General features: G+C 39.1%; 62 protein-coding genes and 1 pseudogene. 4 read left to right on the forward strand and 59 right to left on the reverse strand.

Annotated features, from left to right (window positions below):
• The 6 genes from ACFQ0V_RS03685 to ACFQ0V_RS03710 form a co-directional block, all read right to left on the reverse strand.
• The coding region (locus tag ACFQ0V_RS03685) for a transposase (protein ID WP_381009827.1) at window positions 1-185 on the reverse strand (185 nt) is incomplete at its 3' end.
• A 349-nt stretch (window positions 186-534) separates the two neighbouring features.
• Entirely contained in the window at window positions 535-1,140 is a 606-nt protein-coding gene (locus ACFQ0V_RS03690) for a hypothetical protein (protein WP_381009830.1), read from the reverse strand.
• Window positions 1,141-1,291: 151 nt separating this feature from the next.
• Window positions 1,292-2,035 (reverse strand): hypothetical protein, encoded by a 744-nt coding sequence (locus tag ACFQ0V_RS03695; RefSeq protein ID WP_381009833.1) that lies wholly within the window; start codon window positions 2,033-2,035, stop codon window positions 1,292-1,294.
• A 99-nt stretch (window positions 2,036-2,134) separates the two neighbouring features.
• Window positions 2,135-4,156, reverse strand: coding sequence for a hypothetical protein (locus ACFQ0V_RS03700; RefSeq protein ID WP_381009836.1), 2,022 nt, complete (start codon window positions 4,154-4,156; stop codon window positions 2,135-2,137).
• Window positions 4,157-4,699: 543 nt separating this feature from the next.
• On the reverse strand, window positions 4,700-5,278 hold the full coding sequence (locus ACFQ0V_RS03705) for a Fic/DOC family protein (RefSeq protein ID WP_381009839.1): 579 nt from the start codon (window positions 5,276-5,278) through the stop codon (window positions 4,700-4,702).
• Window positions 5,265-5,591, reverse strand: coding sequence for a hypothetical protein (locus tag ACFQ0V_RS03710; protein ID WP_381009841.1), 327 nt, complete (start codon window positions 5,589-5,591; stop codon window positions 5,265-5,267). Before ACFQ0V_RS03710 ends, ACFQ0V_RS03705 begins: the two co-directional genes overlap by 14 nt.
• A 159-nt stretch (window positions 5,592-5,750) precedes the next feature.
• Between ACFQ0V_RS03710 and ACFQ0V_RS03715 the strand changes: the two genes are divergently transcribed.
• Window positions 5,751-6,629: an Abi family protein gene (locus ACFQ0V_RS03715; RefSeq protein ID WP_381009844.1), complete on the forward strand. Its 879-nt coding sequence runs from the start codon at window positions 5,751-5,753 to the stop codon at window positions 6,627-6,629.
• Window positions 6,630-6,754: 125 nt separating this feature from the next.
• On the opposite strand, the gene ACFQ0V_RS03720 is transcribed toward ACFQ0V_RS03715, so the two are convergent.
• The 48 genes and pseudogenes from ACFQ0V_RS03720 to ACFQ0V_RS03955 form a co-directional block, all read right to left on the reverse strand.
• Window positions 6,755-7,519 (reverse strand): hypothetical protein, encoded by a 765-nt coding sequence (locus ACFQ0V_RS03720; RefSeq protein ID WP_381009847.1) that lies wholly within the window; start codon window positions 7,517-7,519, stop codon window positions 6,755-6,757.
• Window positions 7,520-7,537: 18 nt separating this feature from the next.
• Window positions 7,538-8,404, reverse strand: coding sequence for a tyrosine-type recombinase/integrase (locus ACFQ0V_RS03725; protein ID WP_381009850.1), 867 nt, complete (start codon window positions 8,402-8,404; stop codon window positions 7,538-7,540).
• A gap of 174 nt (window positions 8,405-8,578) precedes the next feature.
• Window positions 8,579-9,274: an N-acetylmuramoyl-L-alanine amidase gene (locus ACFQ0V_RS03730; protein WP_381009853.1), complete on the reverse strand. Its 696-nt coding sequence runs from the start codon at window positions 9,272-9,274 to the stop codon at window positions 8,579-8,581.
• Entirely contained in the window at window positions 9,271-9,678 is a 408-nt protein-coding gene (locus tag ACFQ0V_RS03735) for a phage holin family protein (RefSeq protein WP_381009856.1), read from the reverse strand. The genes ACFQ0V_RS03730 and ACFQ0V_RS03735 overlap by 4 nt, the downstream gene beginning before the upstream one ends.
• Before the next feature lie 79 nt (window positions 9,679-9,757).
• Window positions 9,758-10,585 carry a Cthe_2314 family HEPN domain-containing protein gene (locus ACFQ0V_RS03740; protein ID WP_381009858.1) on the reverse strand — a complete coding sequence of 276 codons (828 nt, stop codon included), beginning with the start codon at window positions 10,583-10,585 and terminating at the stop codon, window positions 9,758-9,760.
• Window positions 10,586-10,645: 60 nt separating this feature from the next.
• Window positions 10,646-11,740, reverse strand: coding sequence for a siphovirus ReqiPepy6 Gp37-like family protein (locus ACFQ0V_RS03745; protein ID WP_381009861.1), 1,095 nt, complete (start codon window positions 11,738-11,740; stop codon window positions 10,646-10,648).
• Window positions 11,727-11,873: a CD1375 family protein gene (locus ACFQ0V_RS03750; protein ID WP_381009863.1), complete on the reverse strand. Its 147-nt coding sequence runs from the start codon at window positions 11,871-11,873 to the stop codon at window positions 11,727-11,729. Before ACFQ0V_RS03750 ends, ACFQ0V_RS03745 begins: the two co-directional genes overlap by 14 nt.
• Before the next feature lie 3 nt (window positions 11,874-11,876).
• Window positions 11,877-12,155, reverse strand: a complete 279-nt coding sequence (locus ACFQ0V_RS03755; RefSeq protein ID WP_381009866.1) for a hypothetical protein — start codon at window positions 12,153-12,155, stop codon at window positions 11,877-11,879.
• A 10-nt stretch (window positions 12,156-12,165) separates the two neighbouring features.
• On the reverse strand, window positions 12,166-14,079 hold the full coding sequence (locus ACFQ0V_RS03760; RefSeq protein WP_381009869.1) for a hypothetical protein: 1,914 nt from the start codon (window positions 14,077-14,079) through the stop codon (window positions 12,166-12,168).
• A 13-nt stretch (window positions 14,080-14,092) separates the two neighbouring features.
• The gene (locus ACFQ0V_RS03765; RefSeq protein ID WP_381009871.1) at window positions 14,093-14,947 is read right to left on the reverse strand and encodes a phage tail family protein; all 855 of its coding nucleotides are present in this window, start codon (window positions 14,945-14,947) and stop codon (window positions 14,093-14,095) included.
• A 10-nt stretch (window positions 14,948-14,957) separates the two neighbouring features.
• Window positions 14,958-18,185, reverse strand: coding sequence for a phage tail tape measure protein (locus ACFQ0V_RS03770; protein ID WP_381009874.1), 3,228 nt, complete (start codon window positions 18,183-18,185; stop codon window positions 14,958-14,960).
• 255 nt (window positions 18,186-18,440) lie between these two features.
• The gene (locus tag ACFQ0V_RS03775) at window positions 18,441-19,859 is read right to left on the reverse strand and encodes an RNA-binding domain-containing protein (RefSeq protein ID WP_381009877.1); all 1,419 of its coding nucleotides are present in this window, start codon (window positions 19,857-19,859) and stop codon (window positions 18,441-18,443) included.
• A gap of 168 nt (window positions 19,860-20,027) precedes the next feature.
• Window positions 20,028-20,183 (reverse strand): hypothetical protein, encoded by a 156-nt coding sequence (locus tag ACFQ0V_RS03780; RefSeq protein WP_381009879.1) that lies wholly within the window; start codon window positions 20,181-20,183, stop codon window positions 20,028-20,030.
• Window positions 20,184-20,194: 11 nt separating this feature from the next.
• Window positions 20,195-20,482: a phage tail assembly chaperone G gene (gpG, locus tag ACFQ0V_RS03785; RefSeq protein ID WP_381009882.1), complete on the reverse strand. Its 288-nt coding sequence runs from the start codon at window positions 20,480-20,482 to the stop codon at window positions 20,195-20,197.
• Window positions 20,472-21,056, reverse strand: a complete 585-nt coding sequence (locus ACFQ0V_RS03790; protein WP_381009884.1) for a major tail protein — start codon at window positions 21,054-21,056, stop codon at window positions 20,472-20,474. Before ACFQ0V_RS03790 ends, gpG begins: the two co-directional genes overlap by 11 nt.
• Window positions 21,038-21,382 (reverse strand): hypothetical protein, encoded by a 345-nt coding sequence (locus ACFQ0V_RS03795; RefSeq protein WP_381009886.1) that lies wholly within the window; start codon window positions 21,380-21,382, stop codon window positions 21,038-21,040. Before ACFQ0V_RS03795 ends, ACFQ0V_RS03790 begins: the two co-directional genes overlap by 19 nt.
• A complete protein-coding gene (locus ACFQ0V_RS03800; protein WP_381009996.1) occupies window positions 21,379-21,741 on the reverse strand; it encodes an HK97-gp10 family putative phage morphogenesis protein in 363 nt (120 codons plus the stop codon). Before ACFQ0V_RS03800 ends, ACFQ0V_RS03795 begins: the two co-directional genes overlap by 4 nt.
• 1 nt (window position 21,742) lies before the next feature.
• Entirely contained in the window at window positions 21,743-22,069 is a 327-nt protein-coding gene (locus ACFQ0V_RS03805) for a phage head closure protein (RefSeq protein WP_381009888.1), read from the reverse strand.
• Window positions 22,070-22,074: 5 nt separating this feature from the next.
• The gene (locus ACFQ0V_RS03810) at window positions 22,075-22,377 is read right to left on the reverse strand and encodes a head-tail connector protein (protein WP_381009890.1); all 303 of its coding nucleotides are present in this window, start codon (window positions 22,375-22,377) and stop codon (window positions 22,075-22,077) included.
• 15 nt (window positions 22,378-22,392) lie between these two features.
• On the reverse strand, window positions 22,393-23,589 hold the full coding sequence (locus ACFQ0V_RS03815) for a phage major capsid protein (protein ID WP_381009893.1): 1,197 nt from the start codon (window positions 23,587-23,589) through the stop codon (window positions 22,393-22,395).
• Window positions 23,590-23,605: 16 nt separating this feature from the next.
• Window positions 23,606-24,295 carry a head maturation protease, ClpP-related gene (locus tag ACFQ0V_RS03820; RefSeq protein WP_381009895.1) on the reverse strand — a complete coding sequence of 230 codons (690 nt, stop codon included), beginning with the start codon at window positions 24,293-24,295 and terminating at the stop codon, window positions 23,606-23,608.
• A complete protein-coding gene (locus ACFQ0V_RS03825; protein ID WP_381009999.1) occupies window positions 24,249-25,505 on the reverse strand; it encodes a phage portal protein in 1,257 nt (418 codons plus the stop codon). The genes ACFQ0V_RS03820 and ACFQ0V_RS03825 overlap by 47 nt, the downstream gene beginning before the upstream one ends.
• A 176-nt stretch (window positions 25,506-25,681) precedes the next feature.
• Complete coding sequence (locus ACFQ0V_RS03830) at window positions 25,682-26,527, reverse strand: nucleotidyl transferase AbiEii/AbiGii toxin family protein (RefSeq protein ID WP_449329113.1); 846 nt, start codon at window positions 26,525-26,527, stop codon at window positions 25,682-25,684.
• On the reverse strand, window positions 26,524-27,117 hold the full coding sequence (locus tag ACFQ0V_RS03835; RefSeq protein WP_381009896.1) for a type IV toxin-antitoxin system AbiEi family antitoxin domain-containing protein: 594 nt from the start codon (window positions 27,115-27,117) through the stop codon (window positions 26,524-26,526). The genes ACFQ0V_RS03830 and ACFQ0V_RS03835 overlap by 4 nt, the downstream gene beginning before the upstream one ends.
• Window positions 27,118-27,211: 94 nt before the next feature.
• Window positions 27,212-28,810, reverse strand: coding sequence for a terminase large subunit (locus ACFQ0V_RS03840; RefSeq protein WP_381010003.1), 1,599 nt, complete (start codon window positions 28,808-28,810; stop codon window positions 27,212-27,214).
• A 137-nt stretch (window positions 28,811-28,947) separates the two neighbouring features.
• Window positions 28,948-29,583, reverse strand: a complete 636-nt coding sequence (locus ACFQ0V_RS03845) for a PBECR4 domain-containing protein (protein ID WP_381009899.1) — start codon at window positions 29,581-29,583, stop codon at window positions 28,948-28,950.
• A gap of 630 nt (window positions 29,584-30,213) precedes the next feature.
• Window positions 30,214-30,678 carry a gamma-glutamylcyclotransferase family protein gene (locus tag ACFQ0V_RS03850; RefSeq protein ID WP_381009902.1) on the reverse strand — a complete coding sequence of 155 codons (465 nt, stop codon included), beginning with the start codon at window positions 30,676-30,678 and terminating at the stop codon, window positions 30,214-30,216.
• Window positions 30,679-30,717: 39 nt separating this feature from the next.
• Window positions 30,718-31,617, reverse strand: coding sequence for an amidoligase family protein (locus tag ACFQ0V_RS03855; RefSeq protein WP_381009905.1), 900 nt, complete (start codon window positions 31,615-31,617; stop codon window positions 30,718-30,720).
• Window positions 31,618-31,716: 99 nt separating this feature from the next.
• The gene (locus ACFQ0V_RS03860; protein WP_381009908.1) at window positions 31,717-31,941 is read right to left on the reverse strand and encodes a DUF4314 domain-containing protein; all 225 of its coding nucleotides are present in this window, start codon (window positions 31,939-31,941) and stop codon (window positions 31,717-31,719) included.
• A gap of 78 nt (window positions 31,942-32,019) precedes the next feature.
• Window positions 32,020-33,495: a DNA cytosine methyltransferase gene (locus ACFQ0V_RS03865; RefSeq protein WP_381009911.1), complete on the reverse strand. Its 1,476-nt coding sequence runs from the start codon at window positions 33,493-33,495 to the stop codon at window positions 32,020-32,022.
• Window positions 33,488-34,741 carry a site-specific DNA-methyltransferase gene (locus ACFQ0V_RS03870; RefSeq protein ID WP_381009913.1) on the reverse strand — a complete coding sequence of 418 codons (1,254 nt, stop codon included), beginning with the start codon at window positions 34,739-34,741 and terminating at the stop codon, window positions 33,488-33,490. The genes ACFQ0V_RS03865 and ACFQ0V_RS03870 overlap by 8 nt, the downstream gene beginning before the upstream one ends.
• Window positions 34,742-34,753: 12 nt before the next feature.
• Window positions 34,754-34,894, reverse strand: coding sequence for a hypothetical protein (locus tag ACFQ0V_RS03875; RefSeq protein WP_381009916.1), 141 nt, complete (start codon window positions 34,892-34,894; stop codon window positions 34,754-34,756).
• Between the two features lie 3 nt (window positions 34,895-34,897).
• The gene (locus ACFQ0V_RS03880; RefSeq protein WP_381009919.1) at window positions 34,898-35,476 is read right to left on the reverse strand and encodes a P27 family phage terminase small subunit; all 579 of its coding nucleotides are present in this window, start codon (window positions 35,474-35,476) and stop codon (window positions 34,898-34,900) included.
• A 113-nt stretch (window positions 35,477-35,589) separates the two neighbouring features.
• Window positions 35,590-35,943 (reverse strand): HNH endonuclease, encoded by a 354-nt coding sequence (locus tag ACFQ0V_RS03885; RefSeq protein ID WP_381009922.1) that lies wholly within the window; start codon window positions 35,941-35,943, stop codon window positions 35,590-35,592.
• A gap of 431 nt (window positions 35,944-36,374) precedes the next feature.
• Window positions 36,375-36,524 carry a hypothetical protein gene (locus ACFQ0V_RS03890; RefSeq protein WP_381009924.1) on the reverse strand — a complete coding sequence of 50 codons (150 nt, stop codon included), beginning with the start codon at window positions 36,522-36,524 and terminating at the stop codon, window positions 36,375-36,377.
• A 239-nt stretch (window positions 36,525-36,763) separates the two neighbouring features.
• Window positions 36,764-37,192, reverse strand: a complete 429-nt coding sequence (locus ACFQ0V_RS03895) for a DUF1492 domain-containing protein (RefSeq protein ID WP_381009927.1) — start codon at window positions 37,190-37,192, stop codon at window positions 36,764-36,766.
• Window positions 37,189-38,546 (reverse strand): annotated as a pseudogene (locus tag ACFQ0V_RS03900) (SNF2-related protein). Before ACFQ0V_RS03900 ends, ACFQ0V_RS03895 begins: the two are co-directional and overlap by 4 nt.
• Window positions 38,543-38,830: a VRR-NUC domain-containing protein gene (locus tag ACFQ0V_RS03905; protein WP_381009930.1), complete on the reverse strand. Its 288-nt coding sequence runs from the start codon at window positions 38,828-38,830 to the stop codon at window positions 38,543-38,545. The pseudogene ACFQ0V_RS03900 and the gene ACFQ0V_RS03905 overlap by 4 nt, the downstream one beginning before the upstream one ends.
• Window positions 38,824-39,024 carry a sterile alpha motif-like domain-containing protein gene (locus ACFQ0V_RS03910; RefSeq protein WP_381009931.1) on the reverse strand — a complete coding sequence of 67 codons (201 nt, stop codon included), beginning with the start codon at window positions 39,022-39,024 and terminating at the stop codon, window positions 38,824-38,826. Before ACFQ0V_RS03910 ends, ACFQ0V_RS03905 begins: the two co-directional genes overlap by 7 nt.
• Window positions 39,025-39,145: 121 nt before the next feature.
• Window positions 39,146-41,383 (reverse strand): phage/plasmid primase, P4 family, encoded by a 2,238-nt coding sequence (locus ACFQ0V_RS03915; RefSeq protein WP_381009933.1) that lies wholly within the window; start codon window positions 41,381-41,383, stop codon window positions 39,146-39,148.
• A complete protein-coding gene (locus tag ACFQ0V_RS03920; protein WP_381009936.1) occupies window positions 41,380-41,781 on the reverse strand; it encodes a DUF7768 domain-containing protein in 402 nt (133 codons plus the stop codon). The genes ACFQ0V_RS03915 and ACFQ0V_RS03920 overlap by 4 nt, the downstream gene beginning before the upstream one ends.
• An 11-nt stretch (window positions 41,782-41,792) precedes the next feature.
• Window positions 41,793-43,745: a DNA polymerase gene (locus tag ACFQ0V_RS03925; RefSeq protein ID WP_381009939.1), complete on the reverse strand. Its 1,953-nt coding sequence runs from the start codon at window positions 43,743-43,745 to the stop codon at window positions 41,793-41,795.
• The gene (locus ACFQ0V_RS03930) at window positions 43,726-44,265 is read right to left on the reverse strand and encodes a DUF2815 family protein (protein WP_381009941.1); all 540 of its coding nucleotides are present in this window, start codon (window positions 44,263-44,265) and stop codon (window positions 43,726-43,728) included. The genes ACFQ0V_RS03925 and ACFQ0V_RS03930 overlap by 20 nt, the downstream gene beginning before the upstream one ends.
• Window positions 44,262-45,380 (reverse strand): DUF2800 domain-containing protein, encoded by a 1,119-nt coding sequence (locus ACFQ0V_RS03935; RefSeq protein WP_381009944.1) that lies wholly within the window; start codon window positions 45,378-45,380, stop codon window positions 44,262-44,264. The genes ACFQ0V_RS03930 and ACFQ0V_RS03935 overlap by 4 nt, the downstream gene beginning before the upstream one ends.
• Entirely contained in the window at window positions 45,377-45,733 is a 357-nt protein-coding gene (locus tag ACFQ0V_RS03940) for an rRNA biogenesis protein rrp5 (RefSeq protein WP_381009947.1), read from the reverse strand. The genes ACFQ0V_RS03935 and ACFQ0V_RS03940 overlap by 4 nt, the downstream gene beginning before the upstream one ends.
• Before the next feature lie 17 nt (window positions 45,734-45,750).
• The gene (locus ACFQ0V_RS03945; protein WP_381009949.1) at window positions 45,751-45,915 is read right to left on the reverse strand and encodes a hypothetical protein; all 165 of its coding nucleotides are present in this window, start codon (window positions 45,913-45,915) and stop codon (window positions 45,751-45,753) included.
• A gap of 85 nt (window positions 45,916-46,000) precedes the next feature.
• On the reverse strand, window positions 46,001-46,696 hold the full coding sequence (locus tag ACFQ0V_RS03950) for an antA/AntB antirepressor family protein (RefSeq protein WP_381009952.1): 696 nt from the start codon (window positions 46,694-46,696) through the stop codon (window positions 46,001-46,003).
• Window positions 46,697-46,772: 76 nt separating this feature from the next.
• Window positions 46,773-47,219 (reverse strand): sigma factor-like helix-turn-helix DNA-binding protein, encoded by a 447-nt coding sequence (locus tag ACFQ0V_RS03955; RefSeq protein WP_381009954.1) that lies wholly within the window; start codon window positions 47,217-47,219, stop codon window positions 46,773-46,775.
• Window positions 47,220-47,510: 291 nt separating this feature from the next.
• On the opposite strand from ACFQ0V_RS03955, the gene ACFQ0V_RS03960 reads away from it, so the two are divergent.
• Window positions 47,511-50,852, forward strand: a complete 3,342-nt coding sequence (locus ACFQ0V_RS03960; protein ID WP_381009957.1) for an NACHT domain-containing protein — start codon at window positions 47,511-47,513, stop codon at window positions 50,850-50,852.
• Between the two features lie 330 nt (window positions 50,853-51,182).
• Here the strand turns inward: ACFQ0V_RS03960 and ACFQ0V_RS03965 are convergent, their stop codons facing one another.
• From ACFQ0V_RS03965 to ACFQ0V_RS03985, 5 genes are all read right to left on the reverse strand, one after another.
• The gene (locus tag ACFQ0V_RS03965; protein WP_381009960.1) at window positions 51,183-51,356 is read right to left on the reverse strand and encodes a hypothetical protein; all 174 of its coding nucleotides are present in this window, start codon (window positions 51,354-51,356) and stop codon (window positions 51,183-51,185) included.
• A 201-nt stretch (window positions 51,357-51,557) separates the two neighbouring features.
• Window positions 51,558-51,884 (reverse strand): hypothetical protein, encoded by a 327-nt coding sequence (locus ACFQ0V_RS03970; RefSeq protein ID WP_381009962.1) that lies wholly within the window; start codon window positions 51,882-51,884, stop codon window positions 51,558-51,560.
• Window positions 51,885-52,144: 260 nt separating this feature from the next.
• Entirely contained in the window at window positions 52,145-53,032 is an 888-nt protein-coding gene (locus ACFQ0V_RS03975) for a hypothetical protein (RefSeq protein ID WP_381009965.1), read from the reverse strand.
• A 176-nt stretch (window positions 53,033-53,208) separates the two neighbouring features.
• A complete protein-coding gene (locus tag ACFQ0V_RS03980) occupies window positions 53,209-53,694 on the reverse strand; it encodes a hypothetical protein (RefSeq protein ID WP_381009967.1) in 486 nt (161 codons plus the stop codon).
• Window positions 53,695-53,839: 145 nt separating this feature from the next.
• Window positions 53,840-55,852: a hypothetical protein gene (locus tag ACFQ0V_RS03985; protein ID WP_381009970.1), complete on the reverse strand. Its 2,013-nt coding sequence runs from the start codon at window positions 55,850-55,852 to the stop codon at window positions 53,840-53,842.
• A gap of 206 nt (window positions 55,853-56,058) precedes the next feature.
• Here ACFQ0V_RS03985 and ACFQ0V_RS03990 point away from each other — a divergent pair, with 206 nt between their 5' ends.
• Both ACFQ0V_RS03990 and ACFQ0V_RS03995 read left to right on the forward strand, forming a co-directional pair.
• On the forward strand, window positions 56,059-56,952 hold the full coding sequence (locus ACFQ0V_RS03990; RefSeq protein WP_381009971.1) for a tyrosine-type recombinase/integrase: 894 nt from the start codon (window positions 56,059-56,061) through the stop codon (window positions 56,950-56,952).
• On the forward strand, window positions 56,949-57,398 hold the full coding sequence (locus tag ACFQ0V_RS03995; RefSeq protein WP_381009974.1) for a hypothetical protein: 450 nt from the start codon (window positions 56,949-56,951) through the stop codon (window positions 57,396-57,398). The genes ACFQ0V_RS03990 and ACFQ0V_RS03995 overlap by 4 nt, the downstream gene beginning before the upstream one ends.
• Window positions 57,399-57,671 lie beyond the last annotated feature (273 nt).

Below are 57,671 nucleotides of genomic sequence, written 5' to 3' on the forward strand. Positions count from 1 at the left end.
TAAGACCCATTGCGAGAATTGCCTGAGTTGAACCCGATACGATCGTATTTTTCATAATCCAAAAATTCCATTAGTTCTGTCGCCAGTAGCGAGTTGATCGCCATTTCCAAGTGCGAACGAAAAACCTCGGTAATATCTTGTTTTTTCACTAGTGCATCGACAATTTCTGTTGTAAACTGATTCATAGGGAGACCTCTTTTCTAGGATTGGTTATGGTGACTTAATTCTACCAAGAAAGGGGCTTCCTTTTTCTATGGAATTTTCTATTTACACAAAATATTTTATACTCTCGGTAGAGGACGGCAGCAATTACTTATGCGACTTGGCAGACTAGCGGTATACGATAAGCCAATTACAAAGTATTCTATTGCAGTAAGTCACACGGTTATCGCTGAACAATTTATTCAGCAGCTTAAACCAGTAAACTTAAATGTTCAAGTGAGTATTTTGGTATTGACCGATGATGGTTACAAAGAATTTTTCTTTAATGAATAATACAACAAAAGCACTCGAGCATTAGCTAATTTTCGTAATCTAGCTTGCTGGGGTGCTTTTGTCTCTACTAAATAAAGGTTTATTAAATACTTCATCAAATGCTTTTTCTGCAATTTCCCTAATAACTCTATTACTCTTGGGAAAACCGTGATAGGCCACATACCATTTTGCTTTCGACATCTCCAAAGGCTCGTCTAAATTCACATGTTCTCCGTCTATCTTTAAACAAACAGTATATCGATCACTTCGATTTGAAGCACTTTTAAGTTTTTTATGATAAGTATTATGGAACAGATGACTTTCAAGTCTTGTGCGGACATTATAAGATTCACCACGATAAATTGCTTTAGCATCAGGATGACCAGAAATAACGGCTTTACATTTGTTTCTTTCGCCGAAACCCAATTTATAATCTGTAAAAATTAAATAAAAACCCCTTTGATTGGGTATCTTTTCTAAGTCTTCTATTTTTGAAATTCGTTGAACTCTTAACGCTGGCTTGGCTCTACTGTACAATCCATCAGAATAACAGTCTTTCATACTCTCAAAGAAAGGAACAAAATTTTCAGTTTCTATTTGTTTTAAAACGTTATCCAACTTTGCTTTAATAGCACCAATGGATACATGAGGAAATTCATTTGACAATCGACTATGCCCCCTCTCCCTACAATTCTATCAAAAAAAGAACCAACCACGCAGGCTAGTTCTATCATTCATCAAATTTGAACCGCCAAGCCTTCCAACCGATCGAAGGCGAATTGTGTGAGTGCCTGGCATCCGATGTTGGGAGGCTATATTACAAACGTAAAAATTCATCATAAGACATTACCTTTGTAGTGACACCAGCATATTCATATACAGCCCGGCATTTCGCTGCAAATCGCACATCATTTGTTACAAAAATATCGGCTTTGGTCGCATATATCGCATGGGACACATCATGTAACCTTGATACTGATTTTTTGATTTTCTCTCCCTTGTAGCCGATACTTTCCAACACATTAAACAATGTGCTAATTAATTGTTCCGTTTTCCTATGGTTTGATAAATAAAAATATGCATTTTCCATTGGTAATCTAAAAATAATAAAGTTATTTGCATGTATATTGATGAAATCCAAAAAACTTTGAACTTTATCATCATAAAATATTTGATCAGTTGCTATATTGCTTATCACTTTACTGTCAAATAAAAATTCATTTTGCATCATTTTAAAGGCTTTCATCTGTTTATATTCCAGGTCTTCTGCAGTTTTTGTCATGTGTAGATATTTAATCACTCTTTCAAAAGTTTCTCTTGCTCTCTCTTTGTAAGCGATAATATCACCATTTTCGACAGGTAAAAATATATTTCTTTCGAATAATCTATCTATGTATAAAATATATTTATCAATTCTCTCTTTTCTATTTACATGTTTAATGTTTGCTACTTCCTCTAGGTAAGGAGGGCTATAGAAAAAGGTGTAATTATTTTTTAAACTCTCTAGTTCATTTTGTGTTTTACTTTCATCTACATAATTTACGAAGATATTATAATCCAAATAAACTTTTTCGATTACAAAAAGCACCCCTTATACAAAGAAAGAACCAACCCGAAGGCCAGTCCTTTCTTATGATTTACTCAAATGGTTGAGTGGATATTATTTTACAGCGTTAGTGATTGCTGTACGAATCTCAGCAATTGAGCGGAACTGTGGTTTAATAACTCCGTCTTCATCAAATCCTAATGAAGTGATGAATGCATCTGCAATGTTTGTGTCGTTAGCTGTTGGAGAACCTCCAGTGATACTTTCACCGTCTTCTGTAGTTCCAGCAGTTCCTGTTAATGCCTCATGTCCAACTAGTAATAGACCATCAGCAATCTCCGTTAAAGTGTCATCAATTTTTAAACTGTTAACATATTTAATTGCATTTGTACGAGCAGTTGTAGCAGCTGTTACTGCTTCTCCTACTGCTGTTTCATCAGCAAATTCTTTAGCTTTAGCATCACCAGCAGCTTCGATCTCATCACGCGCATCTAATACTTGTTCAGCGATAAAGATACGGTCAGCAGAAGTTACGTTTAGGTAACCTTCAACTTTACCTTCGTTCGCTAATGTATCAAGAGCAGTTTTAACTTCTGTAGCTGTTTTAGCTTCGTTGATCGCTTTCACTGCTGCTTCGATATTTACAGCTTTGTTTACATTGTCAACAAAATTTTGTGCAGTTGTAGCATTAGTAACAAATGATTTAGCTTCAGCTGTTGCATAAGCCTGGGCATTTGCCGCTACTACATTCTTAAGCTCAAGAACGTTAAGTGCTGCGATGATGCCATCTTTGTCAGCTGCTTTGATAACTTCGATGTTAGCTTCGTCGATTTCACCTTGGATAGTTACTTTAGCTGTCTTAGCCTTTTCAGGGTTAGGTTTTGATTCACCACCAGAACTATCTGCTGTTACAGTTTGTGATGCTGTAGTGATTGCTGATACAACACCTTCGCTAACATATGCTTCAACGTTTGCTTTGTTTGAAGATACTTGTTTTAAGCCTAATGCTTTTAACGCGTCTACAACTTTAGCTTTATCAGCTGCTGTAGTTGTATTTTTTAATGCAGCTTCTAAGTCAGTGAATTCTTTCACTGCTGCCGCATCAGCAATTTCTTTGTTTACTGCTTCAATTACAGTTTGAACTTCAGCCGCAGTGTTAACTTTACCTTCAACACCGTCAACTTCTACTTCTGAACCATCTGCATTTAACTTTTTAATTTTTTCGATATAAGCTTTACCATTCGCATCGACATATTCTTTTAAGTCGATTGTACCTGCAGTTTTAGCGTTAGCAAGTGGAGCTAATGCTTCTACTGTTGACTTGAATTTAGATGCCGTTGTAGCTGCTAAAACGTCAGCTACTGCTGATTGAATTTCGATGTCTTCTAAAGCTGTTTTATTATCATCTGTTACATACTCACCGTCTTCATCAACTGGCGCATATGTTTCAATTAATGTTTTTAGTTTAGCAAGCTTTGCTTTGTCAACTGATTCAGTTGGTTTAACAGCTTCAATTTCAGCTGCAATAACTGCTTCGTTTACTTTGTTAATAATAGTTTGAACGTCTTCGATTGTAGAAGTTTTAGCATCTAGGCTTCCCTCTGCTAATTCCTTTGCATATCCATCAATTACTGGAGTTCCAGCAACATTTTCAATCCAGTCGTTGTTCACTTTAGTGAATGCTTTGTTCGCTAATGCTGCTTTCAGCTTCACGTTGTTACCTTCAGCATCAATAACAGCTTTAACGATTGCTGCTTCTTCTTCCGCAGAGATTGAGTCAGCGTTTACTTTGTCAACGAATGCTTGGACTGCTTCTTTTGTTAACGCTTTGTCTTCTTTCGCTAACTTCTCTAGGAATGCTTCTTTATCTGCAAAATAAGCTGCTGCATTATCTGCATCTAAGTTTTCGATTCCAAGATCTGTTAGTGCTTTATACGTGTCAAGTTGTGTTGCTGCTTCTTCAAATGCTTCTAAGTTGTTTGCTAATGTAAGGTCATAAGTGATGCCATCTACAGTCCAAACACCTGTAAGTTCTTCAGCTTTTACAGGTTTAACAAATGTAAATTCAACTGTTTTCTCGCCTGCTGAAAGGTCAACAGCTTCAACTTCAACAGTAGCACCTTTACTATTTTTCACTTCAACAGTAGCACCCTCGATGTCTGCTACTAATTCAGCAATTGTTACTGTAACACCATTTTCGTTAATCGCACCTAATCACCTAAAGATTGACCACTGGAAAAACCGCTTAACCGCGCCGTTTCGGGGGTTGTGGCATCTCTTAATCACACATTGAGAAAACTAATGATAGCATAAGCATGATGGTGCATACTGTTAGCTACTATATGCTTGTTATACATATAGATTCCCATTATGATTCTACTAAAATAAGGGTTTTATATGGATTTTATTCAGCAGTATTTCTTTTTAAATTTGTCTTATTTGTGTTATTTTCGGCTTTAATTCTGAATGAAATTGTGTCTAAATAAGAACTATAAGAGTTGACCCGTACTACTATTTTACGCTATTCTATAATCACGTTAGTGTTCAGACCCATGTTCCTTCCGAGGAGTGGGTCATTTTGTTTGGATTAAGTTTTAGCATAAATTATACTATAACCAACAGAACTCACCACGCCTCTTAACAATGCGGACCAAGGTGGGTCGTTATGATTCTGGATACTTACTCAATAAATTGAATTGTCTCTAATAACATTTTTCGTAATGCTCCTAAATCGACGACCGATTGTATCATTGCCTGCATATACTTCTCCCGATCTATTGTTTCATATGCCCATTCGATACCCCGTGCCAATGCGTATGCATGGATAAAAATACGAATCGTTCGCCCATTTCCTTCACGGAAAGAATGCAGCATATTGAGTTCCGATTTAAAATAAGCTAAACGATCAGCTGCCTCTTCTAATGAATTCCAGAAGGGCTCTTCGTTTAGCTCACGGAATAAATCAATTGCGATGTTATTCAAAAATTGAACTTGGCAAAAGCGGGTGTTTCCTTTCATCAACTGGACATCCCTGAACTTTCCCGCAAAAGGATAAATATCCTGAAACAGATAGCGATGAAGGTCTTGAAACCCTTTCAAGGTAAAAGAATCTATTGTATAGTCCCCTTGTTCCAATGCCGTTGCACGAAGTGAAAACGACAATGTCTCTGCTTTCTCCAGCTCTTCGTGGGAATCAATCCCGAAAAGATTATGCTTTAAAAGGTAATCGTCATTGTCTTTTTCGTTATACTTTCCCATGCCCGAGTATATCCTTTATTAGAGTAGGGGTAATAGAAACTTTGGCATTCACAAGATCAAGCACTTTCTTCTGCATATCGAGAGAAAGGCTCAGATTTTCCAAGTGAAGGTTGTGAAGGACTCTCTTGAATTCCTTTGAATCCAATTTCAATTCTTTCATATAAACAGCCCCTTTTCTTATCATATCCTTATCTTTATTATACAATTCAAACGCAAGGATTGCCACTAAACAAAAAGGCAAAATGGGAAGAAACAGCCCCTCAGGTGAAGAGACTGTTCCTTTGGCATACTCACTTTTTAGCAGTGATTCCACTTCCTGCTTCAACCCATGCTTAATAAAAATTCGCGTTTTGGTATTTGCCTCTTTACAGTATAGCCACTTCTTGATATAATAATGGCAACAGAACCCACCACGCCTCTTAATAATGCGGACCAAGGTGGGTCATTTTTTATATTTTGGGGGAGATTTTAATTGGACCCTTCAGAGATAAACATTAAAGAACCTACGACTTACGAGCAGCAAGTTAAGATTCTAAAAGAACGGAATCTAATTATTCATAATGATGAAGAGGCGTTATCCTTTTTAAAGCGGGTGAATTATTATAGATTTTCTGCTTATGGACTCACACTCAGACAAACCAGTAATAAGGATTTGTTTCGGGACGAAATCACTTTTACTCACATGAAGATGTTATACAATTTTGATCAAAAGCTACGGGATCTTTTGATGAAGTACTTAGAACTTATAGAGATTGAATTCCGCTCTAAGATTGCCTATCACCATGCTCATGAGTTTGGGGCTTTAGGTTACAGGAATTCTGGAAATTTCAGTTCCAAAAGACCACACGATAGTTTTTTAGAAGAGCTTGATAAACAGATTGACAGAGCTGGACGGGAACTTTTTGTTATGCATCATCGACACAAATATGGTGGGGAGTTTCCTTTTTGGGTTGCAATCGAAGTGACTTCTTTCGGAGAACTGTCCAAACTATTTAGGAATCTAAAAGATGATACCAAGAATAAAGTCGTTAAAGATTTCAACGTCCCATATTATTACGTAGAAAGTTGGCTTCATTCACTTGCTTACGTAAGAAATGTATGTGCGCATTACGGAAGATTGTACGGTAAGAAACTCACCATTAAACCAACTCTATTTAAATCAAAACGGAGTTCAATAAGAAATAGTGGTGTATTTGCAGCAGTATATGTTCTGAGTAAACTCTTGCATCAAGATAATCGTACAAATTTTATCACTTTTTTGCATGCCCTTATAGAGGAATATGCAGAGTATGTCGACCTGGAAGAGCTTGGTTTTCCGGAAGAGTGGGAAAAGAGATTACGAGAAAAATAAGGATAGATGAATAGCATTTTTAAAATTAAGACAAGCCCATTTGCTATCGCAGACTGGGCTTTTTTAAATAAGATTTAAGCATGCGGCCCCTTCTTATATATAGAAAAATCCGCTCTTTTTTTCACTCACTTCTTGAGTAGTGAATCCACCTCCTGCTTGAATCCGTATTTCTGTAAATATTCAATAAGTGCGCCTTCAACTATTTCCCGTTGGGTGATGTTTTTCTCCTCACTGAATTCAGCGGTTAATTTGGCGATGAGGTCGCTCATGTAAATGGCCTTCGTTCGAACAAGTCCTGGTACGGCGTATCTTGGAAGCTTTCCGTCTTCTCGGATTCCTGAAAGAAGGGTATACACTTCGTCTCGTTTTTCATAGAGGAAGCGGAGGAAGGGGATGTACTCTTCAATCCCCTCAGCAGTCGCTCCTTTCAAATTAGGCTGCGCTGATTCAGTTCTTGATTCCTCTTCCGTTTCTTCGTGCAGTGGCTCTATATAGCCGACACTCTCTACGTAGTTATTTTTGTGAATGCTCCATTCAAATCCCTTCGACTTCATGTAATCCGCCATATCCTTGTGTGATTCAAAGCCTGCGTTTTGGGCAATCGTGCGTGGGTCTGCGTTTTCGTCCTCAAAGGCAGTCATAATCGCTTCTGCCCGTTTCGGTGCGTAGGTAACCGACACACTGCGCTCTGGTCGCTTGTTCACAAGGTTTGCTGGGATGTACTGCTGTTGCTTTGGATCGAAGTGAAAATTTCTCCGTCTCATGAACATATCGAGTGATTTGTAAGTTTTGTAATTCATCTCCTTCGCTACCTCATGACGGGTTTTAAATTTTAGCAAGTCGATAATCTTACGTACCTTGGTATTGTATTTCGGTTCGTTGTTTTCCATTCTATCAATCTCCTTTATTTATAATAAATTGACTACTTCTGCTAGCTTACTTTTATCTTGATGCAAGTAGCGTGAAGTGACGGTCAAGTTTGCATGACCAAGTAGTTTTTGAATGCTGACAAGTGATGCGCCTTTTTCAAGTAAGTTTGTTCCAAATGAATGCCTGAGTACGTGTGCAGTAATGTGCTTCTCCCAGCCAAGTTCATCAACGGCTTCTTTTAATAATCGGTTGACGTAGTTTCCTGAAATGCTGCCTGATTTCGGAATGGCGAAGAAGAAGTCGGTTGAAATATCATCATGCTCACGAATATTGTTGAAGTAGTTCGTCAAGATGCCGTGCAATGTTTGGCTAATCGGAATGTCACGGTCTTTTTTGCCTTTTCCTTCAATGATGTGAATAACGCTATTTTCAAGGTCGACATCTCTTATTTTCAAATTTTTCATTTCCGTAATGCGTCCGCCTGTGTAAAACATCGTCTGAATGACCGTTCGAATGACAGGTTGTTTTATTTTTTCAATCAGTGTATGAAATTCTTCCTCCGTGATAAAATCCCGTTCTTTTTGAATAATTTTAACTGGCTCCAACAACTCCGCATGGTTCTTTTCGCAAAGTTCTCGCTTCCTACAATAGTTGTAAAAACTGCGTAAAACGTAGACAACTCGGTTTCTAGTAGCTGTGGAAATCCCTCGATTCTTTAAACTCGCCAGGTACTCCTCCATGTCTGATAGTTCGACATCTTCCAAGTAAACAGGACCGTTATACTTAGCCGTCAAAAAGTGGTTGAAATATCCGAGTTCTGCATCGTAGCCGCGGACGGTTTCTTTTGACCGATCGATAGAAACCAAATGCTGCAAAAACTGTGTAACTGCTTGATTTATAAGCATTTTGAACGCCTCCTTAAGTTTTGGTGTCTGTATGTTAAAATGGTTTGAAACACTTATCAAGTCATATCTCACTTATAATTAGAGATAAAAAACAGTTGTGTCTGTAAGAGAAAAAAGAGACCAAAAAAAGAAGCCTTGAACCGATAACCAGTTCAAAGCCACTTGTTTCATCTGCTATTTCGGCATAATAACCGCATCAAATCCCGCTTTCTTCAATCTAGCAACCTGCTTTTCCGCATTCGCTTTGTTCGCAAAAGAACCTGCCATCACACGGTAAAGCGTACCCGTTGATGAGGATGTTGGTTTTTCAGGAGTAACAGAATTTGAAGCAACTGCTTTATAGGTCACACCTACTTGATTGAGAATCGCTCGTGCAATCCCCTCAACGATTTGTTTTCTCTTTTTATCAAACAATTGATTATCAGCTGTATTATCAATAAAGCCAATTTCAATCAGAACAGCAGGCGCTTTCGTTTCTCTAAGCACATGGAAGTTCGCTCGCTTCACACCTCGATTGGCAAAACCAACTGCAACCAATTCTTTTTGAATTCGTTCTGCCAGTTGTTTAGCTTGAGCACCTCCTGTCGTGTACAAAAATGTTTCAACCCCTTTTGCCTTTTCAGGTTGAAAAGCATTACGGTGAAATGAGATAAAGTAATCATACTTCTTGCGATTTTCCAAGTTGCTTCGTTCCCGTAAACTCATTGTTTTATCTGTTGTCCGTGTTTCATCTAATGTCACCCCGTGCCTTCTTACTTCAGCTGCGACTGCTTTTCCAATTGAAAGCACATCGTCCGCTTCTTTTCTTCCTCTGTAAGTAGCACCAGGATCTGTTCCACCATGGCCATAATCAAAAATTAATCGAGTCATTTGTTATCCCCTTTCGAATGTATTTCTTGAAACAATAACTTCAATTTTTCTGGAACAGGCAGTCCAATCTTTGAGGAATTTTCAATAATGCTTATTCCTTCGTTGGCAAGATAAAAGAAAATGACTGCTGTTCTAATGGCACTGCCCTGCTCGAGTACATACAAATCAAGCACATTGCCGATACCGACAAATGCCAAAATCAGCATCTTCTTAAAAATACCTTTAAAACCAACGCGGCTTGAAAGTTTGCGTTCGAGTACCGCTGACATTAGACCAGTTATATAATCAATGGTTAAGAAAATAAGGAGCGCATAAACCAATCCGTCCATTCCTCCCAAAAACCATCCAATCGAGCCACCAACCGCAGCCCACAAAACTTGTGCAATATGCAAAATATCTTTCATGTGTTTGCTCCTTTCCCAATAAAAAAAGAACATCATGTCGATGTCCTTTGTGTGTATGAGATATTCAATTTGAAAATTGTTATTCTTCCTCTATTCGTTTTACCGCACTTTGCATCATGTCCATCCCTATCAACCGAGAGAGCATAACATCCAAATTGTTCAACAGCTTTTCAGCAGTGCCATTTAATTCATCATAGGAATATTCAGGTCTCCCCCTCATTCCATAACTATATTTTTGCTGCGTTTCTAGCATTTGTTGCTCTTGCTTTGACAATTTTCTTCTTTGAAATGGAACGCTTACTTCATCTATCCCCACAAAGTATCTATGGGTTGCTGTGTTTCGATAGTGTCTGAGAATTTTTCTATCTTCTTGCTGTATACCTTTATAGGCATGCGAAAGAATACGATTCAATTCTTTAATTTCTTCGAAAGATAACCATCCTGCTTTTTGCTTACGTTTTCTTAAGAGGGCTTTAAAAGGATTGAAGTAGACTCTTCCTTCCTCTTTCACTAACTCACACCGGGACAATTCATTAATCATCACCGCCACGTAATCCAACAGAGAAATGATTCTCGGGATGACGGTTCGAAAATAATAATTCTTCACTTCGTACTTCCAATGATTGCTCCAGCCAGTTTCACCTTTCTCCCTTAGTTCTTTTTCTATCTTATATGCAGCTTGAGCATAATAGTAAGTTTTCACCAGCTCACGAAAAGCCTCAGAAATTGAATAAAGATAGCTTTGACACAACATGTCTTTAACTGAAGCAAAGCCTTCCATCGTCACTTCGTATTTCAATGTCTCATACGGAGAAGTTAGAAGCATAACTGAGTATTCTCTATGCCATTTCATTAAATAAGGCTGCATCTTCTCCAAGTCTTCATCTAGTAATTTTTCATCCATCATATACCACACCCCCAACAACAGTGTAGCACAGGGGTACTATGGCAGGATGAAAACAAACCCTCACCTTTTACTTTGAAGCAATTGCTTTATTTTTTGCTTTGTCTTGTCGGCAAAAGTCGGGACTTCACTACCGAATGTGACATGCAATTCCAAGCCGTCCCGCTCATAGATTTCTTGTACTTCGGTGACGCGGGTAGTTAACTGCAAGCCCCATTCCGATTGCTGGATAGTGACCAGATCGCCAACATCCCAGTCCTTTTGATAGCGAAATGGGCCATAAGGCAATATTTTCGACTGAAAGGAAAGCACGTGTGGATGCTCCGACAATTGCTGTTCTCCTTGCGTCAACATGTCACCTGACTCATCGCTGTCTTGACCTTCTACAAAAACGACATGCAAATCGAGTCCAGATGCCGTTGTTTCAGTCAAGACAATTTCTCGTGCTGCACCCTCGCCTTTTCCTCCGACCACAGCCTGATTACCATAATCCAGAATGTTATCGATAAACGCTTGAGATTGGACGTTATCAAACGCTGTCGAAAAGAGGACGGGAGGTTGTTCAGATTGTTCCGCTGAAAAGTTCCTTCCATTGTAAACGTCAAATACCCACTTCTTTGATGTAAGGTCAGGGATAACATGCCAGCCAACATTGGTAAAACGACTGATTTGTTCCAATTCTTCACCAAGATTTTTATACCGACTTTGCCATTCAATCGATGAACCACGTTGGAAATCCGATTCAACTTCAAGAAATGAAAACGCCATATCAACCAGTTCGATGCAATTCCTTTTCACAAGATGTTTCATCACACTTTCTGCAGGACCATTTTGCAAATCATAGGCAGCACCAGCTGAAGGAAAGGTAATGCGCTGTTTAAAGATATCACCAAGCTGGAATCCTTTCACAGTCAGAATTTCTTCACCTTCCTCATTGAGTTGGATTTCCTTGTAACGGATGATTCCTGTTTTCGTTGGATCATTGCCTACCATGACTAGCTGATTGATGAAGAGCTTGTCTGCATGCTGCACACGGTTGTTCGTGACAAGCTGGAATTCACCTGGTCGATGATAGTTTCTACTAAACGAAAAGGATAGATAATTATCAATTTCTCCAACCAAATCAAGAGTGGGGGTCAGGATTCTAATCGGCTTCATTTTGTGCCGCTTCCGCTTCATTAGCTAAGTATTCTGCTACTGGAATTTGATAAGGTTCTGGCAAGTGGTTAATGGTTCGACTTCCCACTTTCACAAGAAAAGCATAAATAGGAATCATATATGGATACACCATGCGTTAAGCACCTCCGCGTTTTAATTCTTGAATCTCTTCATGCAGATTGGCAATCGCTTCATAAAGAACCTGCTTCTCTGGATCAATATGAACGATTGGTTGTACATAGAAATGTTCAGTTACTGGATCATAGATAATTTCTTCACCCTCTTGAAAAGCCTCAATCAATCGTTTATCTTGGACTACTACTTCCACTTCATCTTCCTGTAGTGCCTGCGGGACACTGCTTTTACCTACAATCCCTTTAATTACACCATCTCTTTGATTAAGAATGATTTTCATAAAAATTCACCTACCCTACAATGCTTTCTTCCAAATACCCAGGCTCACCGTACAATTTGATGTTACGAACATAGCCTTTATAGTAACTGTACGTACTGTAGTTGTGTCCCGAGAGTGCAACGATGATTTTACCGTTAGGTGGTACAGCCCCTATATCAATGGATAGAAGTCGATAATCTGTTCCACGGTAGGAAGCAGCCCCAATTTTATAGCCCGTCGTTCTGTTTTCCGCATAGACATTAACGTATGCCGAGTAGTTGGCATTTTCGGAACGCAGCTCAAACGTTAAGCGATAATTTCCTCCCAAAGCCACTTGATAAGTTCCTATCACATTCTCCGCCTCAGCCGATGTATTGATGGGATGCGCTAAAAGTAAATTGCTTTCAGAAGGAATCATCGCTTGACTTGGTGGCGTCAAGGTCAAGTCACTTATCCATCGGTACAGGAAATCCCTTAGCTTTGGATTTTCAATTCCTGCTCTCATCAGCCGAATTCTAATTTTGAGCGCATTGTACAGGGCTGGGTTAAGATCCAATAGCTGTTGACTGGCAGTGATATTTTCTCTTATCAAGTTATTTTCATTATCTAAAATATCAATCTGGTATGAAGAATTGATTGAGTTAATCATATCCACGCTGATAGACAAATGATTTTTGAAGCTTCTTTTTTCAGGATACGTGATGAGCACTTCCCCTTCTTCAGCAATTCCATCTATCTCTAAAAATGTGGTTCTTTCAAGCGGTGTCCAAGTTGTACCACTATTTGTTGTCCGATAATAATTGACTTCACCCGGCGTATTCGCATATTCAGCATTGATGTAATACTCGGATGAGTTGCCGTAAAAGACGTGTACATATTGTTTTTCAGGTACAAGCAATTCTGTCAATGGAATTTCCCAAGATGCATTATTAAACGTGCTACCCGAGATGTCGGTATAACTATCCGCGATATAACGCCCAACTTCTTTTGTCGTATCTGGCAACCCATCTTCCTTTGCTTCGTAAATAATAGAACGGAGCCGAGCGATACTGTTTCGTTTTAGACGCATGGTTGCTCTAACACGATCCGTTTCTTTATTCACGGTAAACGGTATCGCAATCCATGAACTCCCATGTAAGTTTTCACTGGACTGATTCGGTTCGACATCATACCTAAAAAGCTGTCCACCTGTTTGAAAGGCATGAATATACACATTTCCGCTCTCATCCAACCGAGTATTCTGGAATTCCATATGTGAAACAGGCCATCCTTCTTCCACTTGTAGCTTTCTGTCGGGAATGGCATGGATAATATCATCGGGTGTTATCAAAAAACCATCCTGTAAATTCTTCAGCGGCACAAAGGTATCTTGGCGAATGCCTTGAAACCATTCTCCCCATGTAAATTCAAACCGATCAATGAGATGCTGCGTATCCACTTTGATGAGGGAATTGACAAGACCGCATACCTTCTCATCGAACCGTTCATCAACTATTCCACTTTCATCAATAAAAGACTTCCCTGCCGTCACTTGAATCCGTGCCAAAGAAATCTCATAAATATTCTCATCTCGGGTGATAGATGGTGGTATCGGTTCAGCTGCCGAATCACCCTTAAGTAGAAAGGCTTTCACATAGCGATGGTCTAATCGTTTATCCAAGCGGATGACGACTCGGTCGATACGATCCAGAGTTGGATCTGCTGCATCTATAATTAACGGAAGTGGCTCCTCATCCACTTTATACAGATACCCTTCTAGCCACGCATAACCCGGTTGGATGGAAACGGTCATATTGCTTCCATTACTTTGTACTTCAAGATTCGTATCACCATTCAATACACCACTTGTCAGCAACTGCCTGAAATACTCGGCAAATTCATCTGCCGAATAAACCCGCTCATCTTTTCCATCAATTGAATCAAAAAAGCGATAGTGCTCACCCAATAGTCATCCCTCCTTATATTCCGATAAAACGGTTTTTCCATGTCACTTTGACACGGGTGTTAATACTGTCATTGTTACTTGCATAACTCAAAATGTTAGAGCCTGGTTCAAGTTGCCAAAACACACTCGATAAATCTAAATAATGAAAAGCATTTTCCCCATTGATACGAACATACTTTTTACCAAACTCTGTACCAATGGTTAATACATCATCTGGACCAAGGGAACGATTCACTTTAATGGCTTGTCCAGTGGTTGCGTTGTTCACTGTCGGATTCACAGCGGCTCCCTTGAATTCAATTTCAACAGGAGTAGCCACATCACCCGCATTAACCGCCGCCCGCTGAAAGCCACGTTTTGCAAAAGTCGTAGGAAGCCTGAGTCCAAACTGCAAGCCGCCCATCAAGTACGACATCTCTCGACTTTCTGCATAAATGTCCTGCCAAAATGGCTGGTGACAGATCAAAATCAGCATGAACTTTTGATAGTAGAGTCCATGCTGTCCTGCGTCATTCGGAAATATCGGTGTCGTTTCAACCGTTGCCATAATTTCACGCACAGAAGATTCATGTTCATACTTAAGTTTTATTGGTTGCTTCCTTAATGGATTCACTACTTGTTGCAACAATCGTTTTCTCTCCTGCAATTCACTCAGGTGATTCCTGGTAATGATTGTCCCTTCAACGGTAATCTCGCGTTCACCAAGTGTACTGTCAAAATAAGTTGAACCATGTTGCTTTGGTGCTTTTTGTGTTTCAAACTGCACTGCAACTTCACTTAATCCTGTTACTTTTTCAATATAAAAAGGCGCATGGTTACCTAAAGTGACAGACAACCCATCCGCGTTTGTTAATGTAATTGACGTCATAAGTCACCACCTACCACTCCATCGCTAGTTGACGAGATGTGTTTTTTATTTGACGAGCCGTTTCAGTTGGAGAAAGTGGAATAGGGCTGTTGATGGTGATGTGCTGCGTGATGTCTTTACCACTTCTCATCATTCTTTTCGTTTCAGCATCATTATAAATTTGGCTGCCCGTTGGTAGTTTGACTAACTCTGGTCCAAGTTCACCGACCATCGTCCAGCCACCTTGGAAAAAACTTGTTCCACTAAAGTTTTTCTCTGGACTATCTCCACCGCCCGTCACTTTAGACATGACTTCAGTTACCTTTTGTACAATACTGAACACTTTTTCTTTCACACTAGTCGCATTCCATTCAAGGATTTTACTGATGCCTTCAGAAATCTTCGTTTTGATACCATCGATACTTGAAGCAACCGCACCTTTAACCAATGCCCATTTTTCAGAAGTGGAAGAGCGGATGGCTTCCCATTTTTCTGTTACATCTGCCTTGATTTCTTGGACTTTTGCCAACGTGTCCGTTTTCATGGAGTTCCAATTATTTGCAAGTGTCGTCTTCACGTTATTCCATTTTTCAGAAGAAGCAGATTTGATTTCTTCCCAGCGGTTGATGACATTCTGCTTGATTTCACTTGCCTTCGTTGCGATATCGCTTTTCATCACTTGCCATTTCGTCTTGATTTCACCCGTTTCCCAGTCCACTTGATTTACGTGTTCTTTCGCCTGGTTTTTTGCCTCTTTGACCACATTTTCATGCATGGACTCCGCTTGTTTTACCGTGTCATCTCGTTGACGTTTGGCTTCTTGGATTAACTTATCCGCTTGGTCTTTCGTGATGGTTTTTGCCTCATCACGCTGTCGGATGATTTCTTTGACTACTTCGTCATACTGTTCTTCTGCATTTTGAACAGTTTTCTCTTTCTGTTCGAGGCTGTTCTTCACAACCTCAGCTGCTTGCGTTGCAGTGATTTCACCCGCCTGTGCTTTCATCCGCTCCATGATGGATTTCGCTTCGACTTCGTTTTCTGATAAAACTTGGATGCCCATCTCAACCATTTCTTTTTGAATGGCATTGATTTCTTCCTGTTCCGCCTTAGTAATAGCTCGCTTTTCGGTAGAAGCAGTTTCTAGTATTTCTTTGATGCGGGCTTCTCCGTCTGCCACGGTTTGTTTTCGGCTTTCATGGCCTTCTTTCATATTGTTTAGAATTTCTTCTTGTTCCTGTTTGGAAAGTGAGGTGCTGTTGTCGACAAAACCTTGGATTTTGGAGAGAGATGCTTCATGATGCTCATCTAATCCAGCTTGAATTTGACTGGCCATCTGCGAAAAGTTCTCCGTGATACCATCTGCCATTTCCTTTGTTACTTCCTGTCCACTCCAAGATAATTGATTTAATGCGAGTGTTGCCTCATCATTTAATTCTAAAAATCCACCAACTGCTTTCTTTGTCGATTCAGAGACTTCATCTCCAAATAACTGTACTTCTGGAATACTTTCTTTTGAGAGATGATGATAGAGTGCAACACCAGCAACCGTTAAAGCAGCAATCGCCGCGACTGCAATTCCAACTGGTCCTGTCAGCACTGTAAAAACTGTCGCAAGTCCGCCAATGGCTGGAGTTGCGGCAGCTGCACCTGTTGTGGCAACAGCTATCGCTCCCGATATAGTAGAAATCACAGAGATGGCTGTCCCAATGCCTGCGATGAGTTTTCCACCGATTAATAAAATAGGACCAATTGCGGCAGCGACCAATCCTAACATCACGATGGTTTCTTGGGTTTTCGGGCTCAGATTACTAAACCAATCGACTGCTTGTTGAAGCTTTTCGACTAACTTTTGAAGATGTGGAAGAAGGATTTCAAATATTTGTATCCCTACACCTTCAAGACCAGATTTTAAAATGGTCAGTCCGCCTTGCAGATTATCAATCATGACATCCGCCATTTCTTTTGCGACACCGTTATATTCCCTTGTCGCTTGGGTGAGTTTTTCGTAATCATCATCCGATGCATTGATGATTGCAAGCATCCCACTCATCGCTTCTTTACCAAAGATTGTTGCGGCATATTGAGCTTGTTGTTCTTCAGTTAAACCTGCAAATTTCCCACGTAATTCATCCATCACATCTTTAAATGGGAGCATTTCACCATTGGCATCTGTAATGGAAATACCGAGCTCACTCATTGCGGTTTTCATTTTATCTGTTGGGTTCGCTAAGTTGGCGATGGCTGTTTTTAAGGAAGTACCAGATTGACTTCCTTTAATTCCCGCATTCGCCATTAACCCTAATGCAAGTGCCGCATCTTCGGCAGAATAGCCCATCGCACCAAAAAGAGGAGCCACATATTTAAATGACTCCCCAAGTAACCCGACATTTGTATTTGAATTGGATGATGCACTTGCCAGTAAATCCGCAAACTCCCCAGCTTGTCTTGCTTCCATACCAAAAGCAGTAAGGGCATCTGTGACAATATCAGAAACCCGACCTAGGTCTTCACCACTTGAAGCAGCTAACATCATGACCCCTTCAAGCCCGTCTAGCATCTGGTTCGTATCCCAACCAGCCATGGCCATATATTTTAATGCATCGGCAGATTCAGAGGCACTAAACTTTGTCGTGGCCCCCATCTCTTTTGCCTTTTCTTCTAGCCTTTGTAGGTCAGTACCTGTAGCGCCACTTATTGCGGCAACCTCACTCATGCCTGCTTCAAAGTCAGACCCTACTTTAACAGCCGCAGCACCAAGACCAACAAGTGGAAGTGTCACTTTTGTGGTAAGTTCTTTTCCTACTGACTCCATTTTCTTGCCTATTTCCTGCATTTTTTCACCGACTGGAGCGAGTGCTTGGCTGAGTTGTTGCCAACCAGACGACTGGAGTTTAATTTCCTGATTTACGCTTTGCAGTTCTTGTTCCATACGGGAAAGTTGGGTTTTAGCATTGTTTAATTTGGTTTCAAGTTCTTGTGTAGCCTTCGCATCCGCACCTTTGGTTTCCACAGATTTTTGGTGTGCCGCTTCAAGTGCCTGAACTTTTTGCCTTTGGAGTTCTGTTTGTTTGGTTAGGCTATCAGATTTTAATTTAAGTCCATCAAGTTCCTTGCCGTGTTTCCCCATTTCCGTACTTGCTAGACGAAATTCAGATTGCACTTTTCGCATTTCACGGTTTAGCTGACCGATACCGTTTTGAAAACCTGTTGAATCAAGTCCAACCACAACATTCAGGTTGCCAATTTCTTTTGCCAATACACCTCACCTCCTTTTGGGCATAAAAAAAGCACCTTGTTCAGGTGCTATACGTATATTCACTTGTTCAAAACTTATCTCTGGCTTAACCACTAGCTGCACCACTAGCTGCACCACTAGCTTAACCACTAGCTTAACCACCAGCTGCACCACTAGCTTAACCACCAGCTGCACCACTAGCTTAACCACCAGCTGCACCACTAGCTTAACCACTAGCTGCACCACTAGCTGCACCACTATGACTACTTTGTCTTTTTATTCAATGGGTGGTGTTATCTCTTTAAAGTAATACTTTTGTTTCGGACTGGTCGGTTTATCTGGGACGGTTAACTCAAGTAAACCTCCTCTAATCAGAGGATTTAAAACTTTTTCTCTAATGTAAGAAGAACTTTTTATCCCCATATAATCCTGTATTTCCTGTCTGCTCCTAGGAGTTTTACAAAACTCTAATATTTTCTTTGTTTCCTCATCCACTCCAGTATCTCCAGAACTTTCATTTTCTTTTGCACCAAGTGGTATAATTGTTCTAAATACATCCCCCTCTATAAACTTCGCCTCTACGCCTGAATATATCTTATTATATTTTACAATATTCCTAATGCCTGATCCTAATTCATCAACCCAGCCTATTTCCTTGAAAAAATTTGCGATTTTTGGATTTTTAGGAAAGGGTGAGAAATTTTCCGGATCTATCATTCCATTTCCGTGTGCTTTATTGCTATTTTCTGTAACTACTCTATGCTTTTCAATTATAAATTTTGCAGGAAACGGGTTCAAATATTCTCTGTGAATTAAAATGTTTGATACAACTTCTCGAAATATTCTATCTCTAATATTTACTCTCTGATCTTTTTCCAAATAAAACTTATCATTTAAATGTTTCGCCACAAATTGCATTAACCTTTCATAACTATCAATTAAATTAGTTCTAATGTCGTCCCTGTCATCATATCTATCTACATTTTCCACTCTTAAAATGGCGTCTGTTTTATAATGCGGTATTGTGTTAAATATTAATTGATCTGAACCAAATATTAATATTCCTGCCAAAGTTATTCCCGTTTGTCCACTTTGTAAATCTTTAATAAAAAGTCCTGCACTCTTTAGCAAATCCAGATTACTCATACTCTCCCAGGGGTGATTAATTCTCTGATTAGCTGCTAACTTTTTTACTTTGTGAAAAATATCAGCTCTAAGTTCTTCTAAAGTAACTGCAGGAAATATTGTATTCTCACTGTAAGTACTTTGTTTTCTCATGTACATTACTGAAACAAGATTGGTATTGTTAGTTATATCGATATCAGCGTCTTCATTTCTGTCATATATTTTCCCACTACACCTGTGTACCTGTGAACTTTCTGGTACTAATATATAAAGAATTGTTTTTCCTTCTATTTCTATCTCCTGAACGTTTAAATAAAAAGTAGGGTTTATTTTATCTGGATTATTCATAAGTGTTACAAAATTATCCTTGATTCTACTCACAGAATCTTTTTCGATTCCAAGAATTTTACCATCGTCCTTTACGCCTAAAAACAAATGTCCGCCATTACGATTTAAGAAAGCGCAAACAGACTCAAACACATCTTTATTTAATTTATTCTTACTCTCTTTGAACTCAACAGTGAGACTTTCTCCTTTTTTAAGCTTTTCTAAAATTCGAGCTTCCTTCATAAATAATCATTCCCTACTCGTTTTATATTTACACTCAAATATCCTTTGTATATATTATATACCATCTACATCGGATTTATATTGTAAAACGAATATTATGACTCTTTACTTTTATAGTATATCGATAATCAACTTCAGTAACAAAATTAAATTGATAATCATATCTCACTATAGGACATCATCAATATACACTTTTTCACTTTCCATTTTTCTCGTCAGTAGCTGTAAATAATACATGATGTCCATCTCGTCAATCTCGGGAAATGTCCAGCCTTTATCTAAAAGCGCTAAATAAAACCGATCAATGAAATCTTGGGGATCCATAGCGTTCCCCTCTAGTCGTTTTTTCCTTCTCCTCCTGTGGTAGCTGAAAGGTTGCCAACTACTTCATTGATGCAAGTAGTGATAGTCGGTATTAAATCTTTAGACGCTAGACCGTCATACACATCATCCCGTGTGAATTGATTAGAAAATAGGTCGACAATAAAATCGATTAACTTATCTAATTCTTCAGGGGTCAATTTTTCAAAATTGATGCCACTTGACACTTCAATCGTTCGTCTAACCATTCTTGCGGAGATGAAGCTTGCGACATACGTCTTGTTCCTTAATTTAATCTCCATGCATTCCATCTCCTTCAATTTCACTATCGCCCCCAGGAACATTGACAAACCATAATTCCGCCCCTTGAAATTCTGTACTATCCTCATCTGCGGTTCTTTTCCATTCCCCATCATGAAGCCTTGGCATAAAAGTTAATTTTAACTTCGGCATCTTGTGTTCAACACTATCTTTTTTAGTTGAATAATCTTCTGCCATTGGTTGAGCGACACCTTTTAAAAGCCACACGTAGCGATATGTCCCGTTTGACTTTAAACTTTTAAAGCCGAGCGCAATGTGTGGTGGAACATCTGCTTTATTTTCGATTAATACACCATCTACAATTTTATTGCCCAGTATCTTCGCCCGTACTTTTAGTGGTAAATCTGCTGTTTCGATTTCTACATCAATTTTTCCAAGTGCAGAGATGGATTCCCATAACTGATCATCTGCATAAATTTCTTGTGTGTTTACCGTTGGGTTGATGGTCGCATTAATTGCACCGACCAAATCTTCTGGTGATGCATAGGTGAGTGTTTCTTTTGTATCTTCTTCTAATAACGCAAAATGTAAATCATTTAATCCGACTTGTGCCATTGGATGACCTCCTTGAAAAATCTCATTACTTTGTGATATGTTTTCGTATCACTTTCGTATAAATCATAAAAATTTAACTTAGTAAAATTTGCTTTGACCATGTGCCGATGTACTTCTTTCACGGTTTCCGTATAATCCGATTTGGACCAGACATCTATTTGAATATAGTACCCTGTCGCAGTTTCCTTATCATCAGCGTGTTGTTCAGCTTTATCGAGGTAGGTGAAGAAAGTAATATAAGTTTCGGCTTTACCTGTATAAGTTTGGAATTTCACTGGAGCCTCGATGCCTGAAAGAGCTGAGAGAATGTCTTGATTAATACTCATAGGCCTAGACCGTCTTTGATGCTTTTTTCAATAGTGGACATGGCTTCCTCTTTGGAATTTTCATAGCCTCTAGCCATAAAAGGATTGGCTTTCATTTTCACTGTGCCGAATTCGACAAATTTTCCGTACCAGCCATCCTTATCTGGCCCAACTTCCACTTGCTTAACTCCGCCTTTTGTTTTCACTCGTGATACCGTAATGCTCCCTTTTAATTTCCCACTTCGGACGGGTGCTTCATTTACAATCGAACTTTTCACAATATCACCAGCTTCTTTTAAAGCATTATTTTCAATTCTTGACCCGGCTTTTCCGAGTGTTTCTAATTCAGCTAGTAATTGATCCATTCCGTCTACTTTCATATCAGCCACTGATGTCCACCTCCATTGCCTTAATTTCAAGAAATCGATTGTCGAATTTGATATTGTCGATTGCCGTGATGTTATACGATTTGCCTTTGAACAGAATCCTCATCGTTGTATCTACATTGTTTAAATAACGAACAGTAAATTTTACGGTCTGTTCGGCTTGTACTGCTTGAGCCGCAAAATATTCACGTCCGTGAAGATTCGTGACATGCGCCCAGACAGTTTTGAAATCTTCCCACGCTTTCACATCAAAGCCATTTTCATTAGTAGTGATGGATAACTTTTGAAATGTAACCCTTTTATTTAAAGCACCAATCTCCATAAAAATCACCAGCTTTCCTTACGAAGATTGGCTAACATATACGTCATCACTTGTACCGTTTCGGTAATACTGCCACTTTCATTTTTCATGTAATAATAACTACCTTCACGTTTTTCATACATATTGGCAACACAATAAAGAATGGCCTGTATGACTACCTTTGGCACTTCAACATAATCGGTTAAAGGAAACCGTAAAATATCTTCACAAATTTCTTCAGCACTTAAAATAAAATGGGTGATGAGTGTATCTTCCTCATCCCCATCAATTCTTAAGTAAAGTTTCACTTCTTCTAGTGAAATGATCATACCCTCATCACCTTATTATGCGGCTTTCATCTTCAAGATTTTAACGGCTTCTGGTAGAATCAGACGACCATCCACACGTTCTTTTGCGACAAAACCAACCATCCCGTTTCCTGCAAATAACTCTTTCAATTCAGCAAAAGAACGTGAACCACGGTCACCGATGTTGTAATAACTAAAATCACCAAAAGCAATGACTGGGTTTCCTGCACCTACAGTTGGCACGTAGGCTGATGTATACACTTTATAGCCAAGTAACGTATCAGGCTCACCTGCTTGATAAGAAGGCTGCCAAATATAAGCACCGTTGGCATCTTTCAGTTTTCTAAGAAGGGCAAGAGTCGCATCATTCGTGATGAAAACTGCATTTTTACGATATGGACGTTTCAAGGAATAAATGAGATCCAATACTTCATCTGCAGTAATAGCTTTTAATCCTGCAGCAGTCACCCCAACTTCTCCGCCATCGGTTGGATGGAAGATTCCCGTTGGCTTTCCAGTACCATCGCCATTTAAAAAGGCATCTTCTTCAGCGTTCGCAAGTGCTCGTGCAAATTTATCAAGAATGTAATTTTCTAAGTTGAAAACATTATCATAGAGCAGTTCTTCTGTAACTTTCACCGCAACATGAAGCTTATGGGCATCTAGATTAATCTGGTCAAATTTCGCATTACCGAATGTTAACTGCCCACCTTCATCAATCCAGGCAGCTGCAGGAGTTGTTGCGGCAATATTGATTTTTCTTTCAGCACCCGTTTTAATGATGGTAGATAATTTACGCATAATGTTTTCTTCTTCAAGCCCTTGGATTAACCGATTGTCATATTCAGTCGGCACTAAATAGCCACCATCGGTATCAATACCTTCTTGGAGCACATTGTCCACTCTTCTAAAGTTTGATTTTAAAGCCGTAAGCATTGATTCTTTATAAGCATTTGAAGCAAAACCTGTTTTAGCAGTATCATCTTTTTCTTTATGCGGCTGATTCACAATCGCAGTATTCGTTGCTTTCGAGAGTTCAAGATCCATTAAGGACTGTCTTTCCAATCGATCAATTTCTTTTCCAAATGCCAGCACTTCTTGTTCCATCTGTTCATATGTCGCTGTATCTTCAGAAGAAAGCAGCCCTTTTTCATTTTTCTTTTCATCTAAAAAAGCCTTGGTTTTGTCCCAAAGCTTCGCACGTTTTTCTCTTAACTCTAAAATTTTATTCATTCTGTATGACCTCCATTTATTTGAGTAAATTTAATCTTGTCGAAAGTTCTTTATATGAAGTACCACTAAGGGCATTTTCCCTTTTTGGTAACTTATTTAATATCGAATTCACTGCGACCATATGGCTGTAGGCAGTCGCTTCAGTCACCATTTCATCACCTTCATTTTGAAACATAATCTTATCTGCGAAACCTAACTCAACTGCCTTTTTCGCATTGAACCAAGTTTCTTTATCCATAAGGAGCGACAGTTCATTTCGTGAAAGGTTCGTCCTTAGTTCATAAGCATTGATGATGCTTTCTTTTACTTCAGACAACATGGCACTTGCCTTCTCCATTTCATTCTCGTCACCAAAAGCGACCGTGAGTGGGTTGTGGATCATCATTAAACCAGTCGGTGAAATGTGTACTTCTGTACCTGCCATGGCAATAACAGACGCAGCACTTGCGGCAATCCCGTCAATCTTTACCGTGACGTTTCCTTTGTAGTCCATTAGCATATTGTAAATTTGGGAAGCTGCGATACAATCTCCGCCAGGTGAATTAATCCACACGGCAATGTCACCCGCTCCTTGATGCAATTCATCTTTAAATAGCTTGGGTGTAATTTCATCCCCGTACCAGGTTTCTTCAGAAATAACTCCATTTAAAAATAATGTTCTACCCGCTTCTTTCTTTGTCCAATTCCAAAACTTCTTCAGTTTCATCACCCCCTAAATTTGCATACGCACCAACGTCTTTTAGTTTCAGCATATTACCGTTCACCATATAAATATTTCCACCATCTTCATCTGATATAGGATTCATGTTTTCTAGACTCCTTATATCATTTGGGGACATAAAACCATTTTGAATGCCGATCGAATAACCTTTCATTCTTGATTCGTAGTCACCACGAAGAAGCCCATCAACAACAAAACTAACAAAATACTTTTTTCTTTCTTCATCAGTAAATAAGGCTTTATTAATGGATTGTTCGATACGAACGAGCCATGGTCGAATCGTATGAACGACAAAACTAATCGACTGGTGTTCAATATTTGAGAATGTCGCTCTTTCCAAATCCCCAACTAAATGCGGTGGGACTCTAAAAATTCGACAAATTTCTTCAGTCTGGTATTTCCGTGTTTCTAAAAACTGTGCCTGTTCGGGTGGAATTCCAATGGGTGAAAACTTCATCCCTTCTTCAAGCACTGCCACCCTGTGGGCATTGGATGTGCCTTGATACACTTGATTCCAACTGTCACGAACTCGCTTAGGATCTTTCACCACCCCTGGATGTTCTAAAACTCCACCTGGATTGGCACCATTTGCGAAAAACTTCGCCCCATATTCTTCAGTCGCAAGTGCCATACCAATCGCATTTTTAGCCATGGCAATGGGAGAGTATCCAATCAGGCCATCAAACCCGAGTCCTGAAATATGAAGAACATCGGTATTCCTTAGATGGTGGTCTTGTCCATCAGCAGAGTAAATGTAATAAATTTCACTGTTTTCATTTCTCTTCACTTCCATTTTGTCAGGGAGTAAGGGATAAAGAGCGATTACTTTTCCACGTCCATCCCGAATGATTTGAGAGTAAGCATTTCCCCATAATAAAAGATGACCCATCAGTGTTTCACGAAACACAAATGAAGTCATCTCAGAATTGGGTGAATCATAAAGCAATGAGTATAATGGGTGACCCCTTGCTTTTTCCTTCCCAGTTTCAGTATTCACATACGTGTGAAGTGGGAGAGAGGCTATCGTTTCAGCAAGGATACGGACACAAGCATATACAGCCGTTGTTTGCATAGCTGTACTTTCATTGACCATCTTTCCACTATTCGTGGAACCAAAGAGAAAGTGATAGGAAGAGCCAAGCCAGCTGTTTTTTGGTTCAGCTCTTGATTTAAATAATCTTGAAAATAAATTGATATGAGTCACCTCCTAAAAATGGGCATGAAAAAAACACCTCAAAAGAGATGCTTGGGTAGTCTTTCATTTCAATTCTTCTTATAAGTCAATGGTTGATCATTAGCTATAACTTTTTCTATTAGTTTAAACTTTCATGCTTACTTCATATTCAATATAAGCATGAATGTTATTTAACTTTATAATAACTTCTCTATTAGATGCCATAGATATAACGTTGAATCTTTAATTTCATTCCATGATATTTCATCAGCATATACAAATTGTTTTTGGTAGCGTGTCCACATTTGTTTGGATTCACTGCTTTGAAAAACTTCGTCCAATGTTTGTGGACCGTCCTGTAACAAATGCGTGGAACCTCTTTTTTCTGAGGTAGCAAGAACTGCCGAGGATAATACGCTTGGATTAATTCGTTCTCCTTGGGTCTTTAACAAAATATGAATATCATAGAAGTCCCTCATTCTTGTATTGGCAAGACCTCTCGAAATAACCGTCTCCAACTTCTCCGCCAATACGGATTCAATATTGTAGGCTAGGATTTCAATTGTTCGGTCCTCAATTAATAAGTCAAAACTATAACTTACCTCCTTAGGTGTGATTTCATCACCCGTCGTTATATCGACTTTTAGCGGAATCGTCATTCTTTCAAGTTTTGATTGAATAGAAAGTCGGTAGCCGTTATATTCGTCCTCATCACGTATTGTTTCAATCTTTGTCAGCTTCATCTCAACACCATCATCGACTGGCGAGGACAATATTTTCTCAAACGCAGCCTTTAAGGCATCTTCTGTTACTGGAAATCCTTTAATAGTTGCATCCATATCCATTGTGGACCGCATATCAATACCAACCAATGCCGCTACCAACATACCACCTTTGAGAATAAATTTATCTTTTAACTCTGACACTGAGATTCTTTCTAAGAGACGTTCCAGCATGTAGTTACGCATCAGTAATTGAGAGTTAATATCTTTCTGTTTCGCTACATTTCTTATGAGGTCTTTCAATTGTCTGGCTGATTTCATAATAGGATTTCCAAATAGTTTCGTAAGATTCGATGTACTCTAAACTGCTCGGCATAGCGTAACAAAAGTGGGATGTTTTTATCTTTACTTCTCACATACCGTCTAATAGCTTCATTGATTAAATCAGCATCCAAATTATTTCGACTTCTAATGAGGTCGCAGATGGTTCTTTCTTTATCGTATAAAGTGATGTCACGACCAAATTCAGTTTTTCCAGTTGTCGTTCCAATCTGATGAAGTTCTTTTTTTATAAAGTAAACCTTGACACCTTCGTTTTTTAAATTCGTACTATTATAGCCTGTTGGGACAGTCCCTACCCACTGCAACGGGTCACGGTCCGTTAAGCCATGCAAATAAAGGGCGGTTTCGTGAGAATAAATCAACCGACTACTCCTAGCTTGAAGGCTATACAATTCGTCCTCAAATGCATCCCGTGATAAGTAGATTCCATGAGCCATACGCTCCAAAATGTTCTCTTTTACCAAGGAACCTAAATACGTACGTGGAATTCCTGCATCCGTTACATCTTTCGTTAAAATTAGACCATCCTTCTTTTCAATTAATGTTTCAAGCATTTCACGATAGTCCATCTAACTCACCCTCTTTACTTTCATGCTTCTATTATATGCAAAACAAGCATAAAAGTAAACCTAGAAGAACAAAGTAATCCTAACTTATACTTGATCATAATAAAAGAATCCCCCTATTATCATAAACAGAGCCGACCGTTCCACTTCTTCGTATTGCCCGATCAAGCGCCATTACTGTTGCGACCGCACCATCAATTTTCTCTGTTGATTTTTCTTTATCGGGTTTAATGTTTCCCGCAGGGTCGGTTCGGACATGAATGTTATCCATCATCCAACGTAAAACAGGATGACCACCATGGGCTAGTTTTTCTTCCAGAGTTAATTTCATTAATTCTTTTGATGATGGACTCATATCTTTAAAACCTTGTCCAAAGGGGACTACAGTGAAGCCTAATCCCTCAAGATTTTGTGTCATTTGAACAGCACCCCATCGGTCAAAGGCGATTTCTTTAATGTTGTACTTATGCCCTAATTCTTCGATAAACTTTTCAATATATGCATAATGAACAACGTTTCCTTCCGTTGTTTGAATATGACCTTGTTGCTGCCAAACATCATAGGGCACTCGGTCACGATTCACCCGTTGTGTAATATTTTCTTCTGGTATCCAAAAGTACGGTAAAACAACATACTTATCATCTTCATATTCAGGAGGAAACACCAAAACAAATGCAGTGATATCTGTTGTTGATGCCAGGTCTAATCCTGCATAACATTCTCGACCAATTAAACTGTCGGGATCAACTGGAAAAGCACACTTATCCCATTTCTCCATTGGCATCCAGCGAACGGATTGTTTCACCCACTGATTGAGCCGCAACTGTCTGAACAAATTTTCCTCAGCTGGATTTTGTTTGGCACTTTCACAAGCCTGTTCTACTTTTTCAATATCAACGGTAATACCGAGTGACGGATTAGCTTTCTCCCACACTTTGGGATCTGTCCAATCGTCACTTTCATCTGCACCATAAATAACGGGATAAAAAGTTGGATCTATTTTCCTACCTTCCAGCACATCTTTTGCTTTTTGATGCACTTCATAACAAATGGAATGTTGGTCATTTCCAGCTGTTGTAATTAAAAAGTACAGTGGTTGTTTCCGTGCATCCCCCGAACCATGTGTCATAACATCATATAACCTTCGATTCGGCTGTGCGTGAAGTTCATCAAACACAACACCATGAACGTTCAACCCGTGTTTCGTATAAGCTTCAGCTGAAAGGACTTGATAGAAACTGCCGAGTGGCTTATAAATTAATCTTTTTTGAGAAAGGACAGGCTTGATTCTTGCCTTTAATGCAGGGGACTGCTCGACCATATCCACGGCAACATCAAATACAATGGAGGCTTGTTGCCTATCAGATGCACATCCATAAATTTCGCCACCATGTTCAAAATCACCACAAGTTAAAAGAAGAGCAATCGCAGCCGCAAGTTCCGATTTTCCTTGTTTCTTTGCGATTTCAACATAAGCTGTGTTAAATTGCCGATAGCCATTCGGTTTCATGATGCCAAAAATATCTCGTATGATTTGCTCCTGCCAATCAATTAAATCAAAGTTCTTCCCAAACCATTCACCTTTTGTGTGTTTTAAACAGTTGATAAAATTCACTGCCATATCAGCAGATTCTTCGTTATATATCGAACCATCAGCTTTATAAATGGTCGGTTTATATTCCTCCAATTTTCGAATTTTCCTCACCTCCTAGCGATAATTTTGAACAGCAAAAAGGCCCAGAGAAGTATCTGAGCTTGGAATATTTATTAAATTATGCAACAATTACTTATTTAACAGATGGATTAATAAAATATGTTTTTTTTAAGAGTTACTTAGTTTTTTCTATGCCTTATCTTTTCATACTTTTCAATTTCAATAACTGTCTGACCATCAATGAATATAGGCTCTGATTCTATTAAAAAAGTTTTTGGTACGTACTTTCCACCTTCTTCATCTAAACCAACATGTATATACTGGTTATTAATAATTTTATACAGGAGTACATCACAATTTATATCACTGTTTTTTTTCTTTTCATTTTTATTTTTGTTGTAGTAGACCGCTAAAGGGGATTCTAATACTTTATGCAAATTGTAAAAATATCTTATCTTTTTGGTCATATCTTTATAAAATTCTTTTTTCTTAGGATAAATTGCTTTTATTGTTTGTTTAGTGATGTTCCCACTTTTTATGCCGTTATATCCATTAAATCCTCTAAACTGCTTTGCTTTCTCGTGATTTCTTCCATATTTAGCATTTGCAGCATAATGCAGTCCTATTAAATGTGGGAAGTTAGTGTGACTGCATTTTAAAACTATTTTCTCTTCATTTTTTGATGTGTATGTATAAATATAAGGTTCTATGTAAGAATCATAATATTCTAGTACAAGTTTAAGGGTTAATTGATCTGCAGTAGGGATACTGCTTAAATTCGCATAATCATCTTTACTACCAACCAAGCCAGCCATATGTTCTTTCTCCTATAAAAAATGACCCTGATAGTAATTACCAGAGTCATTTTTAAAAATTCTTTTAGAAGACGTATGCTACTATATGTGTGTCCGTAGCAGGATAGTTATTTCACTCTTATTATTTTTCAGCCCCTAGAGTAAAGGGGATATAACACTTAACGTCTATTGTGTTATATAGCATTTTTAAAATGCCACTTGCGTACATTATATGCTACAAATTAATTATAATACGTAAAAAAAGAAAAAACAAGGCAAAAGTTTTTTGAGATTATTCATACCCTTTAATTTAAGACTTTTAACACCTTATCAAATTACATACAGAAAAGCTGAGGATGTAATTGTAACCGCAGCTTTTAATCGATCTTTCTTGACAGAACTTCTCAGTTCTTTTTGTTGTCCACTTGTAGGGTAGGACCTCTCCGCTCTTAATTATATTATAGCAAGCGGATAAACAAAAATCCAGATGTTCAGAGAATGAAAAAAGTGAATAGCAATAACATCCCCCAATTTTAAGCTTGCTATACATTATATTCAACACATTCATAAAAGATTACATCATTTATGACGTTAAATTAGAATGTTCGAAATCTAAATCAGTTTTAATTCCATCAAGCTTCTGTGATCGAGTTACTTTTCGCTTTTTCCATCATTCTCCTCAAAAGAGTCAGCAACCGCATTTTTCAAATTAGCTACATCAAATCCCGCACTTTTGTATCCATCCAAAATGACACTGTAGTAATAATCACTTGGTTGATTCAGCGGTCGGCCTTCGTTCATAATGTACACCATAGTTTGTACCATTTTCCCGTCCAACTGTACATCGATTGTTTCTTTTCGATACAGGTGCGGCCAGCCTTCATACCGATCTAGCGCCTTTTCGTCAGTCGGCGTAATTTCCCACACAAGGGCTTGTACGCTTTCACCCTTGGATGGTTCGATGGTTGCGACTGCGCCTTCACGTGCGCCCCTAAAAACGAGCCTGTGCCCCAACAGACCAGTAGATCCTACAACCTTTGCATTTGGGCAACGATGCGCCATCTGTTCTAAGTTCAAATTTGAACCATATGCTAGATATAATTTGTTTTTACTCATAGTCGTCACTCTCCATTTGTTTTGTGGGCGGCTTAGGTCTTAGTTGACCTGAAACCGCCATGCTGATGATCCTGATAGTGGTTTCGTTAAATGCTCCCGGCAGTTTTTGAATTCTTCCCCTACAAAGCCAATTCTGTTAAGGTAAGTTCTCATGGCAAATTTCTCATTTTCAACTTGTGGCTTTATGGATGAAGCGCTCTTTTGTGTGAGTGCTTGGTTGTTCATCGCAAGGGCTAAAACAATGTAGCTTCTGATTTTGCCTGCGTGTAACACGCTGTTGAAGCCCCTCAATTCGACTGTATGGTTTCTAGTGAAAAAGCTGTGTAAGTTCAGGAAATGATAGCGGCTGTTATGGTAATGCCTGCTTCTGCTTTCACTGTAGCCTTCATACCAAATATCCTCAAGTTCTCGCATTGTTTTAGGCTTTTTCTTGTTCAGCTTTTCAACCAAAAGGCTGTCCATCTTTTTGCAATAATGCATCCGTTCCCGCCCAATTTCCAACGCTTTGTAAAAAAGGTCATTTCGGCTTGCGACAATGTTGATAAAGTTACGAATGCTTCTCGGTGTGTGTGGACTCCCGTCTAAGTGAATGTGTATCCCGCAAGTTGCGTTTGTGAAGGCTCCCGCTTTTCGCATCTTACGAATTAGTTCTTGCAACGTTTCAATGTCTTCTCGGTAGGTTAAAATCGGGCTGACTATTTCTACGCTGTATTTGCGATCGGCGTTTGTCCGTCTGCCTCCTCGGCTCACTTGTGTGCGAATGCTTCCGTCATAAACAAACTCCCAAATGCGTCCGTCTGGCGTTTTTACTTTCTTCTTGTCGTAATAAGTACCGCCCTCGATGTACTCGCCTGCTAGAAATTCCGCAGCGACTTTTGCAGCTTTTTCTCTTGTGATGCCTGTGAATTCAATTTCGATGCCAAATTTTGTGTCGAACATACTCCTCGCTCCTTATCAAAGTGTGTTTTTGTTACATACATACATCACTCTAAAAGGCTTTTATAGCAAGGTTTATATACACTTATTCGACTTACTCTTTCACTGTTCGATTTTTAGACACTTATCCACTCCATACACAATGCCAAGTGTACTTCCAGTGTCCCAAGAAACATGAATTGTGCCAATATCATCAATATGTCGAACCGTTCCTTTCACTCCAGGCTCTAATTTTGAATATGGATCGGCCATTTCGAGTAACTGAACCCTTTTTCCAGGTTGGTATTCCTTTCTTAGCCTTTGAAGCATCAGGGGTTGTACATCCATTTAACTAACCACCTTTCAATATAGGATTGTTCCATCTATCACTCTAAAAGGTGTTTATATCAAGTTATATGGAGGGTTTTACTGAATTTCTTTTTTCGCAATACCAGCTAACACAAAAAAGACGCACGGCAATGCGACTCCATTTCCCCACATTTTATATTCAGCAGTATCAGAATGTGGCTGCTTTAACCACTTTAAAATCTGCTTTCTTGTTTTGGGTCGTTTATTTTTACTAACGAGTTGTCGATGTGTTTCCCAAACTTGCTCCCAAAAGGCAACTTCCTCTTCACTTGGGTTTTCTTCTTGTAAATTGTCACACCAGTCATCAGGGAAACCTTGAAGTCTAGCACATTCTGTAGGTGTTATTCTTCGAACAAGTAGATGGTCATCATTCACGAGTGGTGGATCTTTATAATCGGTTGCAACTAATGTACTTGCGAGTTCTTCCTCAGCGGTTGTAAAGTGAGAATTTTTACTAGACGAATAAGTACATTGTTTTGTGCTTACAACGGCAATCCCACCTTGATTGCTGTCGGGAATATTTCCAGATGTATCAATTGTTCGTGAGATGTCACTTTCATAAACATTCGCCCGCACATTCCTTGTCCCTTCAGACGTAAAGCGAACATCATAGGTTTTATGTTGATTTAAAACAAATGGCTGATTGTTTCCACCTGTCCCATAAACAGAAAGTACAGTTTGCGCAGTTTCAACGGGACCTTTTACTCGTGCATCTCGTCCATGATTTTCAAATACGAGTGGCGGATGATTTGATTGTGCTCGTAATGTCCCAGTGAAACCATTTGTCACATCCATTCGACTTCCACCTTGGTCATTTAAGCAGAATTCGCTTGTTTCTCCAGTGCTTGCTTTAATATTGGCGGCAGTTCCTTTCCCCTTTTGGCAGCTCGCCTTAAGATTCCCTGACATGCCCTCTCGCTCAAATAATATTTCGGATGCACGTTGTCCAGTAAAATCTGCGACAAGAAAGATTCGTTTTCTACGCTGGGGTACTCCCCAATATTGCGCATCAAGCACTCGCCAGGCAATTGAGTAGTCGTCTGCCAATATCTCTCCTGCGTTTTCCCACTTTTCTGGTTTAGAGATAGTAACTTCCGCGTTCTTAATCTGACAGAATTCTTCGAGGACACTTCTGAAGTCTTCTCCTTTGTTGGAGGAGAAGGCACCACAGACGTTTTCCCAGACTGCATATTTTGGATTTTCGCCATTTGTTTTACACCTCATTTCTTTTATAATTCGAATCGCTTGATAGAACAGGGAGGACTGTTTCCCGTCTAACCCCGCACGTTTTCCTGCAATGGACAAATCCGTACAGGGTGAACCGAAAGTGATTATATCGACTGGTTCTATTTCAGCACCGTTAATTGAACTGATGTCCCCTAAATGTTTCATCTGGGGGATTCTTTTTGTCGTCACTCGTATTGGAAATGGTTCAACTTCAGATGCCCATTTTGGAGTGATTCCACACTGTAAACCTGCGAGTGGAAAACCACCTGAACCATCAAAAAGCGAACCTAAGGTCAGTTCACGCACTAGCACTCACCCCAAGTTCGCTATAAGAAATTTTTTGATTATCACGAATGACATACACATCTTCATCCGTTCCAACTTGCTCGATGTATCTTTTAACAATTACATCACAGTATTTCTCATCGAGTTCAACAGTGTAGCAAATCCGATCCGTTTGTTCAGCCGCTATTAACGTGGAACCTGATCCACCAAATGGGTCCAGTACGATACTGTTCGTTAGACTTGAATTTGTAATTGGATAAGCAATTAAAGGAACAGGTTTCATGGTTGGATGATCTGCACTTCGTTTCGGTTTATCAAATTCCCAAATAGTCGATTGTTTTCTATCAGAATACCAACGATGCCGTCCTTTCTTTTTCCAACCAAACAAGATAGGTTCATGTTTCCACTGGTAAGGTGAGCGACCAAGTACGATGGATTGTTTCTTCCATATACAAGTTCCCGACAAATAAAAACCAGCTTCTTCAAATGCTCTGCGGAAATTCAAACCTTCTGTATCCGCATGAAATACATAAATGCTGCCATCTTTCGCTAAAGCATCTTCTGTATTTGTAAAAGCATCTAAAAGAAACTGGTAAAACTGTTCATTTGCCATATTATCATTTTTTATTTTCCCCGCACTGCCCTCATAGTCAACATTGTAAGGTGGATCGGTGACCACTAAATTTGCCTTTTTATCTTCCATCAAAAGGTCGAAGGTTGCTTTTTTCGTACTATCCCCGCACACTAATCGGTGTCTTCCAAGAAGCCACACATCACCAAGAGCTGAAATGGAAGGTTTCTCCAATTCACCATCGACATCAAAGTCATCATCTTCCACACCTTCTGTATTATTCAGTAATTTATCCAGTTCATCTGCATCAAAACCAACCAAGTCTAGGTCGAATTCAAGCTCTTGTAAGTGTTCGAGTTCTACAGCTAACAAGGCTTCATCCCAACCTGCATCTTCAGCTAGACGATTATCTGCGATAATATACGCTTTCTTTTGTGCATCACTAAGATGGTCTACATAAACACACGGAACGGACTCCATCCCATTTGCCTTAGCAGCTAAAACCCTACCATGCCCTGCGATAATATTATGTTCTCGGTCTATTAAAATTGGATTGATGAAACCAAATTCTCTTAAACTAGATTGCAACTTTTTAAGTTGATGCTCGCTGTGTGTCCTAGAATTATTTGCATAAGGCACTAGTTTTTCAATCTCGATTTGTTGTAATTCTTCTGTATAACGATTCTTTTGATTCAATCTCTTTCACCTCTAACGCATTAATTTTCTAAGTCCTTTACTTGCACCTTGAACATCACCTGCCAAGGCTTGTCCACGAATTGTTTTATATTGTTGTTTGGTTAGCTTTTGTTTTTGATGATTTAAATCCTTTAAAAATACGTGTAGTGTCATTTGTTATCTCCTTTTCCGCCCCGATAGTAAGGCTTCCATCATGTCATCTTGTGGGTTGCCAATAAATTCTGTCGTACAGTTTTGCTTCACGATATCGAATATTTCATACCACAAAAGGTTTGCCTGTTTTAGAAATGACTGGCTCATCTGTACAAATGGACTTGAAATGGCACCGCCCGTCGTTGGGTGTTTTCCTAACAATCCATATGTACTGATTGCTTCTTCGCACTGAATATATCTTGTAAAAGCTTGGGCATAGGATTCGATTAGTCTTGGATTAACAAGCTGTTCGCATCCCCTTGCTTTTAGCCAGTTCCATGTTTCTATATATAAAAGGTCTGCCCCTAGCGGCTGTCCGTCTCTTTGTTGTGCGCTTAAGTAATCACTTGGGTGCGGCATTTCTTCTCCTGCAAAATATGAATCAACTTCTAGCTCACTACCTTCAAGCATTGATTCAGGTTGTATGTCTGGAATTTCTAGTATTTTAGCTGGTTGTCCTTTTGCGATTTTTTCATAGAGTGGGGAAGGTTTATCACCTGCACGAGCCCTTCTACCACCTCGGTAAGTTCCGTCCCTAGCCATTTTTTCACCTCAATTTCTCTCACGGGGGTTAATACCCTGTTTGAACCGGTCTTTTTTTGCGTGAGCCCACCCGTCCGTTGTACGTTTGTAAGGGTTTAGAGATAGATACCCCCCTACCCCCACCTATCTCCGTCACGTGCTGAGATAGAAGAGTGACAAGGTGTGCAAACAGACATCAAGTTACTTTCATCATGCGTTCCACCACGTGACAACGGAAGGATGTGGTGTACTTCCTGTGCAGTTGTCAGCTTTCCCTTTCGTTTGCATTCTTCACAAAGCGGATTGGCTTTGATGAAGCGGTCACGGATCTTTCGCCACGCCCGACCGTACCGTTTTCTTGTTGCAGGGTCACGTTGGTAACGTTCGTACCTTCTCGCTTCTTCTTTGGCATGTGCCACACAAAAACGTTTGTGAGTTAATTCTGGACAACCGGGTTGGGAACAAGGTCGCTTCGGTTTCCTTGGCATCACTTTCACCTCCAACACAAAAAAGCCAACGCAAGGATTCCCTCACGAAGGCTTTCGGATATTTTTCTATACTGATACTGTTTCATGCTCACATCAAAAAACGTTCACGGTTTTACTCACTTTTGAGTAAAACAATAATATTTATTAAAAATGCCCCAAGAGAATATAAAATCTCTTAGGGCAAATTCCATTTTTCGTTACTTTAACTATATCAAAGATCGCAACTCTCATTCCATAACATTTACTCTCATCTTTATGAAAATGCAATACGGCTGAACAATCTTCCCGTAAGTTTCATTTCATTCGAGAAACAATTCCTTGAAACGAGCATATTTTTCAGTTAGAATGGATATAGATAATAACAGAGAGAAGAGCGCTAACTCTTCCCTCTGCAGCCTCTACCGTCAAGGTGGGTGGTTGTCATTTAAAAGTTAATTTTTGTTTTGAGAACCACCCTTATGCTTGCGACGGCGCGGGGTGGCTTTCTTTTTGTCTAAAAAGGCTTTCTGAAATAAATGTGCGCTGACTGCTCGCGTCATTCCTTTCAGGGCTTCTTTTAAAAACTCAAGAAAAGTATCCATGTTAATCACCTCCTTTCCCGTGATGGAAAAGGAAAAGTGACAACCATTCACCCCAACAATTTCGGCTACCTACTATTCTATCAGATTTTATTTCAAACCAAAAGACTAATCATGCGACTAGTCCCTCCGTGTATTATTCTTCCCAACCACATAAAAAACACCCCGAAGGATACTAACTTCCCCCCAGGGTGTACTCTATTTTTCGCTATTTTAACTATATCAAAGCCTGCAACTCTCATTCAACAACATTTACTCTCATCTTTTTGTGGAATCGATATTTTACTCAACGCACGGCTGTGAAGACGATAGATGTGCTGAATGCTGTATTTCATTTCTACTGCAATTTGTTCCCAAGAACAATAATTCAAATACCGTTTTTCAAGAAGTGTTTGGAGTTCTTTATCATCCACCGCTTGAATCACTTGAATGATTTCTCTTTTCAAATCAACGAGGGTATCGATATCTTGGTTAATGCTTTGTTGTAGGTCGATAATTTTAACGACAATGTCTTCTAATGATGATGTGCTTACACTTTTGTGTTTAGGCATATCCGTTAAAGTTGATGTGGCTTTCGTTGCTAGTGCGTTTAAAGCATCCACTTGTTCTAGTTTGCTGTCAATTCGTTGATCCAAGTACAATGCTTGAGATAAATAGTATTTTGGTGTCAAGCCCTCACCCCCAAGTTTGCTTTCACTGCGTCAATTAGTGAGTTTTGTATTTTACTTTTCCGCTTCAATGCTTGAACAACCTGTTCATCGATTGTTCCCTCGGTGACGAGATGGTGAATGATAACTGTTTCCTTTTGCCCTTGCCGATAGAGCCTGGCATTTGTTTGTTCATAAAGTTCAAGCGACCATGTTAATGAAAACCAAACAAGTGTTGAACCACCTGTTTGTAAATTGAGACCATGTCCCGCTGATGCTGGATGGATAAGCGCAATTGGAATGTCACCTTCATTCCATGCCGTAAAATCACTTTTCGTTTTTAGCTCTCGCACTTTGAAACGCTTCTTTATCCGTTCAAGGTCATGTTTGAACCAATAAGCTATTAAAATGGGTTTTCCATTTGCGCCTTCAATCAAATCTTCTAACGCATCTAATTTTTTATCATGCACGGCAATCGTCTGTTTCGTTTCATCGTAAACAGCACCACTTGCCATTTGTAATAGTTTATTGGATAATGCTGCGGCGTTTATCGCATCCACCTCTTTATCTTGAATGCTGACAACGAGTTCTTTTTTTAATGTTTCATAGATTTGCTTTTCCTTTTCTGACAAGTATACATTCACATCGTTCATCACAAGCTTTGGCATCGTGAGATAATCTTCTGATTTCATCGATACGGTCATATCCGCTATTTTTTCATAAATTCCTTCTTCCGCATGAGGCAGAGGTTTATAGGAATAAACAATTGCTCCATTGCGTTTATCTGGTTTGAAATACGTTTCTCGGTAATGCCCAATGAAACGTCCGAGCCTTTCGCCCATATCAAGCACTCGAAAAGCCGCCCACAAGTCCATCAAACCATTGCTGCTTGGGGTCCCTGTTAGTCCAACTATTCGTTTTACTTTCGGTCGAACTTTTAAAAGGGACTTAAAACGTTTGGACTGATGGGATTTAAAACTAGAAAGCTCATCGATTACTACCATGTCATAGTCAAAGGGAAGTCCACTTTGATTGACGAGCCAATCGACATTTTCCCGATTGATAAAATAGAGGTCTGCTTGTTTTTGTAAAGCTTCTAGCCGCTCATCTTTACTACCGACCGCAACAGCGTATGTTAAGTTTTTTAGATGTTGCCATTTTTCAATCTCACTTGGCCATGTCACTTTTGCGACTCGAAGCGGTGCAATCACCAGCACCTTTCGTACTTCAAAGGCATCAAACAATAAATTCTGAAGGGCGGTTAGTGTGATTACTGTCTTACCTAACCTAAGCCCATATCAAGGAATATAGCGGCTGTATGCTTCTCTTCAATATAACGAATTGCATAACTTTGATATTCATGTGGTATGAACTTCACTCGGCATCACCTCCAATCGCTTGCAAGATGATTGCGATTTTCTTTTCATCATCCAACACAAACACAGGAAAGCCTAGGTCGCTTAATTGTTTCATGCGCTTTTGCTGTAACGGTCGTGGTATTTCCCCCGGACGCTTTACCTCAACAAACCCCATCTTGCCACGAGGTAAAAGTACCAAGCGGTCAGGCACACCCATGAGAGATGGGGAAGTGAATTTTATGCACAGACCGCCAAATGCTTTCGTTTCTTTCACAAGTTTTCTCTCTAACTCTTTTTCTAGCATGTATATGCCTCCCAAGCCTGCAAGAAAGCATCGATACACTGCCAACATGCGCCTTCCGCTTCAAGGTAATTTTGAATAGCTTCTTCTGTATCTGCATTTTCAGGAAAAGTAGCATCACATTTTATATCTCTTGCCAAGTCGCCTATTGGACTTTGATCTTTTAGATAGTTTTCCATCATAAATTGGACAAACATTTTTCTCGCCTCCATTAGTGGTGACACTCGATGACACCCCTAGCCCTATCTTTTTATATATTTACTTTTTATCTATTACTATAAAAAAGTTATATATATAGGTGTCATCGAGTGTCACCTTTTAGTTAAATTCAGATTTTAATTGAAGTCCTAAGACCATTCTGCCGTGTTTTGTGCGCTTTCTTTCAAATCCTTCCCCTTCAAGTGCGGTATAAAATTCAGCGGTACTTCTCGCATATTCACCGACGCTCATACTAAAAGCTCGATATTCCTGGTACAACTCTCCAGACTTTTCCTCTAGCGTTTCCCCCACCTCACAACGTTCTGTGATGAAATGATGGAACCAGTCGTTGGCTTCTTTGTACTTTTGGATGGCATCCTGGACGACTTTCGGCTGTTTGATTTTATACCCATCCTGAATAACTTGTCCTGCTCCTTCTATGATCCACTGAAGGATTGCTCCACCTGCCTCATGAAAAAGGTAATCGGCATAGTTTTTGATGTCTGAGGAACCTTCGATTTTCGCTTGAAATGGAATCACAATCAGTCGTCTCCACGTTCCCGCATCGACCGCCCCTACTTTTGGGAGATGGTTTGTGTACAGTACAAGTGTGTGAGATGGGACAAACTTGAATGGATCTTTATACTTTTTCTCCGCATTAATTTCATCCGTTGAACTTAACTGCTTCACATTAGATGTATTGAGACGCATGCCTTCTTCTAGCTCTGCAGCAATCAACAGGCGCTTCCCCTTGGCTTCTGCAAGTTCTGGTTTTGCATTGCGTGAAAAGCCAACTGTTAAAATATCTGCTGAAATTGTGCCACTATAATTACCAAGCACCCGAGAGATAACATTCCAAAAGGTCGACTTTCCATTACGTCCGTCTCCATAGGCAATAATCATCGCTTCTACATATACTTTCCCAATGGTCGCAAGCCCAGCAACTTTTTGAACGTATTCAATTAATTCTTGGTCATCTTCAAAAAATACTTTTAAGGCATCTTGCCAAATATCTGCATTATCATCACTTGGATCAACTGCTGTCTGTTTCGTGATAAAATGCTCGTAATGATGTTCAAAGCGTTCGCCCGTTTTTAAATCTAGCGTATGTGACGGGGTATTTAGTAGAAATTCATCGCTATCAAGCGCACCAGGATAAATCTCAAGTCTTGTTTTCGCTTCTTTTGTCGTTGCATGAATAGCACGAGTATCTCCTCGCTTAACGGCATATTTCTTATAGTTTTCAGCTGTCAAGTACTGCCGATAAGCATGTGCTTGTGCTTTATTAAAAAGAGTGATGGCTTTTTTAGTTGGTAAACTTTCTAGTAAATCAAGTGCACCATTTTCTTTCATCTCGGCTCTTGCCTTTTTTAATAGACTCTCCGCTTCCTCCACTTGCCTTATAGCCAAATCTTGTGATAAGCCTTGTGCTTTTAAATCGGATTCTTCCCAGTAGCTTCCGTTATAAACGAGGTATTTCGTAGACGGGGAATAGCGCACCTTTGTCTCGTACTCCTGTACAAAAACCTCTGCTTGTCCAATATCTGAATACTCGGATGGCTTTAAAAGAAAATCCATATGATACTTTTCAGGCGGAATGTATCCTTCAAGAGAAGCTATTTTTCTACCAAACTTTAAAGCACTTTGCCAAATGAGCGCTAGTTCTTCATCGGGAAGTGGTGGTTCACAGAGAGCTGCTTTTTCATCGAACAATGCTTTTGCCTCATCTGTATCGCCGTATCGAATAATTACCCGACCTGCATAATGGCTCATCGTATTGTTGCGGCTACCTTCAGTGATTTTATCAAGGTCTGCATCCCATGCTTCAAAATCATCGATTAAAAATTCTGTGATGAGTTGGTCACCGTCATGGATAAGAATATCAGGGTGACTTACTCCAAAGATAAACCGAGCACTGTCGAGCGCATTGCGGTCAAAGAACGGGAACGTATCCGCAATTTTTGTTTTCAATTGCTTATATTCTTCGGCATCCGTGATGACCTCGGTTGGAAAATACACATGAAAACGTGGTCTTGCAGACAAATTCCCTTTTTGTTTCTGATGATTCCGACTGGAAACAACAACACAGGACACATTTGGAAAGGCGGTGGTGATGTCCGTCATGTCAATCCAGTCTTGTGGGTCATCGGAGTGATCGTTATCTAAATCCAACACTACATTGTCCGCTGCTAGAAAATTGGCACTTGAGCGTTGATGTTTATCAAATTCTGCACAGACATGGTCATAAGCAACTGCGTCTCGTAAACTATGTTCATCTGTAATGACGGCTTGATTAGAAAATGACAGACTATTTTCCCTTCCAACTGTTGGTGCTGTATATAAATGCATGGCTCTCATGGATGAATCTCCTCCATATCTGTTGTGAAATTTCGAATGGTTTTATTTTTACGTTTTGCCCGCGATAGTTCACGGGCCATTCCTTGTGAAAGCGTATCTCCAAAAATCCAAATCTCTTCACATCGATCGAGTAAAATTAAGTTCATTTTCATAGCGAGTTCTCTTTCTTGAACGTTGTCATCGTCCATAAACTGTGGAAAGAGAAGGTGGGGTGCAATTGGAATCGCACCCTTATATACTGCAAACCGTGAATATGTCCTTGCTCGTCCCACATTCGTTTCCACATCTCCACGATACGGGGAGCAAATATAAACAATAGGAAGATAAAGCATCTCCTTAATTGCTAAATAAGCAGTCGGGTCTGGATACCCTTTCGCATTAAAAAAATCATTTCGCATTGTTTTTCCTCCTAGTCTTTTTGATAAAATTCACAAGTAAATCCTTCAGCATCTAGCTGTAAATCTGGTGCCCATTTGGGACTTTGACCGATCAGATGATTCACTTCTTCTACGTTAGCTGAATGCTTCGGTACTTCTAAGACCACCTCATCATGGACGTGCATCACAATCTGAAAACCTGCATCACGGAGGCGTAACATGGCTTCTGCTAAAATATCTCTTGAAATGGCTTGAACGATATTCTCTACAAGCTTGCCCCCGTAACTTTCTGTTCGTTCCCACTTACGGCCAAGTCCGACATTTTCATACGTAATGGACTCCCCACCAAAGCGATTTATGCCCATACGAGGTTTTACGTAAGCAAGTCTTCTACCACTGGGCAACTGGATAAAAAGAAACCCTTTTTCATAGGAAAATATTAGACAACCAAAACGCTGCTTCGTCCTCGTTTGAATGACGTTTTTGGTAATACGGTCAATATCCCACCAAAGCCCGACAATGTTTGGGTTCGCATCTCGCCATGCATCAACAATTGGTTGGAGTTCATCTTCTTCAAGACCCATCTGGGTAGCTCCCATCGCTTTTAAAGCACCGACTGATCCGTTATAACCACAGGCCAGTTCAGCTATTTTCCCTTTCTGTCGCAAGTGTCCATTGACCCCATTCTTTTCAACAGGAACACCAAACATTTGACTTGCTGACTGACAGTAAATGTCCTCACCTCTTGAAAAGGCATCCATTCGCCACTGTTCCCCCGCAAGCCAGGAAAGGACTCTTGCTTCAATCGCTGAAAAGTCAGAGACGATAAAATGATGGCCCGCTTTTGGTACAAAGGCTGTACGGATAAGCTGAGAAAGAATATCTGACGGACTATCATATAAAAGTGCCACACTTTCTAAATCCCCTGCACGAATAAGATTTCTTGCCAGTTCTAAATCGGGTAAACTATTTCTTCTTAAGTTTTGGACTTGAATCAAGCGTCCTGCATACCTTCCCGTGCGGTTTGCGCCATAAAACTGGATGAGTCCTCTTGCACGGTTGTCGTCTCCTTTGACAGTTTCCATTGCTGTGTATTTTTTCACACTCGACTTTGATAACTCTTGCCTAAGCTCTAGCACTTCTTTGACAGAACCAGTTGCCGTTTCAAGTGCTTCTTCTACATGCTTTTTTGCCAAAGATTCCATGGCAAGCCCCTGCTCCCCGAGCCATGCTTTCAGCTGCATTGGAGAATTTGGGTTTTCAAGTCCTGTTAACTTTTTTGCTTTTGCCATGTTTTCTTCTTTCAACTTTTTATCTATACGAATCGCAGCATTTACAAGTACCGGATCAAGTGCAATCCCCCGGTCATTAATTTGTTGGTCAAGATGGTAATGTTCCCATTCCATCTCAGGCACTGGAAAAGGTGCTAGTTTCCCGTGAATGGCAAGTTCCGTTTCCACGTCTCGTTTGTTGTAAGCTTTAAATTGCTCCCATTTGACGGGGTCATGGTGAGGCAAGTTTCTTGTTCGACCATCATTCGTTTTTGTTGGTTTACATGGGATAGAAAAATAACGAATGAGAGCTTTTCCTTCTGCAAGTTTTTGTTTGTCTAACCCTAGTACTTTTCCAACACCCTCAAGTGATAAAGGAAGCCCTAGATAAGCTGACCAAACCATCGTGCAATACCAGGAATCAGGCGATAGTGTTTTACCTAAATAGCTTGATAAACACACTCGCTCGAAATTTGCATTAAATGCCCACTTCTCCACGTTTTCATCAAGCAGTGCCTGTGTGATATGTGTTGGGATATTCTCGTCATTTGCCAAATCGACTACTTCAACCGCTTCACCATCTACTGAATAAGCAAAGAGGAGGATAGAAAAATCCTCACACTTTGCGTACTTATACACACCGCTTTTCATCAAATCCACTGACGAAAACGTCTCAATATCAATGAACAAGCGCTTAGGATAAGAAGTCATCATCGGCTACACTCTTAAAATCATCATTTGCGCTGCTTCCTCCACCTAGTGGCTCGCCATCTTTGATTTTCTGGATGTTGCCAAGACCGCAAGCAATGCCTTTATTGCCATTCACATTAAAGGCATAAAATGTAATGGACACCCTCGCATAAACCCCACTGTAAACTTCCGAACGATCTAAGATGGGTTCGACATTGGTATCCACGATTTGCGGAGCGGTCAAAGAATTCGCATTCACGAAATACGCATCTTTATACACTGCATCGTCTTTTTCCACATCACCATCACGAAGCGGGAGTTTCAATGCACCTTTGTTTGGTTTCTTTCCTCCAAACTTCCCGATGCCTTGTTCGATTGCTGCCTCAATCGCTTTTTCGATTTTTTCAATTGTTTCCGTATCTTCTTTTGGAATGATAAGGGATACAGAGTACTTCTCTTTCCCACCTTGAATTGAATGTGGCTCCCACACATGTGCATAAGATAGTCTTACAGGATTTGTTACAACTTTTGTTTGATTTCTCATAGTTTTTTCGTCTCCTTTTTAAATTCCATATTGATTGTTTCAACTTCTGGTCGTTTATCACTACGTGCTGCTAGTGTTAATTTTCCTTTTGGTTTTTCAATATGATTGGCGAGTAATTCATGAAACGTTTCTTTACCAAGCAACTTTGTCATCGCTGTGATGCCCTTTAGTTTTTTCTCATAAGGGTCAAAACCTGCTGCTTGCACTACTTCCGCAACTGCATCTTCATTCGTATATTTCCGATTACTTCTGCCTTCCACAAGTTTTACAGACGTCCATTTCTGCCCGCCCATTGCACGTGCATAGGCATATGCTTTAATATCTTTTAACCAAGCCTCAATGAGATCAAGTTTTTGTAAGGCTTCATCTATTTCTTCATCCGATAACAATGAGGGCTGTTTAAATTCCGATTGTGCGATTTTGAGTGTTGCATTCGCACGTTCACGGCATTTATTTTTAATTGGGCAAAAGTGACACCAATCACCAGCTCGAAAGCTCCCATCACCATTGAAAGCAAGCTTTGATGTCGGGATGACCACCTCTTCTGCCCATTGATACAAGGCTTCTTTACTTATCTCAAATACTGAGACGTTTTCACGGCGTGGTTGGTAGATATGCACTACAACACGTTCAACGTCATAAATAGCATCAAATAGATGAAGCGCACCTAAGCCGTACAGTTTTAATTGCGGATTTTCAAAGGAATCTACCAAAATCCCTAACCCATGTTTGTAATCCACTACATGAAGCTCGTCCTCCGCAATGACGATACAATCAGCTGTTCCAAATGAACCTTCTGCAAAAGCCGACAAATCGAGTCTTTGTTCAATCCAAACGAGTGGGCTTGTTTTTGCGCCAATCAGTTCCATCACATAATTCGCATAACCTTCTGCACAATCTTCCATTTCTTTGTTGTAGAATGTGAGACTCGCAGTAGGATCTTTCGTTTGATAGCCTAGTAGCTTTTTCAATTTGTGTTCTCCTAATGCATGGGCTTCGATGCCTTCTTGTGCATATGGGCTTGTCCGATCTTGAGACGCTTCAGCAATTCGAGCAGACGGAGGACAATTCAGCCAACGTTCACTTGAAGAAGGGGATAATATGGCATGGCTCATGTGATTAGCCCCTCCACTTCATCCAACAATGCTTCGTATTTTGAAACATCAATTTCGGAAAGTTTACTGACTCCGAAGCTTTGAATCGCTTCCTTAACAGCTGCGGTATGCCCTGCCCGTGATTTTTCCGCGAGCACTTTTCGAACATCTTCTAAAGTTGGTTCATTTTTTGGAGTTGCATTTTTGCTTTTAGAAGCTTTACTTCTTACATCTACCTGAACAGCTTCCTCTTTTTTCTCGGCTTGTCCATCAATAGATTCATTGATCTCCATTGCCTGAACTAAAATTTCAATACTTTCCGCGAGTGACTTTAGATCACTTGCCACATCTAAAGCGAGTTTGATTTTACTCACCACCATCACGCTCCTTTCTATTTAGTTTTCTTATCAGCTTCCTTGTCTTTATGAAGCATCGACAATTGGTTTGCCAAACGTTTGGATACGATACTCATCGCAGTAAGCACACCTACCATTTCCGCCTGTAATTCTTTATCTGCCACTGCTTTCATGTTTTCGTCATCTTTTGTTTGATGCATATTCAGGTCACCTCCTTCCGCTAAATGGCCCTTCACTTACTAGCCAATGGGAACGATACTTTGGTAACCTAAAATTTCATTTTTTCTAAATTCCTTTCAACAGAAGACGGAAAGTTTCTCTGCCTTTAGGTGTAATCAGTGTTTGTGTTCCTACCCAGCCTGTTTTGTTGTTCTGAGCTTCTTTAATTTCAAATAGACCATTATTTTTCTCTGCATAAGGTTTTAACTGACCCTTTTGGTCCCGATACACATATTTCTTTTTAATTAGAAACTGAATAAACACTTTTTCCTTCACCTTTAATGCTTTGGCAGTATCTCTGAAATTAGTTAATAGATTTCTGTCTACCAACTCATCAAAATACTCTGCCTTTGGTAACATACTTGTGTTATCTGCGAGTAGTCTTGAGTTTTCCAATTTTAATTCCTGGATGGTTACATCTGCCATCTTAATGGCTCTTGACATAATCATCTCTGGTGTATTCCATGCTTTTTCGATTTCAAGGAAATACAGCCTTGCTTGTTTTCCCCTTTCAGTTCTTTGAAGCATACACAATTCTTTAGCCATTGGAATCGTCAGTTGATGGTCAGTTGACGGTCTGCCACCAGTATTCTGGGTTTTACTCAAAATAGAGTAAAAGTCTACACCTTCTGAAAAACCATATGCACACATTCTCTTAAACCAATCGTTGTACCGGGTTTCGACCTTTAAAAACTCATGCAAATCCCTACCCGATACAAGTGGTTCACTTTTGCTGAAATCAACTTTTACTAATTCATTCATTGATACGTCACCTCGTCCTATTTGATAGGGAAAGTTCCCTTCACCTCTTAGCCAATGGGAAGAGTAGTTTGGTAACCTAAAATTTAAAAAACTTTTTTAGTTTCTTTATAATCGCATTTCTTCTCTTTAAAACAGTCACATGGGAAGCATTGATTTTCTTTCCAGCTTCACGTGTTGTGAGCTCTTGGTAGAAAAGATAATCAATCAATTGTTTTTCTTGTTCATTCAACACTTCCATCGCTTCCTGCAGAATAAGGAGCATCGCCTTGTGCTCGATTATCCCTTCAACCGAATCCTCTGTATTAAAATCTTGGCCGATATCCATTAAGCGCTGAATGGAATCCTCCTTACTTGGCACAAAAGTCACTTCTTCCTTTTCCATATCCACATCGATCCGACCAAGCTTTACATCACTTTCTAGGTATCTCTCCCGGCGCTTCATTTTGTAATATTTCGTTTGAAGTTCTTCGGTGACAGGTATTTTTTGACCACTGACTGTAATGTATTTTTGTTCGTTTGACATAAAAATGCCCCTCTCTCTCGGGGAGAAAAGGGCATAACTATCAGCCGAAAAACTCACCATTTTTTTAAAAAACGGGAGCCTTTCAGCTGCTTCATTAAATTCGTAATGTGTTAAACTTGATTTAGTAGGAATTACTAGAGCTAGGTTCATTTACAAAAAAATAAAACTGGTATCAGAGTTCCTAATACCAGTTTAGATTCAAATGGAATTGCTTCGTAATTGAGCGTCAGTTACTTCTTGCTTGCAGGTAGTTGCAAGTAGTTGCTTATGAGTTGCAAGGAGGGGGAAAAAGTGAAAAGACTTTGTTTTGGAACATTTGCACATGTTCTTCGCATGTGTAAATTGGATAATATAACTAATACGGAACTTGTAGGAACGTTGACACGGACAGTAGACCCAAATTGCCAGTATATAAATAAAGACAATGCCTCAGCTGTATCACACTTACTCAGTTGTAATAGAGATCTTTCAAGAGGGAATATTACCAACGGTGGAAGCGGCGCCGCGAGAAAGCCAGGTGAAAGTGTAAGCAATGTCATAAATGCTTCACATAAAGCAAACAAAGACGATGTCGTTCAGAAGTTTCGGGAAAGCGTAGTGTGTTTGATAGACGAAGATAAAAAAGAGAAAGCCGTACTTGCCCTAATTGAAATTATTGAAGAAGACGCAATTCTTGATGGTGAAAAGAGACTGAGTTTTGAAAAATATATGGGGCGAACAAAAAAAGCCCTGCTTTTACAGGACGTTTTTGCTTTGGATGATTTTTTAGCTGGTATTTTCCTTTATACAGTAGCTGCAGGGGTCGATAACAGGGTAGGTAAGGAGACGGTAAAGGGTATCACTCTTGAATACATAAATGGGTTAACTAATACTAGGAATGTCAAAGTCATTAATGAAACCGCGGAAGATATATCATCAACTGAAGAGGCGGTAGAATCGCTAGAGGTTCAATTAGATGAGTGCCTTGAGCCCCTCTACTTTGATGAAGAATTTGACGGCCAAATTATATTACTAGATCGCTATTTACGCCGTTTAAATAACATCCTTATCAGTAAGGTTGAAAATGACACCGACTACGATTTATTCGTTGGTACGCTATATGAGGCGGTTAAACGAGGTAAGGAAATAAAAAGTGCAGAAGGCGAATTAAAAAACTTTATTGACGATATGTCACTATTAGCGGAAGAATGGTCAGCCACAACAGAAAATACTGAAGAAGATATTAATGAAAACAACAGAACCCTTTCTGATGTATTTGAAAGTATTGAAACTGCGATTTTTGAGTACCTTGATTTTCGTCAAGACTATTTGCTTGAAAGAAAATTTTCATTATCTCAAAACGCTACACCCCAAGAGCGCATGCTTGCAATATTCAAACAATCTATTTCTGATTATCGCATTTACGATTTTGCCTATACAGACCCATGTATATCGTTATCATGGATTTTGGAGTTAGATGCGGAATATTTTTCAGACGTTGTTAAAGATAAGATATTAAAACCATTTGCCCATATTCAAAAGGATTCGCTTTATTTGAATATAAACGAGTTTGTACAGTCCCTGGAATCGTACAATTCGTACTTATCAAATAATATGTATCCTTTGGATAATCGTCTGTTTATTCCGATACACCGGGAGAACAACATTGAACTGGCCGCTGAGTTTCAAGATACGACCGTAAGATATCGTAAGGAGTTAAATCGTATTTTTGGTGAAATAACGAATGGGGAAACCTTGTTCATTTATGACGTTATTGATGAAAGCAGCTATTTTACACCTTTCTTAAAATATCTATCTGCTATAAAAAAAAGTTATAAAAAATTGAAAACGTTACTTTACGATAAAACCCCTAGGGATTTCTATAACTTTTATGTATGCAATGATTTAAAATACAACGAAACAATCCTTGAAAATATTAACGTAAATAAAATTTGCTCGGTTTCAAATTTTGTTCTTATCACTGGTATGGGAGGCCTTGGTAAGTCTATGATGATGCGCCATCTACTTCTAGACGCTGTTGATTCATATAATGATTTAAGACTTTTACCTATTTTCATCCCGTTAAAAGATTACTATGAGGCTACGAATGATTTGTATGATTATGTATATTCGAAAGTAAAGCAGTTCGATGGAAGTATTACATCTGAACAATTAATAGAGGCACTCGTGAATGGATCATGTCTTTTAATTTTTGATGGAATTGATGAGATTAAATCGGATAATATTTCACAACTGGTTCAGGACCTGGAAAAGTTTTCAAGTCATTATTCTAAAAGCTATTATGTTCTCTCATCTAGACCATTTCAGCAGTCAATTGCCCTCAGTAACTTTAGTGAACTTGAACTTCAGCCATTTAATAAAAAGCAGGCCCTAAAAATGATAAGTAATTTTGACTTCAGTGCTGAGGAACAAATAATAAAAGATAAATTTTACGAACAGTTGGATGGCGAGTTATATGACAGCCATATAGAATTTGCGGAGAATCCCTTGCTTCTGACCATTATGCTTATGACTTTTGAAGAATACGCGGAAGTTCCATCAAAAATTTATAAATTTTATGAGATGGCTTTTGAGACACTCCTTCGAAAGCATGATGATACGAAATTATTGAAACGCGATCTTAAAACTAACGTTTCTTCGGACGTCATTGTCGACTATTTTGCAAAAATTTGTTTCTTATCATACAAGGATGAAAAATATGAAATGACTGAAAGTGAATTTTGTAACTACTTGGAGCGTTGCCAGAAAAGTGCGCCTGTAAAAATTAATGCACATGATTATCTATATGACCTTAGTAATAATCTATGTTTGTTGATTCCTGAAGGTGGCAAATATTATTTTCTTCATCGTTCATTCCAAGAATACTTCTGTGCTAGAAATCTTAAAAGCCATTTTGAGAAGGTCTCCACAAATAAAAAAGAAAGTATGTCTGCTGGACTGATTAAATTCTTTGATCGTCCCTATAGTAGTGATGATACAGTGTTGGATATGCTTCATGATATGATTCCTGAAAAAGTGGAGGAGTATATTCTTATCCCATTTTTAGAAGGCTTACTTGACGAGACCTTATCTGACGATAATGCTTTTTGGGATTTTTTAATTAAGATGCATCCGAAACTTAGGATATGGAGCGAACATCACGAAATCATCGACTATGATGATGAAACGGACGAAAGTTATGATGAATCTTACTATGATTTCAGTATTGATGACAATGGAGCATTTTTGGCAAATTCAAAGTTATATTTTTTCATTATTGATACACTGATTCAGTTCGACTTGGATGAAACCACGTATTATGATAACGGAGAAATTATGAATATGGTTCCAAGGATACTTGAAGAGTTCAATAAAATAGAAGAGGACGAAGTAGGCCAACACAGTTCAGTTTATAGTGAATTAGGCAACACGGACTTTGTTGAATTTTCAACCTTTACAAAATTCGATAATGATTATTGGTTCTCATTAGAAAAAATACGAGAAAATGCCGAAAGGCATCCTATCTTACTATCGCTAATCAATAATAAGGATTTCTTATATAGAAGAGTATTTGACGTTCTAAGAGACTATTTGCACAACTTGAAAAAGACGCAACAAACCGTAGACGATGAATGGATAGAAGATTTTATTTAGAAATCAAAAAAAGCAATCACGCTACCAGGTAGCAATTAAACTACTTGATAGCGTGATTTACTTTATATTTTTATAGTTATTCAGACCCCATCACCAACGTTATTTGACAAAGGTCCGCTATAAAAAGAAACAGCCAACCATCCCGAAGGACAATCGACTGCTTCTATTCATACCATTCCTAACACAAATATGACAAATTATCTGAAGAGTGTCGGTGCCTGGTACCCGATATTTGCTAAGTTCTTCAATGCTCATTACCTCACCCCCTCTCCACCCACAATCCTACCAAAGCAAAAAAGAAAGAACCAACCCGAAGGCCGGTTCTATCATTCATCGAATTTGAATCGCCAAGCCTTCCAACTGATTGATGTCCAAAGACGTTGCAATTCCGCTTTCCATGCTTTTCATCACTTCTTGTTCTTCCGCTGCACTTAGTTTGGCATCCAGTTGATGAATCACCCGATCCAATGAAGCTAATCCCTTCCACTGTCTGTTCTCAATCAACTGCTCTGCAACCTATCTGTTTTCGCTCTGAAGACAGATTCTATGCACCCAAGAGGGACAATACTGCTAACAGCAAAGAAAAAGCCCTGCAGAGAGATTTCTCTCCACAAGGCTTCCTATTTACCAAGATCATTCATTCGACAAAGTTCGACATATTTCGGGAAGTGACAGGCACGGGAAATTTAATTAGACACTATGTTCTTATGCCTTTTTATTATATTTAGGCCGATATGCTAATATAAATGTAGACTCAAGAGTCTGTCTCGCAATATTATCAATGCACTCGTCTAACTTAATAATATGAATTTTATTAGACAATTTAAACCATTCTTTCTCAGTGTGCTTTGGAGTATTTGTATAACATCTGTCTTTTAAGGATGCACATGATTCCCCGATATATAAGCACTCATTACCGTTATAAAATAGGTAAATGATATGACTGACTGAGATATCTTCTTTAAATTTCTTTTTTATTTTTTGGTTATTATTTATTTCAGAATAGTTATATGCTACAGTTTTTAATTCCATTTTGAATCTCCTTCCAGAAATGTAACTAATTCTATTTTACATGTTTAGAAGAATCAAGTACAGAAGAGAAGTATGATTAATCAATTGATAAAATATGTGATGAATGGGTTGTAAATCTTCTATAATATCCCCTTATATCAAAATAGGCAGAAAGAAAAGCCCGCAGAGATGTTATTCTCCACAGGACTTCACTATTTGTCAAGAACGTTCGTTCAACAATGTTCGGGAGGTGACAGGCACCAGAACCTTTAAATGACTAACTATACCTTTTGCACACCAAGCTGTTTCATCAGTCCATCATTCATAACTAATGTCGCTTGGACACCTTCTTGTACAGGGGTATGCTGGTGTTCTATTTGTTTTGTATACTGAAGGATCAGTCGGTCTAAATGAAACAATCCATTCCAATTTGGTGTGATTAGTAATTTTTCTAGTACTTCTTCTTCATATTCAGTTGGGATGTTAGCTAGATGTTGAAGAGGTAGGCTGTCTAGTTGTTCGATTAGTTCACTTGATTCCTTTACCTCTTTTAGTGCTTTAACTCGTTGCTCTAAAGTCTGTGTTAGCTCCTGAACAACGTCTATTGATGCATTCTTACCATATTGATCTAGTACATCTGCAATGACAGAATCACGTCCTGCTTTGCCTAAATTGATGAAAGTATCACCAGCTTCTTCGACTGCCTTCTCCATTAATACTTCAGCGTCAGTCATTTGTACTTCTTCAACTTGTTCTGATGGCAACGATTCTACTAATGTTTCAAGCTCTAGTTTTAGTTCGTTTTTCAGTGGGCTTGTCTGACACGGTGCAATCAATCTCAGTAACTTCTGTGCCTCTTCCTTCGTTTGAACATCTTCAAGCCCTTGTTGGACTTTATCCAAACGCTCCAACCAGTCAATCCGCATCAGCACTTCTTCTTTTTCATCCACTAATAAACGAAGCTCCTTTGCATCGTCCTCAATCGTGTTTAAGACTTCTCTATCTATCGTCAATGATACTTCCAATGTTATTAAACGTTCATTCAAGTCATTATATAATTTTCCTTCATCTGCACTTTCCGTGAAGGTATATTGTATCTTCTCATCTACCAGTAGCGGCTCAAATCCTGCCACAGCACTGCTCCCGGGTAATGTTGAAAAATCATACATATTTTAGCCTCCTAGCATACAAGCTACATCTATTATACAGTACCTGAGCATATAAAAAAAGAATAGCCCGTGCAAGATTTCTTACACATAGAATCTTTCCATTAACCCTACACCACGTTCCAATCCTTTCATTTTCACCAAATTGTATCTGTACTGGGTGTTCCTCAACTTAACAATTAATCCGCCAACTTCCATTCATCTTCTACTTTTACAACTTTCCATGACTGTTTGGCATCTTCTAACGTTTGTTCTTCCTGCTCAACCCAATAAACGATTGCTTCTGTTTCACTCGTTTCTTCAACTTTCATTGTCTTCATAATTGTTTCGATGTCCTCCGTGCCAAATGAATCGACTAAACTAGATCCTTGTCTAAAGCTATCAAATACCTCTTCTGATACTGCCTTGTCTGGATTTGCATGAAGCGATACATAATCTTGATAGCCATCATTTCTGTAGTACAAAATTGTTAAGTAGTCCTGAAGCAATGACAATCTACCATCTTCAAGATCCACCTTTTCTACCTCAATCGGTTCTTTCACTTCTTCTACAACTTCTTTTTCATTGACTACTTCATCTTGTTTCGACTCATCCTCTGTATTTGAACATGCTGTTAAGGATAATATGCCAAACAATAAGGCTCCTGCAATTAGCTTACGCTTCATAGTACTCTACTCCTTTTAATTCCACTTTCTAAAATTATAAATCCAATAAGATATATTAAAAATAAAAAAATAGCCAACTACCACAAAGGCAATTGGCTATGTAAATTTTTAATCAAATAACTAGTTTACAATTTATTAATATGATTTATTGTAAACCATTAAGGACTGTACGGATTGCAGAAATTGAACTGAATTTTGGTGATACTTCAGAACCATCTTCTTTGAATGTTAAAGTTGCATAGAATGCTTCTGCAACTAAAGTATCATTAGCTGTTACAGTATAAGTAGTAGTACCAGCATCATATGAACCAGTTATTGATTCGTGACCAACACGAATTAAAGCTTCTGCAACTGTAGTTAAATCAGTAGTAGCTGGATCTGCAGTTAAAGCATTCACTAATCCGATTGCTGCTGTACGTTCAGTTGTTGCATTACTAACAACAGTTACTACATCTGTAGCAGTAGTGTCAGTTGTATCAAATTTTGCAGTTGGTACATTTTCTAATACATATTCAGCGATGAAGATACGGTCAGCTGAAGTAACATTTAAGTATGCTGATAATAAACCTTGGTCAGCTAATGTATCTAAAGCTGTTTTTACTTGTGCAGCTGTTGTTGCTGAATTGATTGATTTAATTGCAGTTAATACTGCTACATCATCGTTTACAGCTTGAACAGCAGCTTTAACATCTTTTACAGTTTTAGCATTATCACCAGTTGCATCAGCTGTAATTCCAGAGATATCAGAATTTGTATCTGTTACATATGCTTCTGCGTTTGCAGATACTACATTGTCGATACCAAATACATTAAGCTTAGTAATGATAGTAGATTTTGTTGCGTTTTGAACTTCATCAACGTTAACTGCATCTACTAATGCTTGTGCTTCATCCTTATCAGTTACCACAGTATAATCAGCTGTGTTATCAGAGTTAGCATCAAATGCTAGATAAGCATCTTTATTAGTATCCGCTACTTGTTTAACACCAAGGTTATTTAAAGCTGTTACTAATTCAGCAGCTGTTGTTGCTCCAGTAACTTTTGTTACTAATTTACCAGCCTCTACGTCATTAACACCAGTTGTAGCGCCAAATAGGATAGCCTCTACTTCAGAAACTTCATCTTTTTTGGTTGCATCAGTTTCATCTTTAAGAGCTTTAATATAAGCTTTTCCGTTAGCATCGACATAGTCATCCATGTCTAATGTTGTAGGGTTATCAATTAAATCAGCTAAAGCTGCTAATTTGTTTTTGAAAGCTGATGGAGTTGTTGCTTCCAATACTTCTACTAAAGCTAGTTGTTCATTAATATCATCAATATCCGTATCGAATTGGGAAGTTTCATAATTGCCATTTTCATCAACTGTAGCATATGCTTCAATTAATGCTTTTGAATCTGTTAAATCTTTTTTAACAATTCCAGTTGTAGTAATGTTGTCAGCTACTAAGTGATCATTTAGAGCGTTAATTACACCTTGAACATCATCCAAATCATTTGCCGTTGTAATTGTATCTAGTCCAACTTCGTTGCCAGTAATTGAACTGTCGCCATCAGCATCAAAACCAGCCATATACTCGGCTACCCAGTCACTGTTAAGAGGTGCAATACCTGCATCTTCTAGTGCTTGAAGTGTTGTGATTTGGTTTGTGTCAGCAACAGCATCTACGATTGCTTCAACTAAAGCCTCTTCTTCTTCAGCACTAACAGCATCAGCATTTACATCATTAACTAGCTTTTGTACATCTTCAACTGTTAAGTCTTCTGCAGTAACAGTTCCAACTAATTTTTGTTGCTCTGTGAAGTAAGCAGGTATATTAGCTGAATCAACATTTTCAATTCCTAAAGCAACAAGTGCTGCATTTAGTTCAAGTTGATTAGATGCACTTAGGAAGTCTGAAAGATTGTTAAACAGGTCTAGGTCATACTCTACACCATTAACAGTCCATACTCCTACTAAATCATCAGAGTCAACAGCTGTAACAAATTCAAATTCAGCCGTTGTATCTCCTGCCGCTATATCAAGAGACTTAACCTCAACGACTTCACCATCTGCATTTTTAACTTCTACTGTTTGGTCTAGCATATCTTCTTCTGGTGCTGTTGCAAATTCAACAGTTACATAATTAGCGTTAATCGCACTTATAAAAAAATTAGCCAATACTTTGAAGATTCGGTGATTTTTTAGGTAAGTGTGGAATGTAGGGATTTTGAGGGTTAATTTTTAGTTTTGGGAATTGTTTTTCAGAATATTCTTTTGGCTGTTGCCTTTTTATTTTAAAGTTTTTATAATAAGAACAAACGTTCCTTTTGGATTTAAGTTCGATTTCATTGCTTTTTGTTACGATACTGAAGAGGTGATGGAAAGTGAAAGTGTTATGTTATCGAGAGGCGATGGAGATGTTCGATGAGTGGTTACGTTTGAGACAGTTGAGCATGGAGACGGTTCGAGGTTATGGGATTGATGTGAGACAGTTTTATGAGTGGCGTTCGCGGAAGTGGAATGCACCGATTAATGTGTGCGCTTTGGAGAGTCGTCATTTTGAAGGGTACATTGCTTATTTAATGTCAGAGCGAGCTTGTCAGCCACGTTCAGTGAATCGAAAGTTGAATGCACTTTCTACTTTTTTTGAGTGTTTAATTTTGAAAGATTGGATGACGCACAATCCGATGGAGAAAGTGATGCGTTTGAAAGTTGTGGAAGATGAGCGAACGTATTTGACGGCGGAAGAGGTAGATCGTTTGCTGCGTCATGTCGATCATCCTGTCGTGTATTATTTTTTACGGACGATGGCTTTTACAGGAATGCGTGTGAGTGAGTGTATGCATTTGAAATTGGAACATTTAGATTTGGAACAGCAATCTTTGCTTGTCTATCAAGGAAAGGGTGGGAAAAGTCGTCGTATCCCTCTCAACGATGAAATTACAGAAGATTTAATATATTATTTGAATTATGTGCGACCGCTCGTGTCGACCCCGTATGTCTTCGCTTTTCGCCGAACCGGGCAAGTGAGTCGGCAGTCGATTAATAATCATTTGAAGCGTGCGAAGGAGAGAGCAGGTATTGATAAAGATGTGACGAGTCATATGTTGAGGCATTCTTTTGCGAGTTATCTTATTACGAAAGGTGTGCATGTGGCGGTCATTCAAAAATTGTTAGGTCATGCGAATTTACGGACGACTTCTACTTATTTACATGTCGATCAACAAGAGTTAATTGAAGCGATTCAACAAGTCGATTATGAAGGAGTGGAACGATGAGCTTACAAAAAACCGCTTGGCGTATTGCGCGACAGTTCGAGGAAGGCATTTCGTTAGCGCTCATTTTAGAAGAGCATGGATTTGAAAATGTCTCGGCATTAGGTGAGTGGATGGCGCAGCAGTCGTTCCGATGGAATGTCGAGAAGCATCGTTATGAGAGAGTAGAACATTTAGATTTATCGGCTTTTGAATTTGATCAACCTTCTACACAACAGCGTTTGAATGAACATGAATTGTTTCATGGATTAGAAGAACATTTAGGGATGATGCGAAAAATGTTACAAGGAGCTTTTCCCGTACAGCTAACGGCTACCGTTCGGCATGATATGTTGAACTATTGTGAGCGCCATGGGTATACGGCAGATGAATATATCGAACGTGCGATTGTCGAACAGCTGAAGCGTGACCGAATGGAAAAGAAGAATCGTGATATCGATAAAGAGTAATCACTTGCTCAGTTGGCTCGGATAGAGTTTTTATTTTTTGTGATAGAATAAATTTCATAATTGATAATTTTGAAAATATGTAAAGTGACCCTTGGATAATTTTCAGGATTTTTTAAGCCACTTGTAACGATTGTTGTTCGATTGCTACTTTGATTCGATTCGCTATTATTTTGAGGTGTTATAAACAAACATCACTAATTGAAAGTGCAGTCGTTTTTTTCATTTAACATCTAGTTGCAGCGTTATGTACTTTATCTTGTCATAACTCTTTAC

The sequence above is a fragment of the Savagea faecisuis genome (assembly GCF_042675605.1).
GTDB classification, from domain to species: Bacteria; Bacillota; Bacilli; order Bacillales_A; family Planococcaceae; genus Savagea; species Savagea faecisuis.

Coding starts and splice junctions, on each gene's coding strand:
- ACFQ0V_RS03890 (WP_381009924.1), bottom strand. CDS start 36,524: ATGGATACTTTTCTTGAGTTTTTAAAAGAAGCCCTGAAAGGAATGACG.
- ACFQ0V_RS03935 (WP_381009944.1), bottom strand. CDS start 45,380: ATGAGCCATGCCATATTATCCCCTTCTTCAAGTGAACGTTGGCTGAAT.
- ACFQ0V_RS03970 (WP_381009962.1), bottom strand. CDS start 51,884: ATGGAATTAAAAACTGTAGCATATAACTATTCTGAAATAAATAATAAC.
- ACFQ0V_RS03820 (WP_381009895.1), bottom strand. CDS start 24,295: ATGAAACTGAAGAAGTTTTGGAATTGGACAAAGAAAGAAGCGGGTAGA.
- ACFQ0V_RS03880 (WP_381009919.1), bottom strand. CDS start 35,476: ATGGCTAGGGACGGAACTTACCGAGGTGGTAGAAGGGCTCGTGCAGGT.
- ACFQ0V_RS03810 (WP_381009890.1), bottom strand. CDS start 22,377: ATGATCATTTCACTAGAAGAAGTGAAACTTTACTTAAGAATTGATGGG.
- ACFQ0V_RS03875 (WP_381009916.1), bottom strand. CDS start 34,894: ATGACACTACACGTATTTTTAAAGGATTTAAATCATCAAAAACAAAAG.
- ACFQ0V_RS03750 (WP_381009863.1), bottom strand. CDS start 11,873: ATGGTGTATCCATATATGATTCCTATTTATGCTTTTCTTGTGAAAGTG.
- ACFQ0V_RS03765 (WP_381009871.1), bottom strand. CDS start 14,947: ATGACGTCAATTACATTAACAAACGCGGATGGGTTGTCTGTCACTTTA.
- ACFQ0V_RS03740 (WP_381009858.1), bottom strand. CDS start 10,585: ATGATGGATGAAAAATTACTAGATGAAGACTTGGAGAAGATGCAGCCT.
- ACFQ0V_RS03950 (WP_381009952.1), bottom strand. CDS start 46,696: ATGAATGAATTAGTAAAAGTTGATTTCAGCAAAAGTGAACCACTTGTA.
- ACFQ0V_RS03915 (WP_381009933.1), bottom strand. CDS start 41,383: ATGAGAGCCATGCATTTATATACAGCACCAACAGTTGGAAGGGAAAAT.
- ACFQ0V_RS03800 (WP_381009996.1), bottom strand. CDS start 21,741: ATGAAAGTAGACGGAATGGATCAATTACTAGCTGAATTAGAAACACTC.
- ACFQ0V_RS03955 (WP_381009954.1), bottom strand. CDS start 47,219: ATGTCAAACGAACAAAAATACATTACAGTCAGTGGTCAAAAAATACCT.
- ACFQ0V_RS03920 (WP_381009936.1), bottom strand. CDS start 41,781: ATGCGAAATGATTTTTTTAATGCGAAAGGGTATCCAGACCCGACTGCT.
- ACFQ0V_RS03730 (WP_381009853.1), bottom strand. CDS start 9,274: ATGACTCGATTAATTTTTGATTATGGCCATGGTGGAACAGATCCTGGT.
- ACFQ0V_RS03720 (WP_381009847.1), bottom strand. CDS start 7,519: ATGGAAAACAACGAACCGAAATACAATACCAAGGTACGTAAGATTATC.
- ACFQ0V_RS03860 (WP_381009908.1), bottom strand. CDS start 31,941: ATGGATGTACAACCCCTGATGCTTCAAAGGCTAAGAAAGGAATACCAA.
- ACFQ0V_RS03855 (WP_381009905.1), bottom strand. CDS start 31,617: ATGTTCGACACAAAATTTGGCATCGAAATTGAATTCACAGGCATCACA.
- ACFQ0V_RS03735 (WP_381009856.1), bottom strand. CDS start 9,678: ATGAAAGATATTTTGCATATTGCACAAGTTTTGTGGGCTGCGGTTGGT.
- ACFQ0V_RS03780 (WP_381009879.1), bottom strand. CDS start 20,183: ATGGATCCCCAAGATTTCATTGATCGGTTTTATTTAGCGCTTTTAGAT.
- ACFQ0V_RS03805 (WP_381009888.1), bottom strand. CDS start 22,069: ATGGAGATTGGTGCTTTAAATAAAAGGGTTACATTTCAAAAGTTATCC.
- ACFQ0V_RS03845 (WP_381009899.1), bottom strand. CDS start 29,583: ATGGCTGGCTTGGTTGGTAGTAAAGATGATTATGCGAATTTAAGCAGT.
- ACFQ0V_RS03885 (WP_381009922.1), bottom strand. CDS start 35,943: ATGCCAAGGAAACCGAAGCGACCTTGTTCCCAACCCGGTTGTCCAGAA.
- gpG (WP_381009882.1), bottom strand. CDS start 20,482: ATGGAGATTAAATTAAGGAACAAGACGTATGTCGCAAGCTTCATCTCC.
- ACFQ0V_RS03930 (WP_381009941.1), bottom strand. CDS start 44,265: ATGAGAAATCAAACAAAAGTTGTAACAAATCCTGTAAGACTATCTTAT.
- ACFQ0V_RS03980 (WP_381009967.1), bottom strand. CDS start 53,694: ATGAAGCGTAAGCTAATTGCAGGAGCCTTATTGTTTGGCATATTATCC.
- ACFQ0V_RS03910 (WP_381009931.1), bottom strand. CDS start 39,024: ATGTTTGTCCAATTTATGATGGAAAACTATCTAAAAGATCAAAGTCCA.
- ACFQ0V_RS03775 (WP_381009877.1), bottom strand. CDS start 19,859: ATGAAGGAAGCTCGAATTTTAGAAAAGCTTAAAAAAGGAGAAAGTCTC.
- ACFQ0V_RS03795 (WP_381009886.1), bottom strand. CDS start 21,382: ATGAGTATTAATCAAGACATTCTCTCAGCTCTTTCAGGCATCGAGGCT.
- ACFQ0V_RS03975 (WP_381009965.1), bottom strand. CDS start 53,032: ATGTATGATTTTTCAACATTACCCGGGAGCAGTGCTGTGGCAGGATTT.
- ACFQ0V_RS03725 (WP_381009850.1), bottom strand. CDS start 8,404: ATGCTTATAAATCAAGCAGTTACACAGTTTTTGCAGCATTTGGTTTCT.
- ACFQ0V_RS03850 (WP_381009902.1), bottom strand. CDS start 30,678: ATGAGTAAAAACAAATTATATCTAGCATATGGTTCAAATTTGAACTTA.
- ACFQ0V_RS03815 (WP_381009893.1), bottom strand. CDS start 23,589: ATGAATAAAATTTTAGAGTTAAGAGAAAAACGTGCGAAGCTTTGGGAC.
- ACFQ0V_RS03830 (WP_449329113.1), bottom strand. CDS start 26,527: ATGAAATCAGCCAGACAATTGAAAGACCTCATAAGAAATGTAGCGAAA.
- ACFQ0V_RS03835 (WP_381009896.1), bottom strand. CDS start 27,117: ATGGACTATCGTGAAATGCTTGAAACATTAATTGAAAAGAAGGATGGT.
- ACFQ0V_RS03745 (WP_381009861.1), bottom strand. CDS start 11,740: ATGAAGCCGATTAGAATCCTGACCCCCACTCTTGATTTGGTTGGAGAA.
- ACFQ0V_RS03790 (WP_381009884.1), bottom strand. CDS start 21,056: ATGGCACAAGTCGGATTAAATGATTTACATTTTGCGTTATTAGAAGAA.
- ACFQ0V_RS03925 (WP_381009939.1), bottom strand. CDS start 43,745: ATGATGACTTCTTATCCTAAGCGCTTGTTCATTGATATTGAGACGTTT.
- ACFQ0V_RS03755 (WP_381009866.1), bottom strand. CDS start 12,155: ATGAAAATCATTCTTAATCAAAGAGATGGTGTAATTAAAGGGATTGTA.
- ACFQ0V_RS03705 (WP_381009839.1), bottom strand. CDS start 5,278: ATGGGAAAGTATAACGAAAAAGACAATGACGATTACCTTTTAAAGCAT.
- ACFQ0V_RS03905 (WP_381009930.1), bottom strand. CDS start 38,830: ATGCTAGAAAAAGAGTTAGAGAGAAAACTTGTGAAAGAAACGAAAGCA.
- ACFQ0V_RS03945 (WP_381009949.1), bottom strand. CDS start 45,915: ATGCATCAAACAAAAGATGACGAAAACATGAAAGCAGTGGCAGATAAA.
- ACFQ0V_RS03995 (WP_381009974.1), top strand. CDS start 56,949: ATGAGCTTACAAAAAACCGCTTGGCGTATTGCGCGACAGTTCGAGGAA.